At 33.0% G+C, this 57,457-nt stretch carries 53 protein-coding genes and 3 pseudogenes; 9 read left to right on the forward strand and 47 right to left on the reverse strand.

Features of this window, described 5'->3' with window-relative positions:
* Positions 1-146: 146 nt before the first annotated feature.
* Positions 147-389, reverse strand: a complete 243-nt coding sequence (locus tag K5S59_RS17640) for a hypothetical protein (protein WP_000467112.1) — start codon at positions 387-389, stop codon at positions 147-149.
* 100 nt (positions 390-489) lie between these two features.
* On the opposite strand from K5S59_RS17640, the gene K5S59_RS17645 reads away from it, so the two are divergent.
* Positions 490-1,092, forward strand: coding sequence for a hypothetical protein (locus tag K5S59_RS17645; RefSeq protein ID WP_000751948.1), 603 nt, complete (start codon positions 490-492; stop codon positions 1,090-1,092).
* Between the two features lie 536 nt (positions 1,093-1,628).
* On the opposite strand, the gene K5S59_RS17650 is transcribed toward K5S59_RS17645, so the two are convergent.
* The 7 genes from K5S59_RS17650 to K5S59_RS17680 form a co-directional block, all read right to left on the reverse strand.
* Positions 1,629-3,434 carry an ATP-dependent nuclease gene (locus K5S59_RS17650; RefSeq protein WP_071758408.1) on the reverse strand — a complete coding sequence of 602 codons (1,806 nt, stop codon included), beginning with the start codon at positions 3,432-3,434 and terminating at the stop codon, positions 1,629-1,631.
* Positions 3,435-3,938: 504 nt separating this feature from the next.
* Positions 3,939-4,319 (reverse strand): DUF6262 family protein, encoded by a 381-nt coding sequence (locus tag K5S59_RS17655; protein ID WP_081144143.1) that lies wholly within the window; start codon positions 4,317-4,319, stop codon positions 3,939-3,941.
* Position 4,320: 1 nt separating this feature from the next.
* Positions 4,321-6,435, reverse strand: coding sequence for a tyrosine-type recombinase/integrase (locus tag K5S59_RS17660; protein ID WP_130777337.1), 2,115 nt, complete (start codon positions 6,433-6,435; stop codon positions 4,321-4,323).
* Positions 6,436-6,439: 4 nt separating this feature from the next.
* Entirely contained in the window at positions 6,440-7,564 is a 1,125-nt protein-coding gene (locus K5S59_RS17665) for a tyrosine-type recombinase/integrase (protein WP_044821999.1), read from the reverse strand.
* 173 nt (positions 7,565-7,737) lie between these two features.
* Entirely contained in the window at positions 7,738-7,899 is a 162-nt protein-coding gene (locus tag K5S59_RS17670) for a hypothetical protein (RefSeq protein WP_193387225.1), read from the reverse strand.
* Positions 7,900-8,425: 526 nt separating this feature from the next.
* Entirely contained in the window at positions 8,426-8,938 is a 513-nt protein-coding gene (locus tag K5S59_RS17675; RefSeq protein WP_000385108.1) for a helix-turn-helix domain-containing protein, read from the reverse strand.
* Positions 8,939-8,959: 21 nt separating this feature from the next.
* Positions 8,960-9,310 (reverse strand): zinc-finger domain-containing protein, encoded by a 351-nt coding sequence (locus tag K5S59_RS17680; protein ID WP_000202840.1) that lies wholly within the window; start codon positions 9,308-9,310, stop codon positions 8,960-8,962.
* A gap of 229 nt (positions 9,311-9,539) precedes the next feature.
* Here K5S59_RS17680 and K5S59_RS17685 point away from each other — a divergent pair, with 229 nt between their 5' ends.
* Positions 9,540-10,583: a tyrosine-type recombinase/integrase gene (locus tag K5S59_RS17685; RefSeq protein ID WP_001021543.1), complete on the forward strand. Its 1,044-nt coding sequence runs from the start codon at positions 9,540-9,542 to the stop codon at positions 10,581-10,583.
* A 138-nt stretch (positions 10,584-10,721) separates the two neighbouring features.
* Positions 10,722-11,048 (forward strand): helix-turn-helix transcriptional regulator, encoded by a 327-nt coding sequence (locus tag K5S59_RS17690; RefSeq protein WP_000019024.1) that lies wholly within the window; start codon positions 10,722-10,724, stop codon positions 11,046-11,048.
* A gap of 591 nt (positions 11,049-11,639) precedes the next feature.
* Here the strand turns inward: K5S59_RS17690 and K5S59_RS17695 are convergent.
* Both K5S59_RS17695 and K5S59_RS17700 read right to left on the reverse strand, forming a co-directional pair.
* Positions 11,640-11,918 carry an AbrB/MazE/SpoVT family DNA-binding domain-containing protein gene (locus K5S59_RS17695; protein ID WP_000843061.1) on the reverse strand — a complete coding sequence of 93 codons (279 nt, stop codon included), beginning with the start codon at positions 11,916-11,918 and terminating at the stop codon, positions 11,640-11,642.
* Positions 11,919-11,985: 67 nt separating this feature from the next.
* A complete protein-coding gene (locus K5S59_RS17700) occupies positions 11,986-12,417 on the reverse strand; it encodes a hypothetical protein (protein WP_000894389.1) in 432 nt (143 codons plus the stop codon).
* Between the two features lie 390 nt (positions 12,418-12,807).
* Between K5S59_RS17700 and K5S59_RS17705 the strand changes: the two genes are divergently transcribed.
* Positions 12,808-13,002 (forward strand): hypothetical protein, encoded by a 195-nt coding sequence (locus K5S59_RS17705; RefSeq protein ID WP_033672094.1) that lies wholly within the window; start codon positions 12,808-12,810, stop codon positions 13,000-13,002.
* Between the two features lie 224 nt (positions 13,003-13,226).
* On the opposite strand, the gene K5S59_RS17710 is transcribed toward K5S59_RS17705, so the two are convergent.
* The 3 genes from K5S59_RS17710 to K5S59_RS17720 all read right to left on the reverse strand — a co-directional run bounded on the left by K5S59_RS17710 (position 13,227) and on the right by K5S59_RS17720 (position 16,049).
* Complete coding sequence (locus K5S59_RS17710; RefSeq protein WP_002163780.1) at positions 13,227-13,814, reverse strand: YiiX/YebB-like N1pC/P60 family cysteine hydrolase; 588 nt, start codon at positions 13,812-13,814, stop codon at positions 13,227-13,229.
* A gap of 716 nt (positions 13,815-14,530) precedes the next feature.
* Positions 14,531-15,244 (reverse strand): MerR family transcriptional regulator, encoded by a 714-nt coding sequence (locus K5S59_RS17715; RefSeq protein ID WP_216635082.1) that lies wholly within the window; start codon positions 15,242-15,244, stop codon positions 14,531-14,533.
* A gap of 106 nt (positions 15,245-15,350) precedes the next feature.
* Positions 15,351-16,049: an Ntn hydrolase family protein gene (locus tag K5S59_RS17720; RefSeq protein ID WP_212936381.1), complete on the reverse strand. Its 699-nt coding sequence runs from the start codon at positions 16,047-16,049 to the stop codon at positions 15,351-15,353.
* A 317-nt stretch (positions 16,050-16,366) separates the two neighbouring features.
* Here K5S59_RS17720 and K5S59_RS17725 point away from each other — a divergent pair, with 317 nt between their 5' ends.
* The 3 genes from K5S59_RS17725 to K5S59_RS17735 all read left to right on the forward strand — a co-directional run bounded on the left by K5S59_RS17725 (position 16,367) and on the right by K5S59_RS17735 (position 19,735).
* Positions 16,367-17,632, forward strand: a complete 1,266-nt coding sequence (locus tag K5S59_RS17725; RefSeq protein ID WP_000272570.1) for a Y-family DNA polymerase — start codon at positions 16,367-16,369, stop codon at positions 17,630-17,632.
* The gene (locus K5S59_RS17730; RefSeq protein ID WP_001057797.1) at positions 17,629-17,970 is read left to right on the forward strand and encodes a YolD-like family protein; all 342 of its coding nucleotides are present in this window, start codon (positions 17,629-17,631) and stop codon (positions 17,968-17,970) included. Before K5S59_RS17725 ends, K5S59_RS17730 begins: the two co-directional genes overlap by 4 nt.
* A 175-nt stretch (positions 17,971-18,145) precedes the next feature.
* Positions 18,146-19,735, forward strand: coding sequence for a hypothetical protein (locus K5S59_RS17735; RefSeq protein ID WP_000185060.1), 1,590 nt, complete (start codon positions 18,146-18,148; stop codon positions 19,733-19,735).
* An 822-nt stretch (positions 19,736-20,557) separates the two neighbouring features.
* On the opposite strand, the gene K5S59_RS17740 is transcribed toward K5S59_RS17735, so the two are convergent.
* The 4 genes from K5S59_RS17740 to K5S59_RS17755 all read right to left on the reverse strand — a co-directional run bounded on the left by K5S59_RS17740 (position 20,558) and on the right by K5S59_RS17755 (position 24,987).
* Entirely contained in the window at positions 20,558-21,730 is a 1,173-nt protein-coding gene (locus K5S59_RS17740) for a hypothetical protein (RefSeq protein WP_001231516.1), read from the reverse strand.
* Between the two features lie 263 nt (positions 21,731-21,993).
* Positions 21,994-23,130 carry a hypothetical protein gene (locus tag K5S59_RS17745; RefSeq protein WP_000960106.1) on the reverse strand — a complete coding sequence of 379 codons (1,137 nt, stop codon included), beginning with the start codon at positions 23,128-23,130 and terminating at the stop codon, positions 21,994-21,996.
* Positions 23,114-24,481 (reverse strand): hypothetical protein, encoded by a 1,368-nt coding sequence (locus K5S59_RS17750; protein ID WP_001026031.1) that lies wholly within the window; start codon positions 24,479-24,481, stop codon positions 23,114-23,116. The genes K5S59_RS17745 and K5S59_RS17750 overlap by 17 nt, the downstream gene beginning before the upstream one ends.
* Positions 24,478-24,987 carry a hypothetical protein gene (locus K5S59_RS17755; RefSeq protein ID WP_000656864.1) on the reverse strand — a complete coding sequence of 170 codons (510 nt, stop codon included), beginning with the start codon at positions 24,985-24,987 and terminating at the stop codon, positions 24,478-24,480. Before K5S59_RS17755 ends, K5S59_RS17750 begins: the two co-directional genes overlap by 4 nt.
* An 856-nt stretch (positions 24,988-25,843) precedes the next feature.
* Between K5S59_RS17755 and K5S59_RS17760 the strand changes: the two genes are divergently transcribed.
* Together K5S59_RS17760 and K5S59_RS17765 are read left to right on the forward strand one after the other, a co-directional pair.
* Positions 25,844-26,326, forward strand: a complete 483-nt coding sequence (locus K5S59_RS17760) for a thioredoxin family protein (RefSeq protein WP_000725580.1) — start codon at positions 25,844-25,846, stop codon at positions 26,324-26,326.
* 39 nt (positions 26,327-26,365) lie between these two features.
* A complete protein-coding gene (locus K5S59_RS17765; RefSeq protein ID WP_001186861.1) occupies positions 26,366-27,511 on the forward strand; it encodes a DUF418 domain-containing protein in 1,146 nt (381 codons plus the stop codon).
* A gap of 610 nt (positions 27,512-28,121) precedes the next feature.
* Here the strand turns inward: K5S59_RS17765 and K5S59_RS17770 are convergent.
* The 30 genes and pseudogenes from K5S59_RS17770 to K5S59_RS17910 all read right to left on the reverse strand — a co-directional run.
* Positions 28,122-28,859: a multimodular transpeptidase-transglycosylase / penicillin-binding protein 1A/1B gene (locus K5S59_RS17770; RefSeq protein ID WP_220784072.1), complete on the reverse strand. Its 738-nt coding sequence runs from the start codon at positions 28,857-28,859 to the stop codon at positions 28,122-28,124.
* Between the two features lie 179 nt (positions 28,860-29,038).
* Positions 29,039-29,743: a CPBP family intramembrane glutamic endopeptidase gene (locus K5S59_RS17775; RefSeq protein ID WP_002163781.1), complete on the reverse strand. Its 705-nt coding sequence runs from the start codon at positions 29,741-29,743 to the stop codon at positions 29,039-29,041.
* A gap of 44 nt (positions 29,744-29,787) precedes the next feature.
* Positions 29,788-30,035: pseudogene (locus K5S59_RS30730) on the reverse strand (hypothetical protein); the annotation flags it as partial.
* Between the two features lie 158 nt (positions 30,036-30,193).
* On the reverse strand, positions 30,194-30,499 hold the full coding sequence (locus K5S59_RS17780) for a DUF2325 domain-containing protein (RefSeq protein WP_000426065.1): 306 nt from the start codon (positions 30,497-30,499) through the stop codon (positions 30,194-30,196).
* Positions 30,490-30,873 carry a hypothetical protein gene (locus K5S59_RS17785; protein ID WP_001237722.1) on the reverse strand — a complete coding sequence of 128 codons (384 nt, stop codon included), beginning with the start codon at positions 30,871-30,873 and terminating at the stop codon, positions 30,490-30,492. Before K5S59_RS17785 ends, K5S59_RS17780 begins: the two co-directional genes overlap by 10 nt.
* Positions 30,874-31,037: 164 nt before the next feature.
* Positions 31,038-31,613 (reverse strand): hypothetical protein, encoded by a 576-nt coding sequence (locus tag K5S59_RS17790; RefSeq protein ID WP_002163382.1) that lies wholly within the window; start codon positions 31,611-31,613, stop codon positions 31,038-31,040.
* A gap of 16 nt (positions 31,614-31,629) precedes the next feature.
* Complete coding sequence (locus K5S59_RS17795) at positions 31,630-33,837, reverse strand: lysozyme family protein (RefSeq protein ID WP_000081400.1); 2,208 nt, start codon at positions 33,835-33,837, stop codon at positions 31,630-31,632.
* Positions 33,834-37,814 (reverse strand): TrbL/VirB6 family protein, encoded by a 3,981-nt coding sequence (locus K5S59_RS17800; RefSeq protein ID WP_000884604.1) that lies wholly within the window; start codon positions 37,812-37,814, stop codon positions 33,834-33,836. Before K5S59_RS17800 ends, K5S59_RS17795 begins: the two co-directional genes overlap by 4 nt.
* 30 nt (positions 37,815-37,844) lie before the next feature.
* Positions 37,845-39,944: a VirB4 family type IV secretion system protein gene (locus tag K5S59_RS17805; RefSeq protein WP_000765113.1), complete on the reverse strand. Its 2,100-nt coding sequence runs from the start codon at positions 39,942-39,944 to the stop codon at positions 37,845-37,847.
* 2 nt (positions 39,945-39,946) lie between these two features.
* Positions 39,947-40,861: a hypothetical protein gene (locus tag K5S59_RS17810; protein WP_000892015.1), complete on the reverse strand. Its 915-nt coding sequence runs from the start codon at positions 40,859-40,861 to the stop codon at positions 39,947-39,949.
* Positions 40,862-41,212 (reverse strand): PrgI family protein, encoded by a 351-nt coding sequence (locus K5S59_RS17815; protein WP_001233525.1) that lies wholly within the window; start codon positions 41,210-41,212, stop codon positions 40,862-40,864.
* A gap of 66 nt (positions 41,213-41,278) precedes the next feature.
* Positions 41,279-41,614 (reverse strand): hypothetical protein, encoded by a 336-nt coding sequence (locus K5S59_RS17820; protein ID WP_011167244.1) that lies wholly within the window; start codon positions 41,612-41,614, stop codon positions 41,279-41,281.
* A 234-nt stretch (positions 41,615-41,848) separates the two neighbouring features.
* Positions 41,849-42,037 (reverse strand): hypothetical protein, encoded by a 189-nt coding sequence (locus tag K5S59_RS17825; RefSeq protein WP_000727317.1) that lies wholly within the window; start codon positions 42,035-42,037, stop codon positions 41,849-41,851.
* Positions 42,038-42,245: 208 nt separating this feature from the next.
* Positions 42,246-43,169: an Rpn family recombination-promoting nuclease/putative transposase gene (locus K5S59_RS17830; protein WP_000118206.1), complete on the reverse strand. Its 924-nt coding sequence runs from the start codon at positions 43,167-43,169 to the stop codon at positions 42,246-42,248.
* A 106-nt stretch (positions 43,170-43,275) separates the two neighbouring features.
* Positions 43,276-43,437, reverse strand: coding sequence for a hypothetical protein (locus K5S59_RS17835; protein WP_000353863.1), 162 nt, complete (start codon positions 43,435-43,437; stop codon positions 43,276-43,278).
* 136 nt (positions 43,438-43,573) lie between these two features.
* Positions 43,574-44,386 (reverse strand): annotated as a pseudogene (locus tag K5S59_RS17840) (DUF3854 domain-containing protein); the annotation flags it as partial.
* A 194-nt stretch (positions 44,387-44,580) separates the two neighbouring features.
* On the reverse strand, positions 44,581-46,464 hold the full coding sequence (gene ltrA / locus K5S59_RS17845; RefSeq protein WP_000830948.1) for a group II intron reverse transcriptase/maturase: 1,884 nt from the start codon (positions 46,462-46,464) through the stop codon (positions 44,581-44,583).
* Between the two features lie 753 nt (positions 46,465-47,217).
* Positions 47,218-47,730, reverse strand: a pseudogene (locus K5S59_RS17850) (hypothetical protein); the annotation flags it as partial.
* On the reverse strand, positions 47,720-49,495 hold the full coding sequence (locus K5S59_RS17855; protein WP_001048055.1) for an LPD1 domain-containing protein: 1,776 nt from the start codon (positions 49,493-49,495) through the stop codon (positions 47,720-47,722). The gene K5S59_RS17855 and the pseudogene K5S59_RS17850, both read right to left, overlap by 11 nt.
* A 112-nt stretch (positions 49,496-49,607) precedes the next feature.
* Positions 49,608-50,159: a hypothetical protein gene (locus K5S59_RS17860; protein WP_220784073.1), complete on the reverse strand. Its 552-nt coding sequence runs from the start codon at positions 50,157-50,159 to the stop codon at positions 49,608-49,610.
* Between the two features lie 496 nt (positions 50,160-50,655).
* Positions 50,656-50,817: a hypothetical protein gene (locus tag K5S59_RS17865; RefSeq protein WP_000130909.1), complete on the reverse strand. Its 162-nt coding sequence runs from the start codon at positions 50,815-50,817 to the stop codon at positions 50,656-50,658.
* Between the two features lie 111 nt (positions 50,818-50,928).
* Complete coding sequence (locus K5S59_RS17870; RefSeq protein WP_001088469.1) at positions 50,929-51,552, reverse strand: hypothetical protein; 624 nt, start codon at positions 51,550-51,552, stop codon at positions 50,929-50,931.
* Positions 51,549-52,094: a hypothetical protein gene (locus K5S59_RS17875; RefSeq protein ID WP_000029928.1), complete on the reverse strand. Its 546-nt coding sequence runs from the start codon at positions 52,092-52,094 to the stop codon at positions 51,549-51,551. The genes K5S59_RS17870 and K5S59_RS17875 overlap by 4 nt, the downstream gene beginning before the upstream one ends.
* A gap of 38 nt (positions 52,095-52,132) precedes the next feature.
* Positions 52,133-54,058: a WxL domain-containing protein gene (locus K5S59_RS17880; RefSeq protein ID WP_000871009.1), complete on the reverse strand. Its 1,926-nt coding sequence runs from the start codon at positions 54,056-54,058 to the stop codon at positions 52,133-52,135.
* Positions 54,059-54,089: 31 nt separating this feature from the next.
* Positions 54,090-55,175: a DUF916 domain-containing protein gene (locus tag K5S59_RS17885; RefSeq protein WP_212935813.1), complete on the reverse strand. Its 1,086-nt coding sequence runs from the start codon at positions 55,173-55,175 to the stop codon at positions 54,090-54,092.
* Between the two features lie 70 nt (positions 55,176-55,245).
* On the reverse strand, positions 55,246-55,851 hold the full coding sequence (locus tag K5S59_RS17890) for a WxL domain-containing protein (protein ID WP_000672678.1): 606 nt from the start codon (positions 55,849-55,851) through the stop codon (positions 55,246-55,248).
* Positions 55,852-55,922: 71 nt separating this feature from the next.
* Positions 55,923-56,129, reverse strand: a complete 207-nt coding sequence (locus K5S59_RS17895; RefSeq protein WP_000880715.1) for a hypothetical protein — start codon at positions 56,127-56,129, stop codon at positions 55,923-55,925.
* Positions 56,130-56,201: 72 nt separating this feature from the next.
* Entirely contained in the window at positions 56,202-56,405 is a 204-nt protein-coding gene (locus K5S59_RS17900) for a hypothetical protein (protein ID WP_000879955.1), read from the reverse strand.
* Between the two features lie 65 nt (positions 56,406-56,470).
* Positions 56,471-56,677, reverse strand: coding sequence for a hypothetical protein (locus K5S59_RS17905; protein WP_000956356.1), 207 nt, complete (start codon positions 56,675-56,677; stop codon positions 56,471-56,473).
* 42 nt (positions 56,678-56,719) lie between these two features.
* On the reverse strand, positions 56,720-57,457 hold a 738-nt coding region (locus tag K5S59_RS17910), incomplete at its 5' end, for a hypothetical protein (protein WP_220784074.1).

The raw sequence follows: 57,457 nt of genomic DNA on the forward strand, positions 1-57,457 counted from the left end.
GTAGGACCCCTAAATAAAAATAACGGCATAAACCCCTTAAATAACCGATTTTTCCTAACTAGCACTATATTAAAATTGTTAGTAAAATATTCCATTTATCTAATAATTTGTTATAATCGTATTTAATAAGAATTATTGTTAGTATTTTACAAATTTATGATGTATTCTCCTATCCAAAAAATAAAACATAATGCTACAAAGCCAACAAGATTTATCATTACTTCCTTTTTTGTAGGTCTGTCTCTAAATATAAAAGCGGATAAAAACAATAAAAACGCCATTCCATACAACCACCAAACTGTACGAGATATGCTAAACAACCCTATAGACAGTGCAACTACAATAATTACGTAAATACGTTCATTTTTTGAAGTAATCTTACCAAACATATTGACTCCTACCTCCTATTTTTAGAAAATAATTACTTTTCAGAGAATGACTGTATAATATATTGTATTAAATTTCTTATACAAATGAAAGGGGATTATTATGAAAAAAACATTATTAGCAGGAAGTTCATTGGTTTTATTACTAAGCTCAGGGTTTGCATTTAGTTCAACAACGCAAGCAGCAGAGAACAAGGAAGGAAATTCACCTGCAGTTTCTTACAACCAGGATGTATCAAAAGAAAATAGAGCAATTGATATTAGTTCATTACCTCAACAAGATTTAGACTCTTTATTCCTAAATGGACAAGCTCCCTTTAATCCAATAACACCTAAAGATTCGGATCAAATTCAATATGTTCACCCCACAGCTGGTACATTCAACTGGAAATATGTAACGACAACTTATGGAAACAATGTATTTTATAATGCCTCATATCGTTTTATGGTTAACGCAGCTATAGCAGGTTTAGGTGCTGGGGTTATAGCGAAAATCGGAAATACGTTTGCTTCTGGTGTAGCTGGGTATGTAATAGGTGGACTATCTCTTCCTAAAAGTAAAAACTATTGGTGGACTGTACAAAAATGGCAGGATCAAGATGCATACAATGTTTATATTAAATACAACATTAAAGTTTATTCTGATTCTGGACGTACAAAATTAGTTGATTCTTATACCGAGCAATTTGCACAAAGATATAGATAAAACCATTGCCGTAAAATATATTAAAGACTAACTATTAAATGGGTTTGCTTGTTTTCAAAATAAGCAAACCCTTCCCTATAAAACTACTTTTATTTTTTATATCACTTAAATTAGGAATCACAGTATAAACCACTTAATTTAGTCCCTCATATTTCCAAACGTTGACCAAAAAATGAAAATATGGTATGTTTACTTTAGATTAGTTATATATTGAATGCATATTCAGTATATATAAAGTATAGTACTTAACTGAATTGCATAAACTAAAAAAGACGAGATGCTGTCAACATCCCGTCTCATAACTGCTACTGTCAAGGTGGCTGTTATTATGCATTATCTTTTTCTTTTAGACCCACGCTTGTACTTCCTACTTATCAAGACCTAAAATTAAAAAAAACTTTAAATTCAAACACCGTAACATATTAGATATAACTAATATGTTACGGTGTTTTTCCCTTCTATTATCCATTATGTTTACAGATCCAAAACAACAGTCCTTCAAACTCAATTTTTAATTAATTCTTGAAAATCGTACTTTACTCAGAAACTAATTCATCAAGTGCATCCAGTAATTGAGATGAATCTTCCCATTCTAAACAACCAGCCGGAGTTCGAGCAGCGTGATTACTAAGCGCATGTAAAAGATCTGTGATTTTTTGGAAAGCATTAATATCTTCCCTAATTGTTAATAGTGCATTATAAGGTTTCTCACCACTAACAGCTTCTCCAAAATAAGCTTCTTCAAAATTCGGAATAGATGATAAAAGTCTGACTTTAGTAGCATCTTCATGCATGTTTACCGCTTCTTTTATATTATCATTTGTTGCCCATGCCTTATTTTTTTTGAATTCACCATTCAGTTTTCTCTTATTTGTAAAAGGTCTGTCACTGTCATGAAGAATAGAGTATCTAGATCCAAAATGATTTAGTATTTTTACTAAAGAAACAATAGTATCTTTTCCTCTAGCGCGTATAATATGAATGTTATTAAACGCTTCAGGATTTGCACTGATGACATACTTGAAAGCTGTATACTCTGTATCTCCTTCAACAATAATGGAATGACCTCCAAAGAAAAATTCTGCGACATATGGGTCGAAAATATTCAAAAGTTTTAATCTTTTTTTATCATCTTCATCTAGTTTAGCCTTATTAGGCCTAAACAAAGTTGTTCCATTAATTTCTCCGTCTTCATTACGTTCTACACGAATGATTGTGGTATTATCTCTGGAAAGATCGATAAATGCAGGAGAATGAGTAGTAACCATTACTTGCCAATTACCAGATTGGGGAAGATCGTAAAGTACTTTACAAGCTTCTCTTATTGCGCTTGGATGAAGGCACAACTCTGGCTCATCTAATAATAGGACATGCGGTCGTTGAGAGCTTTTCTTTTTTGAAAGCTGAGTTTCATTTATAAATTGAAGTGCTGCCCAAAGTAAAGTTCTTCTAGCACCACTACCTTGTCGTTCTATCGAACTCTGATAACCACCTTCCGGGCCCATTAACAATTGTGGATTGGCTTTAAAAAGATTAATACTCTTTTCTAATTCTTCCTGAGGTCTTGCATCAAATTTCACTTGATATCCCGGGAAAACCTTATCTATTAGCTGCGTAATTTGATTTTCTGCATTTTCTATTTCATTTTTAGAATCTTTTATAATTACATTTTGAATTTCTTCAATTTTATCTATTAAAAGACTATAATCAGTTTTTTGATCTCCATCTTTATTTTCAACACTTATAAAAGATTTCACCCTATCTGTTAAAACAGATTGTAAAATATTTATTATCTCTTTTGATTGTGCTTCTGGGTTAGAAAATGCATCTACTAAATGTGGTTGGGGTCTTCGTGAATTTGCAACATTCGGCGCTCCCCAAGGCACTTGATCTGACCAATCATTTTCATATACATCAAACCCTCTTCTAACTGGGTCACCAACATTTTTCCAAACCCATTGTTCACGTACATATTTTTCACCAGTTTCTGAATCAACTCTTATCCATCTTTCTCCTGGACTATTATCATATACAACTGTTTGCAATTCGATTTCAGGGAAACTCCCTTCAGTTATCTCACTATTCGGAAAATCATCAATATGTAATTTCCCCTCTTTGGAACCATGTGACATTACTACTTCGTATGCCCTAAGAATCGAACTTTTCCCAACATTATTGGGGCCAACAAGAACTACAATATCATCTAATTCAATTTCCACAGGGTTGTTTCCAATACATCGAAAATTTTTGATAATCAATTTACTCAATCTAGGTCTTGGAACTTCAGTATTACTAGATTCAAGTGTTATAATTGGTTGACTTGTTGCTTTCTTTTTTGCCATCTTCTCACTCCTGTAAGTATAATTTTACCATCTATTTCAATTATATCACTCTTATGTATGCTATATATTTAAATTTTCAATCGAATCTTCAGTTCTTTGTTTTCGCTTTGTAAAAATTGTATATTCAATAGTTGTAATGATTCAAAGCCTAATACACTGATTAATATATATAGTAAAATTAAAAGATTTAAGAGTAGATAGTGAAGGCCTCCTTATAAAATTATATAAGGAGGCCTTCACTATTTATTAATTTAATATTTTATAGTTTTTTGTATTCCGTCATTATATTATAAGAATTTACTATTTGACGGGCGTTTTATTTTTCTTTTTTAAGCCTTTTTTGTTGAAATAGAGTTATATTTGAAAATAATATGCAAAATGATAATAATATATTTTTCTTTTTTTCTAATTTCACAGTTATGTTCTAAAAGAATTCTATAATAAGAAAACTGTAATCTTTAAGAAATTTTCAAATCAAATTTCATAGGAGGGATAATATTCCCACTATAGCTGTTTATATATATTGGCATAATTCACACTTAATTGTTTCCGTAATTCTTTATTTTCGGCTTCTAATTTTTTCATACGACGTTTTAAGGAAGCAATAACAGCATCTTTATTATTATTATCCATTTCTCGTTTCACCTGTTTCGGAGTAGGTACTTGTGATTGCTGTTGCCTAAGTGTTTCAATTCTATTTCTTAGTTCTTCTGTCTTATAAAGTGTTGCTTTTGATACACCAGCTTCTTTTGATACACTATTAAAATTTATGCTTAGATTTGCCCGTATAAGTCTTTTAATACCCGCATCCACCTTTTGGTAGGTAGATGCTTTCCTAGATATATGGATTTCCTTCAAATGCTTTGCGCGGTTGTAATCCTTCATATTAGATACCTAACCTTCTTTTCATTCTTTCTTGTCTACCAAAAATAATATCGCCCTTTTGAATAGTTTTCAAAATGTCTTCATAACGTGTTAAGTTTCTCTCATATTTTTCTAGCATTTCACTGCGCCCTTTTTGTTTTGCTAATTCCATAGTTTTAGATGTTGTTTTTATAAGTAACTCATATTTTTGTACATCTAATTCAGAAAATCCGATAGCCAAATCCCTACAAGGGCTTCCACCATTACAAGTTAGACATGGAGGCTCTTCCATATGAGGGCAATTGCCATTTAGACGAGCATGACATGTCCCATACGGATTATCCATTGCATTTAATTTATGATCTTGCCACAATGCATCTAAAATATCCCTAGGTATGTTTTCAGTTGCTGTAATCTCCTGTACTTCTCCATTTAAATTAAAACTAAATACTCCTTGATTAATTACAGATTCAAAAGCTTTTCTTTTAGTATCATCTAATAGTTTTGCGTATCTTAATGTCATTTCTGGAGAAGCATGAGCTAATAATTCTTGTACCGTTAATATATCTGCGCCACCATTCAGCATTTTCACAGCATAAGTATGTCTAAATTGATGGGTTTTAAAATGGAATAATTCACCATTTTCATCTACAATGTTTGTTTCAATTGCTAATTGATTTAACCTCCCTCTAATATAACTTTGCCCAAAGGGCCTTCCTTTTCTAGAACCACGATAACGTATAAAAATAAATCCTTCAGGATTATTATCTTGATTACTATTTTCTAATGATTTTTCAGTTAACACTGCAATCATGTCTGCTAATTCATGATCAATGGGAATACGATGTCCTTTTACATTAGTCTTCTCAATATTAGTCATAATAGAATATTGACCATTTAAAACCCTCAAACAATCATCCTTTAGGCACAGTACATCCGAAATACGTAAACCAGTTTTAAACGCAATCCAAATAACCGGGATGATTTCTTCATTTAGGCTGTTAATGTTAGTAAATAATTGTTCTAATACAAAGTCTGGGATGTAATCAATTTGATCAATAGTTTTTTTTTGAAGTTTCGGGAAATCTTCTCTAAAGATTAACATGCGTACATCAGTTTGAGGGGCGATGTCGTATTTGTATAGTTGTATATCATTCAAGAATTTAGAAGTTATGGTTAGGGACTTATATATATAGTGTTCAGGATGTGCATTCTTATTTTTTAAGTTTTTTTCACAACATTTCCGTAACCATTGGATGTATCCTTCTATGTGGCTGCGCTTTAATTTTTTAATATCTACCCATGTAGATTCTACGGAAAAAATATAGAGAAAGAAGTTCGATATATATATCATGTAGTTTATTGCTGTAGAAAACCTAAAATTATTTCCGTTCAACAATCTTAGTTTAATGTATCTTTTTGCTTGTTCACGAATATTTTCATGCTCAATTTTAGTGAAATCAATATAATGTGAAGCACTACTTTTGTTATATTTAAGTCCGTATTGTTCATGAAGAATTCTAATATCCCATCGGTCTTTTTGCCATTCCTCACGAAAATCCGCCAATATGAATAACTTTGAATATAATAGACGTAAAAACGCTGCGGCTTTAGTCTTTGCATTAGAGACTATCTTGCCGTATCTTTTTGTTTTACAAGTCGTACTTCTCCCTCTTTCATTGAGCCAAAATATCCATTCTCTTTCTGCACTTTCAATATCTAAATGAAGTAAAGATGGAAGCGTTGGATATTTTCGATTCATGAATGTTATTAATAGTCTTAAATACTGCTCGACCCCTTTAAATGCGGTATATATGTTCCATTCATCCCTGAAAATCCGTTGATAAAATATATATTTTACTTCCAGATTGACTGAGGGACTTTTAAATGAAAAGGAGATATTGTTAAACTTACTCTTTAAACTTATATATTTTTGTAATGAATCACTAAATTGTTTTATTTGACCAACACGTTCAACATCCCACATATCATTAATCAAGAAATACGGATCTTGAATTTGTTGTATTACTACTGAACCATCTTCATGAATAGTTTTCTCTGGATATGTTAATAATTCCTGTTGTAATCGTTCATGAAACCCTCTTTCACCTGTAATTATCCGTTGAGTATTTTTCACATCCTTAGTCCTTTCCTTTTTTTATATTAAGCGCAAATGCTTCTTGTGCTTTCTGCCAATCTTTCCGAATTTCTTCATCAGAAGGATGAAGATAGAGGTTCATTGTAGTTTGAATATTAGTGTGTCCCAATCGTTCTTGTACCTGTTTAATATCCTTTGTCTCTTGATAATATAATGTGGCATGTGTGTGACGAAATAGGTGAGGATGAACAGCCAGACCCGTTTTTTTTCTTAATCGCTTAAATAGAGACTCAACATCTCCATATGTCATCGGTCTACCTTTATTTTCTCCCCGTAGTTTTACAAAAACAAAATTTGTATCAATATCTAGTTCATCAATAACTTCATATTGATAATCATCATACAAATCCATTAGGGATTGTGATATAAAAATCATACGTTCACCTGTTTTTAGTTTAGCTCCATTTTCTAACTCTCCTCGATCTGTTAAACGAATTTTATGCCCCTTATAATCAAATATAAAATCCTCCATAAATAAAGAAAGCACTTCTCCAATTCGCAAACCTGTTTCAAATAGAAGTTGGATAAGAAAGGAATCTCGAATATTCGTTGTTTCCAATATAATTCTTTTTACATCCTCTTTTGTCAGTGTATTAATTCTCTTACGAGGCTCTTTAACCTTTAAAACATTCTTTATACAAGGATTATCTTTATTTATATGATGAAGAAAACTCCTATATCGTTTATTTCCCCCAGTAAATACATATCGCATCAACATATCCTTTGTATTTTTTGATAACTCTCCATTACGGTATAAATAATCATAAAAGTTTGTAACTACTGTAACTATAAGGTTTATTGTCTTTTCGGTTTTTCTCGCCTTTATAGGCTGAATAGGTATGACTTTGTTATTTTCATATGGGCTCCTTATCCAACCTACAAATTCTACTAAATCCTCCAATTGTATCTTGTTATAATCTTTTTTGAATTCCTGTAAATACACAAAATATTGTTTTAACGCATAACAATAAGTTTTTTGAGTGTTACTACTCTTCCCAGTATTATCTAGATATTTTAGGTATTTCATTGCTGCGAATACTGGTATACCTGTGTCATCGATTAACATATATCTTTTACCTTGTTCTAAAGCGACTTCCTGTACATGCATAGTTAATCAACTCCTTTTTCATATTCAGTTAAAAACCTCGCTACACCTCCCGCGCGAAATACATCCTCTACTATCCAACAAATAACTAAATATTCTGTACATAATAGACATACTCCTCTATATCTGTATAAGGAATCTATTATATAACAAGAAAGTGGATACTATGCTTTATATTAAACATAGTATCCACTAATAATCTTAGTACATTTAATTGGTCGGTGAAGCGCGGGTTTTTTGTTGTCTTTTTTTTCGAATTGCTTTTTCAGTGCGTATGCTGAAACCTCACGCACAACTGCTCTTGCAATTTCTTTTAAAAGTTCGAACAAAAATTCCATGTTATATCACCCCCTTTCCTTCCAAATGGAAAGAAGGGATAATAACAAGCCCACCTTCACACGATATACAGTTATACTTCTATTTTACCATACTTCAACAATCTAAAATAGAAAATCTGTCCAATTTTAGTCTGTATATAATCTTTTAGTTAAGGAGTTTTATAAGAATTTAGTTTACTATAATCTGAATATGTATACTGTATTTCTTGGATTTTTCATAATTGACCTTAGTTTCATATGCTATTTTTTGAGAATATAATTTCAAATAAAACGCCCTTGTAATTATCCACTTTATTTTCCTTTATTTTCCTTTATTTTCTAACTTATATATATTAACCCTTTTCTTGAAATTACAGTGATTTTTTTAGGAATGCACCCGAAAAGTGACCTCTCAAAATCGTCTGTAATCGTTTTTTGTGTTTAGGGTAATGTAATTGCACTCGGAAGAGAGAAAGTTTCTTAAAAATGAAAATAGAACCCTTTTAATGTTTTTTCATTTTTCAGGGATCTATTCTCTCTGGGATTTCTATTCTTCTATGTCTTCTTTTACTTCTGCAGATAAAATGTCTTCAGCAAACTTCTTGTAGCCATTATACCCTTTCTTTGCAGCCTTTTTCTTTATTGCTTCTACTACCTTTTCATCAAGATAGAGACTTAAATGCTGCTTTTTCTCTTTCGATTCTTCTTTTGATCTGTTTTCAATTCTTTCTTTGAAAATTTCCAAATCCTTTTTTAAGTACAATCGTTCAGTTGATTTCCCTTTAGCAATCTCTTTAAAGGGCAATATCCCATCTTTAGCTGCATTATGAACGTAAGTCTTAGACTTACTTAGAAATTCAGCTGCTTCTTTTAATGTTAAAGAGTCTTTGTATAATTCCTCTAACTTTTCTACATCTCCTTGCTCAAAGCGATATCCGCCATCTGCTTTCCAAGTGGCCATATTGATAGGTTCGATGTGTTTATACTTAATTAAATAGCCTAATTGATTTTTTGTTAAACCTACCCTATCGCATACCTCTTCTAAAGATAAATAGTCCATTTCTCACCTCATCCGAAACTTTCATTCTAGCTGTTGTTTAAATTTTCTTAGTTGATACTTTGTTAAACCGGTTTCTTTTACTACATCTGTGATTGAGTACTCTTTATACTGAAGATACTTAAAAGGATTTTCCATATAACGTTCCCGTACCTTATTAAATGTACTCTTTTTCGATAAAGAATTCAATTGCTCTCCTTTCTCTCGGATGGAATCGAAAATGGGACAACCTTTACAATGTTTGTAGTTTCTCTGTTTTGCCTGTTCTTGCTCATCTGTACAATTCACTGATAGGTTGTTCAGAGGGCAAATTGAACAATGGGTATCTTCTAAGTTATGGATTTCTTGTAAAATTTTCAGACGAAGACTAGTCAAAAAAATCTCCTCCTACCGCATTTGGATTGAAATGTACAAAAAAATCAATTAAACATTTCCATTATACATTACCTAAATAGAAACGTTAAATAATAAGCCAAAAATATATATTTAAACATTTCATTTTATACCACAATAAATTATGTATTTATTGTGGTATAATTAGAATCATAAAATTTTATAAAAATATATGTGTATCTTTTCATTCTATTAAAAGGTGTGTGTAAATTTGAATATTATAAATTACGAACATAATAATCAACTTGTAAAATCTAAATCGGATTTTTTTGATAGCAGTCATTTCGAAAAAATTATGGGTTTGGGTATCCGTAATATTGACTACTCCCAATTAAGTGAAGAATCATTAGTTTATTTATTTTTACATGATGAGCCTTCTTTAACGAAAAAAAGAAGTGAGCGAACTAAACAACAGTATCTGCACGATCTTTCTCATTTTCTTCGTTACATAAAAGAAACCATTGGAACCATCCAGGAGCTATCCCATAATGATATGGAAATCTACTTCTATCAACTAAGTAAGAAGTACGCGGCCACCACATTACGTCGAAAGAAAACAGTGGTTCAGCAGTTTTTAAAATATGTGTATGATAACAATGGACTCTCTGACAACTTTAGTAGTCGTCTCAAAAAAGTATCTGTAAAAAAAGAAGAGCTAGTCAATCGTGATCTCTTTCCAGAAGAAGTGAACGAAATTCTAGATACATTGAAGAAAACGAATTTCTTTATGTATTCCTTGTTTTTCCTTCTTACAACTACTGGACTCCGGATTGAGGAAGTTGCAAATGCAAAGTGGGCTGACCTTGCATTCCACCCTTCTTTAAATGTTTATCTCCTACGTGTAGTTGGTAAAGGAAATAAAACGAGAGAAGTTCGTATCTTTGAAGATGTACTTAACGATCTCTGTCGTCTTCGTCAATTACGAAAACAAACGAGTGAATTAGATGCCTCTAGTTCATCTGCCTTTCTACCTAAAGCGGATGGTTCTCATTATAGGGCCGACTACTTATCAAAATATGTAGCAGAAAAAATTGAAGAAACTAATTTACCATTTCTGCGTTACCGAAAAGATAGAATAACTCCTCATACCTGTAGACACTTCTTCGCCAATCATTTAATGGGAAAAGGAGTCGAACTTAAGAAAATACGTGACTATTTAGGACATGAGTCTATTATGACGACGGAACGTTATTTAAGAGAACGTACAAGACGTCAAAACTTGGCCACAATAGATATCGGAAATTCGTTATTTTAGTAAGTATATATATAATAAGAAGAAACTCGATTGATGTATCGTTTTCTTCCTATTTTTCTGCTCATAGAACTCTAAATATCTCTCTTTCATCATAACATTTACACTAACGTTATAAATCAGAAAGGAATAGGTAAAGATATGTCCCATTTAAGCAAACGACTTGCTGAATTGCGAAAAAAACGAGGATATACGCAAGCCGATATATCACATCGCCTAAACATCGCCCGTACTACTTATGCAAATTGGGAATATGGAAAAGCTGATCCTGATGCAGATTCGATAATGCGGATTGCAGAGCTACACAATATCTTCATAGATGAATTGTTCGGAAGAAATAATCCTCTAGAAAGTAAATTAGAATCTATTAAAGTAGCGTTAGCAGATATACCTGCTGAAAAGCAACAAGAAGCGCTGGATGTTCTTATTAATTATACATATTTCATTAAGAAGCACTTTCTATCATAAGGTAAAAAATAAGTTTGAAATTCATGAAAAGGTATGTGTTTGGATCATCTATCCATACCTTTTTGATATTTGTGAATGATAAACTCTACATAACGATCTAAATAATCTGAATTATTAAAATGAAATCCATCAGTAGCAACTAATATCTTATTTAATGCATCAAACTAATTATTCTAACAAACCTGTATAGTATAATTACATATTTATAATGCCAAAGATCTATTTCTTCTTTTGTCTGCATAGCTCATATTAACAATTAATTTTGTATTGCTCGGAAAAATAAACAGCCATACACTGCATTAACCCTAAAACAAGAACGTTTGTTCTTATTATATTCCCACTTAACTTAAATAATCAAGTCGTTTCATGAGAATACGTTCGTTTTCTAAAAGAAATTATGTATTTTTCTTGAATTTATATTCATATATATAGAATGTGTGATTATTTATGCTAAAATGAATGTGATATGAAATATTGCTAATATATTTGCCATTATAAAAGTAGTGTTTTTAGAATCATGTTGGTTTAAGACAAAGAAAAAGACATCTATAGAGATGTCTTTTTCTTTGTAATGTACTAAGAAGAATGTTGTTATTTAACCAATTGCTGTTGGATTTCCTTAATTAAAAGTTCCGCCCCTTCTGGACTAAGAACAATTTTATTATTTGCTAATGATATATTTTTTTCTGAAATATCACCAGTTATTGCACAAGCATCATAAGATTTATATTTTTGTAAAATAATCTTTTCATCTTCTACAAATATTTCTATAGGATCTTTTTCTGCAATTCCTAATGTTTTTCTTAACTCTTTCGGAAGAACAATTCGCCCTAATTTATCTACTTTTCTTGTAACACCTGTTGATTTCATGTTTAAATCCCCCCTTTATTTTTTATATTTCTAGCTACTATCTGCATGTAATACTACAATTATATATCTAAATTCCTTTGTCGCCTTTTATCTCATTTTCCCTTTCTTTAGCTTCTAAGCTAAATTTAGCGTAAGTCATTATTTTTTCTAGTTCATTTTTGGAAGCATTATAATCTTTAATATAACGTTCTTTTCTTCCAGGACTCATATATTTATTTTTTTTCATTTCGTTTATTGTTTCTATATTCATGACTTTTCGTTTTCCCTTTTTCTCATATAAAAGTTTTAGATGTATAGCTAGGCCTATACTCCAAAGAGTAAAACCAATAATGAAAGATTGTAATGGATGTGCTGAAAGAGAATGATCAATAATAATGAAATAGAGAAAATAAATAATTGAGATTGCAAACAAAAATGAATTATAGTATTTTTGTATATTTTTGTATTTATGTATTTTTATTTCGTGTTGTTTTTTTCTCATTTCAATAGTCTCTAACATGTATAAATTATCTCCTTTTAAATAGGACCAGGTGGTTATTTTTTATACTATCCCCTTTTAACACTAAATAGAAATAATAGTGAAGCCAAAGGGACTATTCCTTTGATATTGCTAGTGTTTGCGCCCCTTGTTTACTTATGTTTCACTAACAACAAATAACCTTATATATTGATTATATAATTAGAGTTAAAGACGAACAACAATAAACTTCATGAAGTTTATTGTTATTTAGTTAAATGGCTAGAAATTCAATAGTATTGCTATTATATATCTATAAATAAGTAAAAGGATGTTCAATATGACTATATGTAGCTACTTCCATTTTAATTGAAATTTCAACTATATAAAGTAACACTTTTAATATAAGTAAGGGAGCGATTACTGTTGAAAATGACAAAAGGAGATTCAATACTCCGTTTGCTGACAGAAATTAAATTAGAGCTGAAGGAAACAAAAGAAGCTATTGAAAAATTAGATGAGAGATTAGAGAAAATAGAAAAACAAACACTTTCTACAAATTCATTTAAACTTGCTCTAAATACTCGAAAAGAAAAAGATTGGAAATATCCTTCTAAGATGAAATGAATTAGATTGATATTTTTCATTTTAGAATATATAGAAACAAGTAGAACATCTAAATAGGTACCTTTAATCATTTAATATAGATATCGCAATATAAAGTACAATGAACATTGTTTTCTTTCTTACTACCACACGGAAATTGTCCCCTAGCTCATGCTAGGGCTTTTTCTAATAACCCAATATAACAAAAAAGACACTTACTTCCCATAAAGTAAGTGTCTTTTTTGTTATTCTATCTGCGCAATAGGAAGAACATGATGATCAGCAGCAATATGCTCAGGGAAGATAAATCCCTCTGAGTCAGTAAGAAACTCTACACCTATTTTTTTAAAACACTCATTTACAAACTCGGAACATATATATTCATTATTGTCTTCGTGTCTCCCTATTCCTAACCCTATCCGAGCAACAATTTGAGCAATTTCATTTTTATCGTATCCACTGTTTAATAAACTAAAGCCAACTTTAATAAGGTTTCTAATCATTTCACTATCATCGTTAACATTTTGCAATAATTCATGACGAGCAATAAATAATGAACCATTATATCTGTTGTTAGAGTTCTCATAGTTTTTTATATAATGCTCTAGCGGGACTATCCTGACTCCATCGTCCTCAACACTTTCCATAATAAGCGTATGTTCTCCCCATTTTACAATAATCCCCGTATGACTAAACATTGATTCAGAAACCTTTTTAATTAATTTACTCACCAAATAGTTACCTGAACATAAAAAAATATCTCCTGTTTTTAAAACATTGATTAAATTTTCATATTTATCAATTTTTATGTTATTAAATTTATCTGTTCCCATTACATAGTTCACAACCTCACCTATGGAAATTACTAAGAAGAGTTTCTTTAATCTATTATAAAGTTTATTATTTAAAATCAGTCATATTTTATTCGTTAATATCTCTAAAATTTTTGATTATCATATAGGCCTCACCATACCATTTCGGGAAAATTGTACGTTTAAACACAATTTGGACACATTTTAAGCGTTTCCTGTACGTTAAGAGACATCTGTCCAGAAAACCTTATGTTTATGGACAGACGATAAAACTCAATAATATCAATGCTTTCTAGCTATAATCGCGTTCATAAAGTGTGTATATAAATCAGTGTTCAATTAAACTTTGTATTTTATCTTTATGAACATATACTCATCTAAAAGAAACACTGTAATGACAAAGGTCTGTAGTCCTTAGCGTACAATTTTCCCGAAATGGTGTCGTGAGGCCTATAAGGGGAATTCCATATTGAAGGAATAATCCCTTTTAAAATCCATCGACGAAGCTCGCACGGTCTTTGCTGTATTTTGTCAGAATGGAAATTAATAGATTATATTATATGTTACCTTTATCAGTAATATATAAAAAGATTTATAAAAAGAACTCCTAATACACACAAGAGTCCTTTTTATAAATTATTCTTTTTCATTTCTTTTTCATTTCTTTTTCATTTCTTCTCACGTACTTTTTATCTTTCATTGAATATACAATTCTCATGTATTAAGAACTCAGTGAATTACACATCCGTCCCTAGCATTTTTTCAATACTTGCTAGTATTTCTTTTTTATCTACTATTAAAGGCAGCGAATACACAGCAGTATTTTCTAAATCTTCTCTTCTATATCGTATTAATGATTGTATCTTCACCTTTGGAATCCCTTGTTTCTCCAGGTATCGATACACCGATACTTTATATCGAAACTTTAAATTCAGATCATCTATACCATCTAATAAGTCTTTGAGACTATATAATCCCATAGGTAATTCGCTAACCGGAAACTCTTCAACAACTTTATTCATTAAATCTGTTTTCGAATATAGAAGACTTGTCTGCTGTAGCGCTATAGTTTCAAACATCTTTGTAGTAGTAGTTTTTTGTTCTTGTTTTTTAGCTAATCTCATCATTTTCTCCCTGGATGCGATGCTTAACTCGTCCAAGTAATACCGTTGCCGATCAACAAGCAAAACTGACTCTTTCAACAAGAATTGTTGAAACTCACTTCGCGAAAATAATTTACGTTTCGTGAACAGCTCCACATATTTACTACCCTCACAATGTGTAAATAAAGCCTTATTTGCTACAGAGTTAATATATACATGATAGATGCATGGCGCTATGTTCCTTTGTACATAGTCATAACTACAACTAAGATAATCAGCCATTTCTTCAATTGTTATATTAAAATCATCTTCTATCAATTCTAGGTATGAAGATGCTATCTCCTCCAACGAAAGCCCCTTACCAGGTATCTTAATTAAAAACTCACTATCCACTTATCTTCCACTCCCTTTAATAGTCATACACTACTTTAGAAAGAAGTTTGCTCATAACCATCTATATTGCGGGCTTAGGTGGAGTTTCCCTGAAAGTAATCCCTTTTTTAGTGATTGTACAATGGTATACATTTTCATTAACGGATTGTTTCTTACTAGCAGCAAATTTTATTTCTTCTCCAAATTCTTTCATACACATACCTAATGAAATATTAACATGTAATCTTTCTTCTAATCGGTTTCTTATTTCATCCATACACTCACCTAAAGGGACAAAATGTGGAGCTTTCAAGTCCTTTAATTTATAATTATTAATATTTCCAAATACATAAAGAAAAGGTTCATTTTTATCGTGATCAAAGCCCCCAATTAAATATGCAGCATTTACCTTAATTTCTTCTAATGGTTTCTTTTTAGAAAAGACCCTGCAAATGAAAGATTTCTTTTTGTGAAGTTCTTCCGCATATTCTTTTTTTCTGTTCATAAGCTCTTCTCGGAAAATAGACTGCGATTCTTCAACCAACTCTCCTAAACTTATATTTGGATTTTGTTGAAACACCTGCATCAGTCTCTTTTTAGATTTCACAGTTGCTTCAACATCACCTAATGCAGCTAAAACAATATGATCAGAAAGCTGAATGATTTTATTTGCCCACTCCTCTATAGAATGTGAAAATTCTTTTCCATTAAATATACTTCTCCTACAATCAGCAGAAATTTGCACATAGTTTTCAAAAATCCCTCCGATTATTACTGTCATTACTTCCTAATCCCCTTTCATTTCATTTAAGTATCACATTATATGTTTTCATCATACCAAATACAAACTATATATGTTAAGTATATAGGTAACATATATAAATTACCTTTCAAGATGACGTTAATTCAACTTAAAGATTCGATATTTCCCCAGGATACAATACCTTGTTTAGCAATTTGTTACAGCCATTAATTAATCGTGAAATTCCTTTCTATATTATAAACTTTTCTATTATATTTTAAATCCCTCTTCATAAAAGAACGTAGGTTCGTGTATAATAAGAACAGACGTTCTTTTATGAAGAGGGGGGAATCACAGTGTATGACTATTCAATCCTACCGAATAGAATCATCTTATGTGTGGATCTACGGAGTTTTTACGCTTCAGTTAGTTGCATCAAAATGGGATTAGATCCTATGCATACAAAATTGGCTGTAGTAGGTGATGTGAATAGAAATGGTTCAATCGTTCTAGCTGCAACCCCACCATTAAAAGCATTAGGTGTAAAGAAGATGGCAAGATTATACGAGATTCCTCGCAGAAAAGATATTCTTGTTGTAAATCCAATTATGAGTACTTACATTAAATGCTCCAATTACATAACAAAATTAGCTTTGCAATACGTTCCTATTGAGGATTTCCACCAATATTCCATTGATGAATTCTTCATGGATATTACGGACAGTATTCATTTATTTGCCCAAAATCCTTATGAATTCGCAATGAAATTTAAGCGTGAAATATACGATCATACACGAATTGAATGCACCATCGGAATTGCTCCTAACCCACTCATGAGTAAGGTTGCCCTAGACATTGAAGCTAAGAAGAACAAAGATGGAATTGCTTTTTGGCAGTACGAGGATATACCTACCAAACTATGGAGCATACGACCCCTTAATAAATTTTGGGGCATATCATATAAAACAGAAGAAAAGTTAAATAGAAAGGGAATATACTCTATTGGAGATTTAGCCAATTATCCCCTTAAATACTTAAAACAAAGTTTCGGCAAGATTGGAGAAGAATTACACTTACATAGCCACGGAATCGACTTTAGTCGCATTTCAGAAAAATATGTTCCTGCCACAACTTCTATTGGGAAAAGCCAAATTTTAATGCGTGACTACACAATAGAAGAATTTCCGATTATTCTACTGGAACATATAGAAGAAGTTTGTTATCGGCTTAGAAGACAAAATAAGCTTGCTAAAACCGTTCATTTTTCTGTCGGTTATAGCAAAAGTTATACCGGTGGCATTAGAAAAACGCATACTTTAAACCGCCCAACAAATCTAACAATGGATATTTATAATATCTGTACATACTTTTTGCATCAACAATATACTGGCGAACCTATTCGCAGCATAAACGTATCCTTAACAAACTTACTTCAAGAAGGAGAAGAACAAATTTCTCTTTTCGATAACGTACCAAAGAGAGAACAAGAAGTGAGGTTAACAAAAGTAATGGATGAAATACGCACAAGATTTGGGAAGAACAGTATTTTACGAGGGATTTCCTACACGCATAGCGCTACAGCTAGACATAGAAACACATTAATAGGGGGACATAGATCGTGAATAACGCTAATATGCCAAAAGGAAGAGGTATGGTCAAATGGTCTCCGTTCGCAGCAATGCCTGAACAATTTGCTGGTATCCGTGAAATCATTAAAGAGAAAAACAAAGTGACTCGGCCGATCTTAACCGCTGAAGAAAAAGAACTGATCGAGAACATATTATTATGTTCCTTATTATCTGAAGAAGAAATACTAATTACATATTATGAAGATGGTTATTTACTCTCTAGCTATATGAATGTTGTTGGTATCGACCAGCAACATAGCGCTATCACATGTACAGATGCTTTTTATAACAAGATAAACCTGCAATTTTCTAATATAATAGATGTAAAATAGAATCAATTACTACACTCACGTTTGGATCATTAATCAATAACAAAGAATCATCTTACCCTTAAATGCCCTGGAAGATGTAAGATACTCAACTATCACTGATCTCTTGTCAATAGGGACAAAGATTAGCGTCGAAATCACGTTCACAATAAAAAATCGTAAAGGGACTGCACAAATAATGACAAATTCAGAAGTTAGAACAAAATTAACACATGAAGAAACAATTAAATTCCTTAAAGATTTAATGGATAAAGATATACAAATAACTCAAAGATACTTACAAGAAAATGGATATCATAGTTATTTGAACTACATTTCAAGATATATGGGAGGTTTAACAAAAGTAAAAAAAGAAATTGGATATGTGAAAAAATCAACTAAATTACACAATGATAATGAAATTTATACACTATTAAAAAAATTAGACTCAGAAGGAATAAACATAACTTCTCGTTATCTAATTAAAAATTACAAAACACAATATGGCCACATTAGAAATAACATGGACGGCTTAACAGAAACATTAAAACAATTAGGGATAAAAACAGTAGTGAAAAGGGAAGGAATTAAAAGAACAAAAAGAAAATGGACTAAAGAAGAAGTTATTACAGAAATGAAAAAATTCATTGATAGTGGTGAAAAATTAAATTCTACAAATATAATAAATAAAAACAGTAGTTTGTATCATGCATGTGTAAATATTTTCGGTTCATATAAAAATACAATTGAATATTTGGGTATTAATTATAACTATATATCACAAGTTAAAAAACTCACTCCCGTAGACATACAAAACGAGTTAAGAAATCTATACGAAAAGGGTGAAGATATATCATCTCAAAACATGCAACAAAAATATAGAAATTTGCATGCAAGTTGCCAACGCGTTTTTGGTTCTTATAAAATTGCTATCGAATCAATAAATTTAAACTATGATGATATTAGAAAAACAAAAACATGGTCAAAAGAAAAAATTTTAAATGAAATTAAATCACTAAACGATAAAGGTGAAGATTTAACCTCCAAATACGTTTCCGAAAAATACAATGAATTACATCACGCATGTAAATGGTATTTTAATTCTTATGAAGAAGCGGTTAAACAGGCTGGAATTGACTACTACAATATTACAAAAAGAAAAGTATGGTCTAAAGAAAAAGTGAAAAATAAATTATTAGACCTTCATAATGAAGGAATCAGTTTAACGCCTATGTATTTAATTAACAATCATAGTGAAGTATATAAATCTTGTGTGAATTATTTTGGTTCATACTATAACGCTTTAAATGAATTTGGTATAGATTATACATCAATCATTATGGACAACCCACTTGAAAGAAGCAAAGGTCTAATACTAGAAAAGATTATAGAAAAAGTTTTTGATTGTTTATCAGTTACCTATATAACACAAGAAAGAACACATATAAGTGATGATGTTTGGATTATACCAGACTTTAAAATAACCAAAATGGACATGAACTTACACAACTTATTTAAGTCATCACCTAATCAAAAATTATGGATAGATTCAAAATTATCCTATTGGACATGTTTTACATCAAACACACATAACAAATACAAAGACCATTGCGAAAAGTTAGTCTTTATCTATTTAAGAGGACATGAAAAACCAGAATACATTAACGATAAAATGACAAACATATGTATATTTGAACTCTTACCATATATAAAAGATGAGGAAAAACGCCACGAAATCAACATTGAATTACTAAAATTGCTAGAAGACAACCCAAAGGAGAATAACTAAAGTAACAAAAAAATTATTTATATTTAAACTAATGTACGAAAAGGAAAATAATTTCTCACACAATAACAAAAAGTAAAAAAACAAAAACGTATTACTCGAAAAAGGTATTGATTTAGAGTTGATTAATTAAACTGTAGCATCCATAGAGGATGCTTTCTTTCTTTGCTATATAAAATTTATATAATAAATGAGAAATTAACTAAGCACACAATTGAATACTGTAACTATCATATTCAAAGCTAAAATATTTAAAACAAACGTTTGTATAATTTCCCTATACCTAATTTCATTATCGCATAAATGAAAAAAGATAAGACATTTACATCTATTCAAGAATTATAGTTAGTTATAACATAGAACTCATTTTCTTATAGTTAATTACTCTTGAATATTATTATATGTTTTTCTATAAGAATCCTACATTCTTCTCTATTTACATATGTATACACTTTTGTTGATTTATTATAATATCAACTTTGATTTAAAACTGTTTATATAAAATCAATAAATGAGATTTTTAGAGGAAGGGCGGACCTTTACTTATTAATTCACATAATTTTCAAACATTAAAACCCAGGATGTTAATATTTGTTATATAATGGAATCAAGCTGTAATCAATATGGTTTCCCCGTTATGAATAATGAGATAATTTATGTGTCCCGTGTATTCGCTTTAAAGCAAAAAGAACTTGTAGTGATTTCTACAAGTCCTTTTTTTATTTTTAAATTCAAATCAATGAAAATCCAAGATAGGTCCCCTCATTTGGCCCTTAACTAGAAAAAACATCTATTAATCCTACTAGTTGATTTTCTAAACACATGCTATTTATCAATTAACAAATTAATTGGGAACAAATTTCTTAAAACAGGGATACTCTGGATAGTTTTATCTAGTTCCTTCAAGCTTTCCTTCCTCTCATTAGGAGATACCTGCAAACCACCAACTAAACTTTTCCCTTTAAATATAATAGTATCTGTTTTTCCTTGTTTCAATTCAATTAATTGATATTCATTTTTTGACATCATATAGTGATTATTATTTATTGTAAGAGGGGATGCGAGCATTCTATTTTTATCTTTATCTAACATAACAAACTCTTTCCCGTGATATTGTACAATTGTATAATCTTCTTTTTTCTCAGCCTTTGTATATCCATATTGAAAGAAAATCCATGATGAACCTATACCAATTATAATGATTATAATCCCTTTTATTCCCCAGTTACATTGCTTCCAAATATAAGCTAATGGGTTTCTTCTATAAATAGCAACAATCCCTCTTAAACATAGCTTTAAAAGTCCATTCTTAATTATTCCTGACTTCAATTTTTTTAGGGAAAGTACAATAAATAAAAATAGTAACATTACAAGTAAAATGATAAAAAGTGCCCATACTCTAGTACTTAATAGATTAGCTACATTAAAATTATATGAATCCTTTAATACTAAAAATGGTAGATAGCTAAGGACTAGCATAAGAAAAATTCCATTTGTAATTGCATTTATAGGAGCAAACTCTTTCCTATCATAGATAGTTCCTATCACTTCCTTAAAACTACCAACTTTATTTAAATCTGTTTCAATAATTGAACTTGAAAACTCACCTATTTTCGAATAAAATTTTTCTAATTTTACTCTTATAAAAGTTTCTTTTTTAGGAGTGCTTTGCCTTGCATCCAGTATGTTTATTATAAAACTTGCGCACCAAATTAATACTCTTGAAATAAAATATAAAATACATATCCTGAGTATCAAAGAAGAAACATCATATACAGAACTAACAATTAAAGATACATCTAGATCACTTAAACTAATATCATCTATACCATAGTAATCTCTAATCCCCTTTTGAAAAGAATAAGAGAAAAAGTAGATGGCTCCTGTAAGAATTGTGATAATCCACGCAGTATCTTGTAAATAAGATGATCTATCCTTTTGTATTTGCGTATCTTCTTTTTCCATTTGATAATTTTTTCTTTTTATTCTCTTTCTCACCAATACACACCCTATCTAACTAATTCTTTTAAACACTTCTAATACCCAATAGCAACTTTACAATATATCTCTATCTTTTAATAACATTCTATCATTAGTTTTACTGTAGCAATAAAAGTTTCTGTAAAACCCTGTGCTTAGAATAAAAAGAGCAGATATCTAGCATCTACTCTTTTTTATAGGGATATCGCTATCAAGCTAACAAAACAAAACAAAACAAAAAATAAACATTTAGCATTCGGTGTTGTTTTACGGGATACCAATTAGATATTAAACATTTTCTTAAGTAATGTTTTTTTATAGAAGCTCCAACTAAATGTATTAATCCTTACGCTAGGCACTACAACAGTAGTAATAGTTAAAATGAAGGTGATTATATATAGTAAGGCCAATCCCCAAAAAACTAATTTATTTTCTGTAATTTGTTTAATGAAAGATATATTCAAAGAATTTGCCAAGAAGATTAAACCATTGATTGGAACCAAGATTATTGAAAGTAATTGTGCCACTTTTCTAGAATTATCGATAACCTTTAGTTTATTAATATTACGTATATTATTAAACTCATTAACCTTTTCTATTAGCTTCTCCTTTAAAGTAATGATGATATTCTCAACATCAGTGTTATGTACCAAAATATTCTCTTGGTCATATGTTATAAACTTTATTTTATTTTCTATCTTTATTACAGCAATCCTAAATTGCCCTTTTTTTACAAAATACACATCAAATTCTTCTGTTTTAACGGTTTCATAAAGAATTTGAGTATCTGAAACATGTTCTAGTATGTCTAGATTTAACTCTTTAAAATATTCCTTTATGGTAACGTAGTATATCTGATTAATATCTTCAGGGTCTAAACCGCTAAAAAAGTTAAAGCTTATTTGACGCTCAATATTTAATTTTTTTAATTTATTGGAGATAACAAATGAAAAAATATTTAAAGCATTATCATCGTTAATTAAAATAAACCAATGTAAATAGTACTCTAAAGTAGGAAGATAGCAAAAATGAATCGTTTGAACATCATTATCTAAAGTAGAATTAGGATCAAAGTTAACCTGTAACTCAGTGTTTATTTCATCATCTTGAGATACCATAATTAAGTTCTTTTTCTCATCATATAAGATATCATATTTATACCCTTGACTCACTAACCTTCTACTTAATATTTCTACAAAGAAATTACACCATTTCGTTATATTAAGGATTACTATTTCATTTCTAATTGTTATAAATCCTTGTAATTCAAGTTTTTCTAAATATTGGATATTTTTGTCATCTTGCTGAAATTTCAATTTATAGTCTGTTAAAGAAAAAACAATATTATTACTATTTTTCTGTAACTTATAAGAAGAAGCTATACGAGAAAGAATTTCGTATTCATAGCCCACTAGCATAATTAATCACCTGCGTTGTTGGTATTGCTGTATCTAATCTTTCCAATAAACTTTCAATATTATTCCCATTATCAGCACCTAATTTAATAAGAAAATTTAAAATCTGAGTTATTTCTTCCTTTGCAAGACTACTTATTTTGCTAAGATAAACTAAGATTTTTTCATCTAACTTATAAGTATTTTCATCAAAAGGAATAATTTTCTTCTCAAGTAAGCAGTAAAAAAAAGTATTTTGTAACAGTTTTACTATAACTTGAGTTTCATCTTTAAATGCTGTTTCAAACACTTCTCCGATTTCTTTTTTTGCTGTTGCAATTACAGCTTCCCGTTGAGGAATCGTTCCAACTGATAATCGTCTTCGAGCAAGATTTTTCATTTCTTCTTCATAAGTGTGATTTAGATAATCGTATCGGAGTAATACAGAGATTTCACTTATAAATTTATCTATATCTATAACTTGAAGGTTTTTTAATCGAGACATTATCTTACCTTCAGATCCATCTAAAATTAAACTAATCTCTTCACCCCTATTTAGTTTAACCACAGAAATGGGATAATTATCATACAAATACTTTATATCATCATGACATAGAGCATCCAAGAAACTCATTGGGTGCTTAACATCAACACTAAACTTCATTATTCCATTATCAAATCTATAGCGTGAAGGCATACTTTCATTATTAATAACTAGTAATCGCCTTAAAGTATGATCACTAAAATTATAAGGTTTAATTGGACTCCCCTGTTGGCTAGCTGCAATTCTTCTGTGAATTTCTGCAATAAATTCATTTTTTTCACCATCAGTATGAGTATATCCTGAGAAATTTGTCTGCAGAATTATATCTCTTTGAGGGTAAATTCTTAATTCAGTATGTGTTTTTTGTGATATTTTGTGATTCATGTAAGTTGTAATTTTATCAGTAGTCAATCTTATATTAATAATATCTTCTTTTGTCGTTAGGAGCGAAAATAGGTTCACATTAACATGATCTATACCTTCAAAATCTAAATCCTTTAATAAATTGTATATATTATTAATTTCAATCTTATTTATTGGAAAATAATAAAGTAGTCCATTGAAGTCACTTTTGGGAACAGAAATAATTTCGAAATATTGACTAATCTTAGCTACTAGCTCCTGTTCTTTTTCCTCTTCTTTTAAGTCAAGATATGTTTTATATAAAAACCAGTCATATTCATCTTTGCTAGCGGGTAATGTAGTTATTAATCTTTCACTAAGGCACCAATTAATAATTTCATAAGTGATTTCTGTAGATAGTTCACATATTTTCTCCCAAATACTAAATCCATCTCGAGTGAAGAAAAGTTTTTGTTCTCTTATATTCATTTTTCTAGACTACCTTCATCTTCAGATTCTGTTCCTTCATTTTCCATAATTAAATAATCCATTGCTCTAGTAATAGACGTAGTATGACTTTTACTCTGAAGCACTTCTAGCACTTTTTCAATTTCCTGAATTGAAATATTTAAAGCATCAGCTCTACCTAGCATTTTTGATATTGCCTCATCTACGTGTGCTACATTCAAAGTTTTTTTCTTTTGTTCTTTTAAGATACTATTTATTTCATACATCAAAATCACAGAAAGAAACTTTACTGAATCATGATATCTTTGAAATCCTTCCTTAGATATTCGTAAATCCAATCCATCTGAGAAAGCAACATCCCTTATTAATTCTCTTATTCTGCTTTTATACAATAAGGATTTATTTTCATCTACTAAAACTTCCTCATCGCCTAATATTTCTTCAGTATCATCACCTGAATTAGTTGTCTCATTTTCCCCAGAATTAGTCTGTTGATCCTTTAGAAACCTTTCTAACTCCTCTTTCATATAATCCCCTCCTATAATTCGTCATATATATTTTACCATATATAACCTGTGCAACTACTAGTTACCTGAGATTATCCTCTAATCTTATTATTTCAATCTAGTTGTGTAGTTCCTTAAATATAGCTAATATCACACATTAGAGGTATTTCCCTAATTATTTGCACTCTAGCAATAATATTGAAGAAGGTAGAATATTTTAAAAAGAACTATTTTAAAATTACTTACAAGAATACATCCACATTTAAAGATTACAAAGAAAAAATGAGTTTTACAAAACATACAAAATGTTAAACTCATAAAGCCCAGTAATATCGGTACCTATACATGATATTACTGCGCTTTTATTTGGATATTCAACGGCGTGTTTTACAAATTATATAAATACCTAAACTTAGTTTTACTTTTTACATATGAACATCTTAAAAAAACACTTCAAAAGGTACACCTTTAGATATAGTATATTCTTTGCAGCTTAAACTACTTCAAAAGGTATCAAAATATACTTAAGACACACTGCATAAGTACATACACTTTTTGAGATGTGTTTGTTGAATGATTTTATGCTTATTGGAGGAGGATAGTGTCCCAATCAGTTGGATACACCACAGAGCCACCTTTGTTGTAGTGTTTATTGTTTTTGATATATAATCTGGTACATGAAATTTTACAATTAAGTTATCCTTTAGTTTTTCTTTTGAAATTCTTATAGCATTCTATATGAATCTTATGTTATTATAAAGATAGAAAATTTGTTTCCAATGTTTATACTCTATTGTACGTAGCGTGAAGGACAAACCTTACGCCCTGTTAACTCGGGCGAGGTTTGTCCTTTTTTTACTTTAAGGAGGAATTTACTATGAAAAAAATCTACAAAATCGGAGCAGTTATAACAACTTTATGTGTTATTGGTATCACGATCTTTACTTTAACTAAAAATGAATCAGTCAAAACAGAAATAGTAACACCTGAAAAAACAATTGTATCTGCTGCAGATGTAAAAGGATCACCTGAAAATATAAAAGATATTTCAAAAGAAGAATTAAAGCAAAAAATACAATCCCATAAAGAGTTCATTGCGTATTACTATCAACCAACCTGTCATTATTGTAAAAAGGCTGCACCAGATATCAATCGTATGTCAAAAAAGCATGATAGAACTATCTATCGTATTGATATCTCTACCCCAGAAAATCAAAGTGCCTTTCAAGAGTTCGACATTCCAGGTACTCCAGTTATTGTAGCTTATAACAGAGGTGAAGAAGTTGAACGTTTAGAAGGAGCTGTGTCAGCTGCTACCTATGATGGATTCTTTGCAAGACGTAATTCGAGTGCTAGCTAGTATAGTGCTCGTTTTTCTTTGTACGAAAGGAGAATTAATGTGCAACAAAACGCCCGTATTCAATCTTTAGACATAATAAGAGGTATCGCCATACTTTGTATCCTTTTTGCGAATCTACCTACTATGACGGGACTAGATCCCTTTAATCAGGCAGGTTACTCCGGCACAGATAAAGCGATTCGTTTTTTAGTAGATTTGTTTATACAAGCAAAGTTCTATACTATTTTCGCATTCTTATTTGGCGTAGGGTTTTATATCTTTATGAAAAATACAGAAGCAAAAGGATACCCCATGTATAAGTTGTTTATTCGCAGACTGTGTATTTTATTAGCCTTCGGTTTACTTCACTTCACCTTTCTATGGTATGGAGATATTCTACATGCGTATGCTATAGCAGGAGTTATTCTATTGTTCTTTTATAAGCGCTCTACTAAGCTTATTTTTATAGCTGGTTGTAGTTTCCTAACGGTTAGTTATGTATTACATATTATTGTATTTTTACAAGCAAGTTCTTCTATTCTTGAAGTGCCAACTTACTATCAATATATGTTTACAGGCAACACTACCAACCACACGGTAAATCTATTTACACATTATTTATATCAAGTAAAAGCACGTTTGTTTTTTCTGATGATAGAGGAACCCCAACAACTACTAATAGGAATTCCTGAATATATAGGCTTATTTTTAATCGGCTTATGGGCTGGTAAGAAAGATATTTTTAAAAGGATACCGGGGGTAATAAAGAAAATTAAATTTTTACAGTGGAGTTCGTTATGCATTTCATGTCTTCTCTCTTGTCCTATTATCTACTATTTTATAAAAATGGATGTCTATTACTCTAAGGATATACAAATATGGATTTTATTTGGAGGGAAAACGCTAGCTATATTCTATATTTGTACCCTACTTAGAGTGTGTGAGAATAAAAAATATATAGAGTGGCTGCAACCCTTTATGAACATAGGCAAGTATGCTTTAACGAATTACATTAGCCAAAGTATACTAACTCTTGTCATTCTTTCGTTGTACTTTAAAGATGTCTCACAGGTATATTACTGGCAACTATGTATCTTCGGGATTTTAATTATCTTTGCGCAAATTATATTCAGCAAAATTTGGAGTAAATATTTCCGCTATGGTCCCATTGAATGGATATGGAGAAAAGGAATTTACAAAAAATAACCTATTTTTCACCAGTTTCATGCAATTAACCGAAAAAAATGATAAAATATTATATGAAAGATTAAAGATATATTTGTGATTGTAAAATGATGTTATTAAAATTAAAGTGGTTCAAGTCAGAGGAAGACACCTTAAGGTGTCTTTTCCTTTGTATATAAAAAATCCTAGCCATCCTATGGAAATGGCCAGGATTTTTTATGGACTACATATTATCCGATTCATCAGTTTTATTATAAACACATTTAGCTTCTCGAAAATGCTACCAGTTATCCATACCCCAACATCATGGGAAAGAATGATCGTTCCGTATGTTTGGATTTCCAGGTAATGTCGTTTACAACTTCTTTTGCTTCTTCCTGAGTTTCGTTTTTTGGGGAACAAACATTTTTTTAGTTGATGGCGATGTGATGGGAGCCCAGAATGAAATAGTATAATTTAGTTATAAGGCTCTCACATCAATTGTGAGAGCTTTTTCTATTATTAGGTACAAACTTACACTAGTAGAGTTATAGAAACGCTTATACTCATAAGATATTTGTAATTTGGAGTATCGCCATCAAACTACAACAGCAACTAATCATCCTCAAAAATAACTCATTTTCTGTCAAAGTTACCATTTTATTTTAGTTGGATTCAATTTATCAATGTATCCACGTGCTAACTTTTTTTCATTACTGTCAAAGATACCAATATCACCACTAAAATTCTCCCAATATTCTCCTAAATAGTCTTTGCTAGGTGAGTGTAAATCAACATATAATCCCATCGTTCCAAAACTTGCTACTTGTCGTGCTAATGAATCGCCTACTTCTTTTGCTTGTTCTTTCGTTGTTCCGGCTGGCATAATGGCAACAATTCTTGTTAAACTATCTTTCGCTTCAATGTGGATATCTTGCACTGGTGTCGTATATTGGATTCCATCTTTTATTGTTTGAACTCCTAATTGTGATAACTTGACATCTTTATTACGCGCCCCCTGACCTTGCGCCAGCTTCAATTGTTCTGCTTTTTCTTGTGCTTGCACTTCATTTAACCCGCTATCTTTCGCTTGTTCTGCTTCTTGCTGTTTCTTAGCTTCTTCCTGTTTCTTCTTTTCCTCTACTTCTTGTTGTTTCTTAGCTTCTTCCTGTTTCTTCTTTTCTTCTGCTTCTTCCTGTTTATTTTGTTGCTTTCCATTTACCTTTGTTGGTTCCGGGTCAATCATAGCTGATACGAACCATAAAGCCCATGTTGCACAAAAGAATAAAGTGGCTTTCTTGAATTTCGGTTTATTCTTGAACCCTTTCACGAAAAATACGATTGAAGTAATTAATGATATTAAAGCAATTAAATTTAAAAATGCTGACATATGTATTTCCTCCAAGTTGTTTTTATATTCCACTTTTGCTTAATAATTTTATTCATTTGAGCTTTATTTACTTATTAGCCCTGGCTATTTGTCTTATCTACACTGTGGTAGTCATACTTTGTGCTTTATCCAAAATTAAAAGGAAAGTTTTTTCGTTCTTTGCAAATTGAATTATTTCATCAAGAAATCTGAAACATAACAACAATTAAGTTCATACTAGCATGAACGACAAACGATACTATTAACCTATTAGTACGTACATATATTGCCGCAAGTACAAGTCCAATTAGAAAATATCCAAATACAAAAGGAAAATCAAAATGCATAATAGAGAAAAACAATGAACTAACTAATATACACCCACTTTTATTAAATTTACGGCTTAATATATTTATGGCCGCGTAACGAAATACAAGCTCCTCAACTAGCGGAGCAAGAATTACAATTGATATAAGAGCAAGAGGAGAAATGGCTACAGATTCAATATTACTTGATGTATTAACTGATTGTGTAGTTAAGTGAAATATACTTTTATCCAATATACTACCAATTGTCTGTGCCAAGAATACTGCAACTATTCCTACTAAAATCCAACCGAATGATACTCTTGAAAATTTAATTGATAACTTCGAATCGCGCATCGCTTCTTTCTTATATATAAGAAAAACGAATGTCAATATGAGCAAAAAACCTATTAGTTCCCAATGAACAAGTAGTTGCTGAATTGCTTGCTGTTGATTTCCCTTAATATCATACCAACCTGTCTTTGCTAGCAATTGTACACCTATAATCCCAACAAATTGAGTCATTATAAAATATATGAGTATAACATAACCTGATTTATGTATATTACTATGATTCATTTTATTATATTCACCTTTCATTTACATCCATATATTATCTAAATTTCAAATCCAAATAGTATTATCTACTCTTCTTTAAGAATTTTATATATACGTGTAGGTTTATGCTTAACAAGATCCCCTTCACTATTGCTAACTTTTTTTGTTTCAAAGTAGATTGGGTATTCTTCCCACCTGTTTTTATTTCTGATACTAACTCTTTAGTTATCCAGTAATTTCGATTCAGCAGATCTCCTGTTACAGCAGTCATTCAAAAATGTTTGTTATCTGTATTAAATTATTTAGCAACCATTTCCTCTTTGGGGTTCTTTCGTATCTAATTCTAATTGTCCATTTAAATCAGCATTCAAAAAGCATTTAACACTTTGTTCTGGTATTGATAGCATTTCGATTCCTCCAATATTAACTTTATAATTTTATATAAGGATTATATGATTATACAATCTAAATAAATCCCTATACCACTTAAACTTATGCTACTTGCAAATGCTTTAACCCAATCTCTAACGCGCCTGTTCCTCCAAAACCCTGATTAAATAAAAGCGGGACATCATACTTCTTTGCGTACTCTTTTGCTACATCAATAGACACATGACCACATGCACCTTTCTGCACTACAATAACATCACATTTTTTTATAACACTACGAAATGTTTTCTTTACACCACCATGATTTTTTCCGTCGTGAAAAATCACCTGACAATCTCTTTTTTTCGCTAACTTCTCTAATGTTCTACCATTTGAACCACCTAAAACTAGAATTGTACTCATTTCCATTCACTCTCCACATCTTTATTTTTTTTATATGTACTTGGTGATACTAATAATACAATTGTACAAATGACAATATTCAGGAATACCACACCCACTATTAATACAATTGCAAAGACTGGTAACAATAGCATGAAAATAAAACCACTTACAAGCAAGCATATGAATATAAATCCATTGCTCATGTCTTCATAACCATCTAATCCTGTTACAATATCTAAACTGTGCATCCAAACTGTGATACTATCCCAATTTGTTATCAACAGGTATCCACTACCTACTAATAAAGCCCACCCAAATATTGTCCCTAAAAGTCCCGAGCCTCTTCCAGAAGAATATCCTGCAAAATAGTTTGCTGCGGTTCCAAATAATAATCTCATTCTTTTTACCTCCACATCTATATCATTTCACTAATATATACAAATTCCATTTAACCATAACTTTATTATATCAGAAAATTAAGAATATTCAATAAATATTTTTAGGTACTCTTTATATTTTTTAATAAGGGCTGTGATTTTTATTCACAACCCTTATCTTTCAGTTAATCCACAGGAACTTCTTCTTGTCCATGCGGTATTTGTTCAATTGGTGTTACAATTTGCGCATATTGATTTACCTGAATTTTAAATTGTCGTGGTTCCAAGAAGTTTACCTGTTGTATTAAAACCTCTATATGAAATGTATCTACTTTTTTCCCGCGGTCAATTTTGGTAATACGTGCATTGTAAAACTTATCTCCATTTAGGAAATATCTTTGAACAGCTTCTGTAGCAAGCATACGTTCATTACTTGTCATTTTCATTGGTTCAATACCAAATCCAGCCTTTGTAAACAAATATGGAACATCATAACTACTATTAGAAATTTTTCGTAGTAAATCCTCTACTGTTTTTGTTTTTGCAATATATTCTTCTTCTTTTGTATCAAATCTCTTTGGTTTATCTCCAAGCATCTCGATTTCATCTTGATTTACTTGCTCTTCCTCTTGCACTTGTGATTTCAGCATATAATCATGAATGGTATTATAGGTGGCAACACCTGCCACTAGTACGATAATCCCCAATATGACCAAGTATTTACGAGGCATATTAGATAAAATGTTGATTATTTTCTGCATCTACTCTCATCCCTTATCAGTCTATAACATTACGGATTTGTGTCATATGTTGTCCTCTTGCCGTATAGTTTAGACCTGTAATTTGTACACCCTTATTATCACCAATATGAATCATTTTTTGATTCCCCATATAAATCGCAACATGCCCTGGATTTTCATAGAAAATTAGATCCCCTGGTTGCGCATGATTGATGTCTGGCACTTGTTTTCCTTGTCCGACTTGAGCACCAGTCCAATCTCCAAGTTGGACACCTATACTTGTTCTAAATACATACTGAGTAAATCCTGAGCAATCTGAAGTACCTCCTGGCGGATTACGATCCCCTAAGACATATCTCACTTTTCCTTGACCAAGCCATTTTTTCGCTTCTGCTAATACTTTTTGTCGTTTGTCATTCGTCATAATAGGAGAACCACCAGATGATAGTCCTGGATCATCATTTTTCTTAAAGAATTTCATTGGATCCGTTGGTTGGTCGTTAATACGAATTTGGAAATCTAAATGAACAGCGTAGCCATTCATATTAAGGAAACCAGTGTTTTTATCATAGTTAGAACCACCCATCTCTCCAATAATTTGTCCTTTCGTCACCATGGTTCCTTGTGCAATTGATATTTTACTCAAATGTAAGTAACGAGATACAATACCATTTCCATGGTCTACATAAACACCTAGACCTCCACCATTTACATTACCTGCTTGGACTACAATACCTGCTTCCATTGACCACACGGGGTCTCCAGCTTTTCCAGCGGTCATAGCTCCAATATCTACAGCATTATGTTGCTTTCCACCACGAACTGCATCAAATGTATCTGTAATACGCCCTGATTTCGTTGGCCATTTCCAACCTTTATCGGAAATCCATTCTCCATCTCCAGATTCTACACAACCTAAATCTTTATAATATTTCAAAACTTTGGAAACGTAAGTGTAATCTCCATAACACGCTCCAACTTTGGTTCGGAAGTTATTAGGATCAGAACAACCTGCTGGATTTTCACCAGCATGCTCCCTAGAAAACGCAATGGCTGTTTCTTCTGAATATCCACCTTTTGCTAATGCATAACTAATGAATCCAGGACCGTAATTATAACTCTGTAAGGCAAGTGCTATATCTCCATTTGCCTTTGCTAAAACATCTTTAAATTCTTGTACGCCTGCTTCAATAGAAATATTGGGGTCTTTAATACACCCTATACGAGCACTTCCTTTTAGACCTATACAATATGAACTTAAGTCTCCATAATGCCCTTCTGCAGCTTGCATCGGGTCACTTCCCTCTCCTTGTGATTCCTGCATCATTTGGGCAGCCAAAACACCAACATATTGAGCTACACCATGTTTTTCTGCCATTTCTTTAATTTTAGGAAGGTATCCTGTAACTTTGGCATTAAGGTTAACAGGTTCTCCGCCAGGGCTCACATTACCTACACACATACCACCAACAAAATTACTAGAAGGTGCCAGATGTCCATACATTCCTTCTAACATTCCTGCTGCTAGTATCTCACGCGCACGATCTTTTTGACTCTCACTAAACTTTGCAAGCTCCATCGCTTTTTCTAATCCATGAGAAGAAACTGTTACTTTTTTACTACCACTTGCATTAATTTCATCTATTTTTTTCTTAAAATCTGTATCTCCCAATATCTTTTTTACATCTGGTCCGGAATAACTTTCAGATTTGGTTTTTTGCATCTCCTTTTTCTTTTTTTCACAAGGACCATTCGGTCCTGCCTCACATACCTCTTTTTCCGTATATTCTTCATATTGGATATCCAAGAAATATGATATAGCATCATGCGGATCTTTTCCAGTCAAATCATTATCATACCGAGCCATGTCAAAAGCGACGACCTCTTTCCAGTCTACGTTTAGTGCCATTGAAATTTCCATATACTTTTTGACTTGCTCTTCTGTTTTACTCTCATCATCGGTAAATGGTACAAAAGATGCTAGAATCACACATACAGTAATAATAAGAGCCATAATGAGAGCAACAGGCAATCCTACTGCTCCCACGATAGCTCCGACAATTTTCACTATACCAGCTCTTAGCAGTTTGGCAGCAGCTTTCGCTGCCGCTCTTCCTGCTTTTCCTGCCATTTTTGCCATTTTCCCGCTTGCCTGCATCCCTTTTTTCTTAATAAAGTGAGATGTCGCATCTTTTAAAGGGTTACTTTTCTTCTGGTTATTTGGATCGTTAGGATTTTGACTCATAGACTTGTCACTCCATACTTTCCATTTTCATTATTTCTACTTCTTCGCTGTGCTAAGCGAGGGTTTGGCGCAAATGGAATCAGGTTTTGTGGGTCATGTTCTGATAAATTCAAATGTGTCTCTGTACGTACAACTTCGTCCTGTGTATGAGTTACTAGGATTTCTTCTCTCGGTTTAATACTGCTATCTTTCACTTCACAAACCCTTTCAATTCTTTGGTTTGCTTGTAATCGTGTATCTCCTTTTCCGAACGGAGAAATACGTGACACTGTACCGTCTGTAGTTGTCGCAACCATATAACTACGATCTCTTTCTACCACCATTTGCACATTCTGGTATCCCCCCTGGTCTAAATCAGACATATAGAAGTGACCATTGTCTACCTTATGACTTACCGTAAGTGGCGGTTCACTAAATACTGGTTTCTGTTGTAAAGGTCTTTGATTTTGATTTCCTATTAATTGGTTTGGATTAATATTGATAGAACGATTGATACTAATTTTCCCACCACTAGAATCTTGAATATATGCTGGTGTTGCTTTCATACCATTACGGTACTGCGTTAATTGTCCATCCGAAATATTTAAGTCTTGATATACAACTTGTCCCGAACGAATGCTACTATCACCACTACCATAACGAGATACAACTTGTGTCATTCCACTGGAATCTTTCGCTTCAATCCATGATTTATTATTTGTCGTAACAAGACGTACTGCACCTTGAGCAACTGATTGTCTTCCAGTCGCATCTGTTATTGTTGGTACCATTCCCTTAATCTCTTGAATTTCTTTTGCTTCTGTTTGAACTGCTTTATTATAAGGATTATGTTTACTTACCATACGTGCAGTAGCTTGGTAAGCACCTGCACCACCAATTACACCTGCTGCATAGCTTAATCCTTTTGTCACATTGTAATGGCGTTCTGCTGCATTACCTCCTAATGAAGTATGAACGGCAGCTGCAGTTCCACTCATCACTCTTTGTACTGCATTTCCACCAGCCTGCTGAACAGCACTAGATGCATTAAAGTATGCTTGTGATACATTTTCCATACCTTTTGTATGCACGAGATGTTTGGCACCTTCCATCATACTTACACCAATCATCTTACTTTGCTGTGTCATACGTCCCACTGCTGAAGTTGGAATCGTCATTTTCCCAGCACTTTGCGAAATATTTGCTACACTAGCTGATGCATCCGCATACGAGCGCTCAATTTCAGAAACAGACAGATTTCCAGCACGTGCCATACTCGCTTGCGTTTGCGTAGCTGCAAACACAGCTTTATTGATTGCACCACCTGTCGCAACACCGTGTGAACGAACACTTTGAATCGCACTAGTAATTCCAGAACCTACTTGTTGACTCATTGTTCCAAGACTAGCATGACTTTGTAAACCTTTCGTCAATTGCGAAGCAAAGGCATCTTTATTAATATACGATTGATTATGTAGACTCTTACCACTCGTATCTTTTGCCTGTACGGGCATCGCACCCGCTTGTACCGCTGCTTGCTGAGCGACTGCTTTAAATTCATTCCCTTTATCATTCAAGTGAGACTGCCAAGCTTCTACTTTTTGCGCTTGAGACATAGTTGGAGACAAGTTTTTCATAAAGTTTGCTTTGTTCTCTGCTGCATATCCTTGTTTAAAGGATTCTGTAGATGCTTGTACTAAATTCCCAACATTACTTACACCTTTTTGTTTCTGGTTTCCATATCCATTTGCTAAACTATGTGTTTTTACACCATTTACCGCTTTTTGAATGCCAGATACACTAGATACACCCATTGCATTTATATTTGGATTGTTTTGTAATTGTTGCGATAGCTGAGAAGCAAAAGCTTCCTTATTAGCATAGCTAGTCCCATCTTTTTGTTGCACAATCCCTGCTTGTTCTGCAGCTTTCTGTGCATGATTTTTAAACCCTTGCACTTTTTGACTCAAGTGTTTGTTCCATGCAGCCTCTTTTTCTTGTTGTGGTACATCTGCAGGGAATTGCTTCATGAATCCAGCCTTATGATCTGCTGTATATGCCTTTTTAAATGCAGCAGTGGACGCACCCACAAGTGAGTCTACTTGTCCCATATTTTGATGGCCACTCTCTAGTGTTTCTCCCTTTACTCCTTCAACCGCTTTCCCAACTTTTCCAAGTGCAAGTTGAGAAGCAAAGGCATCTTTATTTACATAAGACTTATCAAACAGGTTGTTGCCTTGCTTATCTTTCGCATCAACTGGCATTGCTCCAGCTTTTATTGCCGCTTGTTCTGCATGATTTCTAAATCCCTGAACTTTTGAGTTTAGATGGTCATTCCATTTTTTCTCTTTCTCTTCCGCTGACATATTTTCTGGTAATTGACCCATAAACGCATCTTTATGGTCTGCCTCATATCCTTTTTGGAATGCGTTAGTTGCAGCGTTAACTAAATCTCTAGCGTTTCCATATGGTGTAGCATTTTTCTTCATGTTTTGTAAATCTTGTTTTCGCTGATTTTTGAAATGAGACATTTGATCACTATTTGTTTTTGCTACTTTTTTTGCAATCTCTGCATCGGATGCACCAGGGAATGCTTGTTTTAAACGGCTCGCAACTGCAGAATCAGGATTATCCGCTTTCCAATTTTCAAAATCTTTCGTAGCTAAGTCTTGTGCAATATCTTCATCTGTTAACTCTGGATATTGTTCTCCATTTAACCCTTTATACGTATCTAGACCTTTCTTCACACTAGAACCAATATGCTTCCCAGCACTAGTAACTCCTTCAAGTCCAGCTGCCAATGTTCTTCCTGTTACTGCACCAGGAACTCCACCTGCTTTACTTCCAGCAAATGTTCCTACTGCCATTCCTTCTGGTCCAAGTCCTGCACCCATTGCTAACCCCGCGAGTCCGCCCGTTGCTTTTCCAACCATGCTTCCAATTTGACCTGCTTTTAACATACGAGCTGCACGAGATGTTGTACCTACATCTGTCCCTAAATTGGCTCCCAACGCGTTTTTAGGGTTATCAGCATCTTCTTTTTTATCTTCCTCGCCTTCTTTTCTAGCTTTTGTCTTCTCTTTATTACTACGATGGTCATCACGTATCCCTTTAACGATACCTGCCATACTTGCTAAGGCTCCCATTCCAAGCATCGTACCTGCTCTATTTACCGCTCCCGCCGTATTTGTACTTAAACCAATGAACCCTTTTACAATTTCACCTATAGGAATAAACATAGCAAATAAGATTAATTTAATAATGGTATTATCTGATTTGCCTACTAGTACAAAAATCAACCATATAGTAATCGCATGGATACCTTGGATGAGTACTGTACCAACAAATTCACGCATCCAATATAGAGTTTGTTGTTTCTTTTGAGGAAATAACCACATACCAACCATAATCGGTCCCATTAACATCAAGATATAAAGAGATACCGCTCGCATTAAATAGAAGAAGTTTGCCCAAAGTGACAGTCCAACTTCAATCAACATCGCAAAAATTTGAAATAAATAATCATCCTTATTTTTATCCATAGACAATTCAGTAATTGTCTGACCTGGTTTAAAAACATCTAGTGATTGTTCTCCTATTGCTCTTTTAAACTCCGATGCTACCCAAGTATTAATATCAAATATAATGTTATAGAAGAAATCTAAATGCCATATACAAATAGAAACAATCATTAAATCCTTCGCATATTCAATGATATATGTTCGATTTGTTGGATTAATGGCAGCAGCTGAATACTTTGCACCAGCAATTACAGCACTGACTAAGACTAAAAAGGCTGCAAATTTAAACATGACTGGTAATCCCGTATTTAATACACTCCCAGCTGTGTCGTCTTTAAATAAAAAATTTAATTTTGCACTATCCCCACCAAAAATTAAATCGGGGATAGTATCAATTAATTTATAGATTGGAGAAAGAAAGGTCTTGACCATAGAAACAATTAAGCCGCCGACCCATCCTATTATCTTATCAAGCATAATTTCACCTTCCTTTTCAAAGGTACGCTATTATCCTGCGTACCCTTGTACTTTCTTCATATTATTTAAAAGTTCTTGCAGTACAGCTTCATTGGATTCAATGAACATCATTTCTTTATCTGATGGATCTGTTTGAATCCAAACTGAACTATCTCCTATGCGGAAAATCCCTTCACCTTTCCCTGGATTGTTGAGAATAATGTCAAGCTCCCCAGCAGTTAAGTTAAAGTTCTCTTGGATTTTTTTCTTATCAATCTTATTTTGCTCTAAGAAGAAATAAGAGAAAGTAGATTGCAAGATACCACGCGCTTTCACATTTTCTAAAATACGAACAAAGTCCTGACTTGCCCAACACATACCAGCATTTCTTTTACGTGAACGACGTGCTACTTTTTCTAAGAAGTTAACAGTTTGTTCATAGTCGATAAACTGCCACATCTCATCCACATATAACACTTTTCGTTTGATAGCGTGTTCTGGACTCTTAATCCAATGCTCCCAAATATAGTTCAGGATAACGTGGAAGGCGATCGGCTTTAAGAAGCCCTCTTCTAAATGACTAATATTAAAGTTAACAACACGTGATTCGTTTAACTGTGTTTCTACACCGCGTCCAAAATTACTTTGTCCATCAAATAATGGTTTTGAGCCATCACGTAAAAACGGACGAATCGCAGCAATTAACTCTTCTGCTTTCACATCGTCTCCATGGTTTTCCACTATCACATCATAAATTTCTTTTAACTCTGGCTCCGGCTTTCTCACTTGAGACTGAATTAATTGTCCATCCACCTTCTTTACTTCATCCGTATATAAAGATGAAGGGTGAGAAGTAATACCATGTTTACTGAATACTTCACGAATCGCATCTTCTAACATTGTGCGCTGGAATACATTTAATCCTGGTTGATCAAAATCTTGTCCGCGAATAATAATGTCAAAGAATCCTAGTATTTCATTAATTTTCTCTAAAATAGGCACAAATCTTACATACTTCACGCCATCACGCTCTACGAGTTCTTTCTTGTCATATTGTTCAAGCGCTTCTAGCTCTTCATCTTTATCCGTAATCTGAAGTTCTGTTACTGCAATTGCACAAGGATTAATAATGATATTACTTTCAGGTGAAATATTTAAGTTAATACCACCTAATCGTTTGGTGATTTTTACGAATTCCCCCTCTGGATCTATGATCATCGCATGTGTATCTGCAAGTGATGTTTCACGAGCTAGCTTCATTTTTAAAAGTAAACTTTTACCGGAACCTGAAATCCCTGTCACACCAATGTTATAGTTTGGTGGACGATAATCTGCGTTACCAAATGAATTTAAAAATTCTACTTGGCCAGTAATTTTGTTCTTTCCTATTGGTATACCACCGTTAAATCTTCCGGATCCTGATACAAAGGGAGCAAATGTACATAGAGCACGTCTATCGATATTTCGATATGTATCTTGCAGAGTATTTGGTGCACCTAGTGGCATAACCGCTTTCAAACCACTCTTCACACGATTCCAGGTACTCGCTATTTTAAAGTGAGATGCTTGCATTTCATCTTCAATATACTCACATAAAACATCTAATTCTTTCTTTGAGTCAGCATACGCAACGGCCATGGTACTTACCATATAGGAGTCATTCTCATTAAATTGAATTTCATCCATTAGATTGTTTGTATCCTGAATTTTTGCATCTAAGTCTTTTTCTTGGTCAATATTTCCGCGTGTACGTTGGAAAGAAAGGTTCGAACGTAACATCGTCAGCTGCATATCTAACGATCGCATCGCTTTTGCTTTTGGCTCTTTATGAATATCAATCATGACATCAACCTCTCCAGCTGAAGTTAACATGTTCAGCCAATTGGTCTGCATCATACGAGGGTATCCATCACGTGGAATATAAAATGGACGGAAGAAAGTATTACTTCCTAATGACTGCTTAATTACCCCATAGTCTTCTGCATCAATTTTCATTCCTTCTGGGGCAATGACATCAAATACAGTTGTTTGATTGTCTAATTGAGGCGGAACTTCTTCTTGTTCGTACTCTTCCTCATCTAGTTCCAATTCATCATTCTTTTCAGCTTCTAATTTCTTTTTTTCTTTTTTCTTCTTTCCAAACAATTTCATACTTATGCCACCCCATTATTTGATTTTTCAGCTTTTTCTTCTGCTAGAACTTTCTTCATTAACTCTAGTTTTCTCTCATTTGTTTCACCTGTTGAATATAGAGAGAAGTTTTCATTTTCAATTAAATCTTGGAAACGTGCTTTCACCGCTTTACGACGGTTAAATGCTACGTATAAGAGTTCTATTAATTTATCTTTCGTTAACATTTCTACACTAATTTTTGCTTTCGATAGTAGATTTCGGGAAGCATTATAGCGACGATATAATTCGTTAAATGCTTTATCTACAATCTTTTCTTCCAATTCTTCCTCTGTATCAGCTGTAATCGTACTAATATCCACTTTGTATGGATAAATTAAATATCGCTTTTGTTCATATCGAGGTTGCGAACGTTGCCAGTACTCTAGGTTGTCGATAACTTCTTGCCCATAAAGTACTGTCTCTGGTGTAAGGTCCTTCGCACCTTTCATTGTTTCTGTCATTTTTCGTACAGGATCTGTTAAATCTACAAACTTACTTTGGATATATACCTTTGTATTAAACTCTAATGTGGTTAACCATGATTCAATTTTGATATCAATCGCTTCTTGTTCCGCATTGGAAAGAAGGTAATAGTTTACTGGGTGTGCCTCTGCAATTAGGACAAACGTATCATCATGATAACGAATCATATGATTTTCAACTTCCTTAATGTCTTCTACAAAAGCACTAAAGAAGTCCACATTATCCTCATCAATTTCCTCTGTAGCAGGCGTATTCTTTTTATTTTTCTTTCCATTTTTTTCAGCAGTACGTTTCTCTACCCCGCCCTGACTTTTCCCCTTTTTCTTAAAGCCAAACATTGGTTTTCCATTCATTTTCCGATAAAAGAAAAACCCTACAATGGCTACCACCGCAAAATATATCATTTCTAACATCTATAAATTCTCCTTTACCCATGTAATTGGCTCGTATCCTTTTCTCCACTTACCTTTTTCAGAACGGCTTCGCATTTTGATAAGTAAATATTTATCTAAATACATGTGTTGTTTTTCTTTATAAATAAAAGCAAACGTTATTACAACTACTACTGTTGGTATTGCTAAAATTAAGCAAATAAAAAATGCTACTGCCGCATTAAAAGGTGCAAATAGCCGCCATAAGAATGGCACATATAAATAAAGGGATGCTCCTCCACCCAATAGATAAATCAATTGGCGTTTGCTCAGCACACCTAATAGTGTTTTTTGTTCCGAAGTCATATCAACAGGAACGGTTACTTTTCTCATTTTATTTCCTCCCTTGTATAAGAGAAGCTCTCCCCAAATAGAGGAGAGCTTTTGCAAACTCTTATGTTAAATTTTTGTAACCCAAGAAGCGATGTCGTATGCTTTGATCATGACAAAGCCTCCAATTGCCGCACAAGCTAAACCAATCATAGCTTGTGTACGGTTTTCAGGGTTTTTACCTTGTGCACCAGATAATTTAATAGCTGCAAATACCACGCAAGCTGCTACCCAAATACCCCCAAAACCAATTAGTGTTGTTACAAGGGTATTCATGCTTTTTTGTACAGTGGTAGCATCTGTACCACTGGTGTGCCCAGTAATACCTTTCTCAAAACTAGTTTTTGCCAGTAGAAAATCTCCTACTGATGTTGTCATAAGTTTTGCAGACAACCAATTCAACATAATTCCTGCACCTCCGGGTGTTTTTTGCTCGCAAAACGCAAAAAGACCCCAATACACGCACACGTCCCCTAAGGACATGGCGCATATTGAGGTCTTCTCTTATATGCGAACTGATTATTTTTTTATTTTATTGTTAAATCTTATTACATTTATATTATAGCAATACGATTTTAAAAAAACAAGCCTTATTTACACCTAAAAAATAAAATTGGACTTTTCGTGTTCCGTTTTATTTCATTTCTTTTTATCCTCTTTGTTTGGATCGTACCATACCATTTGAATTTGAAAAATATCACTGTCCTTAAGACCCAAAACATTCATTTCCTCTTTCAATGAGCGCCATGGTTCTATTTTTATAGATTTTGTACTTTTGTCTCTAAGCGTATACACATGTACATAATATGCTTCTTTTTTCTTTTTCATAATACAAATAACTTCCCCTTATATTCTTTATATTTTTTTAATAACAGAATAATTGAGTATGTAAAAATTACACACTTCAAATAGCATTTCCTCTTGTTACTTTCATAACTATTCCCCCTTCCTTCACATCTATTCACTTACTTTCATTAAATCAAAAAAACAGGTAATCGTGTGTACCCACAATTACCTGTTTTTTTATCATTTATATCTACCTTTTATTTCTTATAATTTCATTAACCTCTTCAACACTTAATTCTGCAACTTTTGCAATTTGTTCTATAGGTAATCCTATTTTAAACATATTTTCAATCATCTCTATCTTAGTTGCAATTTTAGTTTCTTCTGTAGCTATTTCTGCAGCTTTTTTCGCAGCCCTTTCTTCTGCTGTCTCTATTTCTGATATTCTATCTTTTATTGCTTTTTCTCTAGCCTCATATAAGCGTAAAAAATCCTTATCGCTACTTAAACGCTCCCAATCCTCTATTGCTTTTTTCAAAACTGGATCTTTTTCCATTGCTATCGCCTCCAGGATTGTTGTTAATCTCTCATCCTCATGCGCAGGAAATAATAGTAACCAACGCGCTAAAGAATCTTCCCACGGATCCATTCGTTTTCCTTGCCATTCTTGAATCACTTTTGGAATTTCAAGAAAATGCAACTGCATATTTTCGGTAATGATACGTTTAGATTTTTTGTTCATCACAGTATTAATACTATGAAACTCCTGTTCTTCTGGAAATAGAATGAAATCCACTATATTAATACAAATGGTTGGTCTTAATTCTGTATATTTCATCCCTTGAGTCATTTGAGAATAATACATACCTGACCAATAGAACAAAGAACGTTCTATCATATCTTTTTTGTCTCGAACTTGAATCTCTATATTAATTTTTATACCACTATTTAGCGTAGCTCGCAAATCTAAAATAGACAATTTATCATCCTTCTGCTCTCTTGGAAGATGCGGATCATCTAAGTGCAAAGATGTAATTTCTTCATCAATAGATGATTGTAGTACCGCGTTAAGAAACCCAATTAATATATCTTCATTTCCTTCTACTCCAAACAAACGCTTAAAAGCATAATCAACTCGTAAATTTACTAGATTCTTTTTTACATATACACTCATGTTTTCCCTCTACCTTTCTCGTTTTAAAATTGTATATAAGAGCATAAAAAAAGATAGAATTACAATTCTATCTTTTTCTCCTCTATTTTCCTACCAAATATGGCTACTAGTTACTTACTATATAAGAAATATCCTCTTCACACATATTTGTCGCATTTGCAATTGTCGTGATAGAAACTCCCTCATTATAAAATCGTTGAATGAGTTCCATTCTTTCTTGTTCCCTCGCTTTTTTATCTACGTCCATTAATTGTTGCATAATATCCATATACTTAATACACACCTTTCTTTTATATAAAGTCCCCTAGTTAAACTGTTACGTGTATTGTTAAAAGAAATTTTTACACTAATACTGCTACTTTGTTGTAAAATGTACAACTTTCTTTTAAGTTCACAACGATTTTTTATATTGTGCGAAAAACTGGCTTGAAAGAAGCTTGCATCGCATCATCTAAACCTTTCCCTTGTGCTGGGTTCCATGCTGCAATAATTACGTTATAGCCCTCTTTCTTTAACTCTGTCGCAAAAGCAATTAAGGCGGCTCTTACTTTTTCATTCTCTACTAAGTCAGCATCGAATGCTAAGTATACATTTTCTACGCCCATATCTTTTAATACTGGCATAACGATTCTCCATGCATTTACACCCGGAATCGCAAGAACTGTTGTCCCTACTTTAGCTATTTCTTCTTTATTTAGTCTTTGAGGAAGTAAATCGGCAATCAAATCCGCCTTCATCGGCCCTTCTGTAATCATTACTGATTTTGTTTTGTGCAGCGTACCAGACTTCCAATGTTTCAAATGTGAGCTTGGTACTGCTACATGTACAGGAAGTGGATTTTCACTACCTCCCGCACCGGTTCCTTCATTTTTATTTGCTGAAGAGATCCATAAGTATTTTTGACCTTTATGTATCTTTACAACAACTTTTTCCCCGCCGATTAATAATTCTTTATTTTTCCCTATTTCTAGTTTTCCTTCATAGATACAATCACCGTTTTTCGTTATTTTCACAATATTAGGCTGTTGTAGTAGTTCGGCTTGTATACCTGTAGGTCCAGATTTCACATGAACAGAGTTCTTTACTTCATCTACACGTACTTGCCAACCAACAATTTGATTATATTGGTTTCGGAATGGAATCATAATTCCTGGAAAACCTGCCATTAAACGAAGAGAAAGTTGTCCTTTCTTCATTTCATAAAATGTGACGCATCCCAAAGGATATTTCCCTCTGGGGTAGCGCCTACCCATTTCGGGTGCGATAGGTAAATCTTTGATGTTATCTCCAATTTTTCCCCCGCCCCACACCGTGCGTGCGACTTTCACCGCACACGGCGTTCCATCGACTGTTTAATGTCTTTGTGTTTCCTCAATCTAAAGGTTTATTACTTTTGTTAATGTTTTGTTTGTCAATTGATTTCTAACATTTCATTTTTCGCTTGTTTTCTAAGTTTATTTAGCTTAATGAGTTGTCCTTCGTTTAGCTTCAACTTCTCCATTAGACCTCCGATCACATCAGGCGATGTTGCATGGATTAATGTGTGTACATCTCTACATATTAGGATTAGGTTCTTATAACTATCATCTTGCGTATATTTCCAAGGTGTTTTATGGTGACATTGCATGTCTGATAGTATTAGTTCCTCGGAAGTAATTGCACATTTGCCATGTTGGGCTACAAATAGAGAGATTCGGTTGTCATTATATTCAACAGTTGCTCGTTGACTAATGACAGGGTGTTCTCTTAACCATTGTATTTTCCATTCAGGCACTGCAGATTGATTTTTATGTATCAATTCTCTACCTTGTGGTGTATACTTATTGATTTTTGTATCCTTATTTTTGGGGCTTTTGTGCTTGATATACGCTAGTGGTAGAATAGGAATATCATTTAGATATCGAACCATTGCTGATTTCATGTATCTTTTAATTCCTTTATCTTTCCCTTTGTACTTCCCTTTCCTATTAACATGTAATCTGTTGTAAATCCTTATATTTAGGTGTTTATGGATGCTTGCTAAATCCCTATTAACCTCGGTCGCAATCTCATAGTAATTATGTGTGCCAATTACCATAGAGTTGTAGCGAACAATAGCTTTATTCTTTAGTCCCTCATTTTTACTTCTTTGAATTACAGCGATTTGATCTTCAAATTGTTTTTGGATTTTCTTTTTGGTTTTGTTTGATATGTGTGTTCTTGCAATTAACTTACTTCCCTTTTTTACCATTTTGATTTCAAAACCAAGAAATTCACTACTTTCCTTACGGAGATTTGTGATTTTTGACTTTTCCTTCGAAATTGGTAGTTTTAGGCGTTCTTGCAACCACATCTCACATGCTTTAAAGATTTTTTGTGCATTCGATTTCGTAGCGGTGAAGATTTTGAAGTCATCTGCATATCGAACAATATACATTTCTTTCAAAGCCGTTGTTTTGCGCATTTTACTGTAATGTGGGTACTTGTCAACATGTCCGCCCTTTTTAATGGTTAATGACAATTCCTTTAACAACCTGTCTTCCCATTGATTTGTTATCCACCAATCGAATTCATTTAGATTGATATTGGCTAATAATGGACTTAATATTCCACCTTGTGGTGTACCTTTGTTTGGATATTGCATTTCACCATTGGGCAGTACTATTGGGGCTTTTAACATTTTTCGGATGATTACAAGAAGTTGTTTATCTCGTATTCCCATAGTCCATAGTTGACGCATGAGTTTTTTGTGATTAACTTCATCGAAAAATCCTTGTATGTCTACATTAACTACATATTGCATATGACTTCGATTCACCCGCAAGGTTGCATCTGCCATAGCTGTTTCAGGGCTTCGATTTGGACGGAAACCGTGACTGTGTTTGTTGAATTTTGCCTCGCATATAGGTTCAAGTACTTGTTTTATACATTGTTGCGCAATTCTATCCCACATTGATGGAATTCCGAGTGGTCTCGTTTTCCCATTAGGCTTTGGTATCTCTACGCGTCGCACTTTTCGTGGGGTATAGTTAGAAAATCTTTTTTGAACAATTTTGATGAAATCTTCTTGACTGAGTTTCTCAACATCCTTGATAGTAACTCCATCAATACCCTCTGTGATACTTCCTGAATTGCGTTTAATATTTCTAAACGCTAAAAGAATATTACTTTCAGAGGTTATGACTTTCATTAACTGCTTGAAGTTTCCTCCATTTAGACTTTTGGCATATAACTCGTCTTGTGATTCCTGCATACCGTAGTATTCAGAATGTCTAAGCGAGTTATCCTTTAGTCCCTCTTTTCTAGACCTTTTCATGTTTTATCACGCTCCAATCTTGGCTCGTGACCTTTTAAGTCATACGAGAATTCCATGAGCGATTGAGGTTATATGACTTTTAAAGAGTCGACTTGTGGCTATTGCTCCAGTTCCATTACAGAACCTTCTTTGCTCCTACCACTACTCTCACTAATGTTAAAAGAAGTTCCCTCGGTATACCGTTTCCTCCTTACTGTTTCATAGAGTTTGCGCTCTCCACATCATTAGCTTTCGACGTTCCCTTAACTTTATCAATTTTAGACTTAGATGCTTCCTTTAAGCCGATGCCCTATCCAATGCCTGTAACATTGCATGGTGGTTTTTCCAGGCTATAACGTATCCACCACTGGACATAGAAACTTTCGTTTCCCATACCATTTCTGGTATGCGAATATTCGACCCGTACATTCGGAAGTTCGTCAGAATACCATTTTATTCATTCTCACCATATCTAATTTTTTGTGACCCCCACCCTATCAACTACGGGACTCACCTCTGAGATCCTTTTCGGTTGCCTGTTAAAATAGGTACTTCGGTAATTTTTCAGATGACTTCACCGAGCTTCAGACCCCTTCTTATGTCGCAAAACTAGAAGGCGCATGTCGGAGTATTAGGGGAAGCGTTTCAAGACGTTACTCTATCATTCCACTTCTCAAGTTAAGAGTTCTACAATCTTAATTCGTTGTGGGTGTTATTTACATTTCAACGTTTCAAGATGGTGCGTAATCTTTTCAATTACGAACGTCTCGCACAGCCAGGTATTCCCTTCCAACAATCTTTTTTGCCAATTTGTTTAAATAACTTTTCCCAAATAGTTGTGTACGTATTATCATCTTCCAACACAATTTGTTGCTTTAAAAAAGAACGATATTGACGTATCTGTACTTCTTCTTCAGTCATTTTTCTATCTTGTAGTAAATGTATATGGTGCTTCTCCTCTAACGGCAAAAATCCGATTAAATTACGATTAAATGCATCTAATTCTTCGTTACTACGCTTACTATGCCCCTTTACCACATCTACATCTGGTAATTGGTATTGCTTCTTACCATTTAGATAATGGATATAACTTGGATTACTTGAATTTTTACCGTATACCCACTTACTTTCCACACGGGTACATGCTACTTTCTCCTGTGAAACATGCAGCATACAGTTTCCAATACCATTACAGATTGGGCATGGAACACGATAAAATTCCCACCAACTTCCTCTTGGATGTGCAGTTGTTAAACGAAATTGTCCTTTTTGTATGTTATAATTCATCATTTCCCACTCCTTGTATACTATTTATTATATATGGAACAGCTACTTCCATTAAACTCTTTATACTTCTATTTAGATGTTCTCTTTGTTCTCCTAACGGATATACAAAAGAATATGTATCACAAACTAAATAATCGTTTCTATGTTCTTGATCTAGCAAAGCTGATTCTACATATGCTTCAAATGCTCTAGCAAACATCTCATGATTCGTAGACCAATACTTTTTGGTTCTCTTCTTATCTAACTTAATGGCTGTATCAAAGTATATAGACCCTTTCACTTGATAGGATATTTCAACAAGTTTTTCGCCAGTTTTTTTATAATGATATGCAGCTAACATTTGTGCGGTTTTCTCGAATTCTTTTTCAATTTTACGCTCCATACGCGTTTTTGTAGCTCCTGATAAAGTATCAAGCTTCCTACACAAACTAGCATGATGTGATTCTAAAATATTTGAAAGATTTCCTTTAAACACATCATAACTATCGATAACACCACCATAGAAATACCACTTTCTACTGTAGGCATTTTCCACGTTGATTACTCTGGCCACTTTTCCTTGTTTACAAGCATCTAACACAGCTTGTATCTTTTCCTTGATAATAGCAGGCAAGATATTCCCAATACTCTTCCCATTTGATAAGAAAGCAAGAGTACCATTTTGAAAATCATGACTACAATCATATAAGAAATGATCCAATGCATGTCCCCATTCATGACACAATGCCCCGACTCCATTATCACGAGTTAAATTAATGACTTTGGTAGAAGGTTCATAATGTGCTAATGCATTGCCGCTTCCTCTCGCACCAATCGCAAGTCCTAAGCGTCCTCCTAACCCTATATACTCAGGTGGAATTCCCAATATACGAGCTAAATCATGCAATGCTTCAGATACATGCCCAATATGCTCTTTTGCATATTGTTCGGTGCAATAATGACCAAATTGCATCCCCTTCAACCCAAACATAGCAACTACGTCTTCAGGTTTGGTAGCAATTTCTACTCCTGGCCCTTTTCTTTGCAGGGTATCTGGCAGTTTCCTACTCCAAGCAGCTGCGGATTTCTTACGAGTTGTAACCTTTTTCGTAAGTAAATCATTCCATGTTAGTTCATGTGATACACGAAGATACGTAGAATTAATACTTTTTGAATTTGTGCAAAGTGATATGAATTTCTTTCCTAATATCAATAATTCCATACCATCTGCATCAACAAACTCATCAAAATATTCCTCTACCATTCTTTTAAATGTGAATGTTACATTCTTATTTTTTCTAAATGCAGACCAACCATTGCTCATTTCCATACCATAAGAAACAACAAGATCTACCCATTGTTCTGAGGTATGTACTGACTGTATATCATTCCATATTCTTCTACATGCCTGAACATATAGTTTCCTTGCAGTCGGTGTATCTACAATTGGCTTCTTATTAATTCTGCCCACTAGCAGTTGCTTTAACTTTGCAACACGTGGCAGGACATCATTTTCTTTTTCATATTCAAAAGAGAATGGAATTAATGCGTTTCGATCCAATGCATTTAGCGCCTCTACTGGAGATTCTTTTTCAATTTCAGCTAAAATTTCTAAAGAAAATGATACTAAAAATGATTCTTTTAAAGCTCGTATCTCTTTCTTTGCTCCCGCTAATTTCTCACCTACATCATAACTGTATCGATTGCGAACTTGTTTATCTGTTCTCACATCCTGTACCATTATGTCTTCTCCTACCTCTAAACCAAAAAGTTCAAATAAATTCATACTAAAATCCTCCTGAATAAAATAAAAGACAGAAATTCATAGTTATTTTTCACTACGGATTTCTGTCATTCCCTCTGTCTGTAGACTTTCATATAGTTATGTAAATCACTCATTACGATACACTCACACCTGTTAAAGAGAATAGATCCTCTTTTGTCGGATTTAGTGCTTGTAACCAGCTATCTACCTCCAGAAAGTTTACTTTTTTTAATTGTTCACCTTTTTCCGCACGTTTAACCACCTCTAAACTTCCATGCTGATGCACAATCATTACAAGATCATCTTTCTTAAAAATACAATCTACATCTGCAGAATTTATGTGGTGGTTACGTAGAATTGGTTTCCATTTCTTAAGTGAATAACCTTCTACATCTAAAAAACCGCGGATAGCAGTAAAGCAAAAACTCGTCCCTCTAAAACATCTTTCCAATAAAAAAAGGAAATCCCGTACACATCCATTAAAATGAACATGATACAAATAGATTTCCCCTGCTTGTTTTGCTGCTCGCTGTGACAAGTTTGATGGTTTAATGGAAAATTGATAACAATCTCGTTCCCAAAATGCTCCTTCTTTTGTAACTCTCATTCGTAATGCACGTAAACTTGGAATAAGTTCATCTGGATGCGCAGAACAAAATAAAGATACTTCATAACTGATATTCATAAATAAATCCCCCTAAATAATAATTTTTGCCCAGTGTAATAATGGGTTCTAACAATCAAACAGACTTGAAAACAACACAAAAAGGGCTTCTTCAAGTCGATTAAAAATGTGCATAGCAAAATAAGCTATATAAACACTAATCGGCTCAAAGAAGCCCTTTCATAAATGAAACAAGACGCAACTTGCTTCTACAACTCAACCACAACACAAAAAAGGTGTGGGAATAAACGGAATCAATTAAACAATAAATATAGTTATATATTAATTAATTTATTAAGTATTAGCAAGTATCATCATATATATTTATATTATCATTGAGCTTATTATTTTTCATTTTATTGAAATTATGTATAATTAAAGTATCCTACACGAGATATTGAGTCATATCTCATCGTCATTTTAAAAGACCTCCATTTTATATGGAGGTCTTTTTTTAGGGGATAAATAAATAACTACTAATTTTCCACGGCAGGAAATTCCCCCTACACATTCTCTATTAATATCCACCCATTTTAATTACTAACATAGTCATAAACATACTAAACATGAGGCTTTTTAAGTACTTATTTTCATCTTTTGCTACAAAAATAGCTAAACAGCAGAATAAAGCCCATCCTAACCAAAATAGCATTCCTAAAATCATTGGTAAATCAGTCAATTAAATCTACTCCTTCGAATGTTTTATCTATTACATTATTTAATATATTCATTTTGACTTCATATTTTAAGACCAAAATAAAAAAGACAGAAGTTTTTCTGTCTTTTTTATTTATCTTAAAGTAATCCATTCATAACTTGCCCACTCTTTTGGTTTTTTATCGTACTTAATACGACCAGTCGTACAGAATGAAGCAATCATCCATTGTATAATGTTCATCTTGGCATATGGATCAATACAATCCTCTATTTTTTTTAATTGATAGCCTGTACTATTTTTCTGCCAAATTGTATATAAACGAAAATGAGTTGTCGTAACAAGCCTAGCTTTTGTTGTAACTTGCCATTTTGCAATTTTCGTTAAATCCTCTTTTACTTTTCTCTCATACTCTTGTTTTATCACTTTATAAGTCTTGTCTTTATTAATTAATCCATTAGAGAATGTAAAAGGCATTTGATGCACCTCATAAACTGTTCCTTCTTCATCTCCTAAAATATTTGATTCTACTAGGAATATGTTTTTTAGTTTTAACTGTTCCGTTAATTCTTTTCCGCTCCGATAAAACGGTTTTTTTATCTTCTGAAGCAAGACAACCTGTACAATTAATCCAATTAGTAACGGATACGCTAGTATAAACACCATATTAATAAACATATTGGTAATAAGTACCCCTACTAATGCGAATATCGTGAAGTAAATATAAGTTTCTCTTTGATGAATGATTCTACTATTCAAGCTAAAATACCTCCGTTTTGATAAATAGTGAAAGCAACATATACAATTGCTCCTAATAAAATAGAACAAGCCCCCGGAAAGCTCTGTATCAGCTGTATATCTTTCTTTGGTAGCTTTGCCCCAAATATAGAAGCAGCATGCTCCAATTGGTCTTTAAACGCCCCCACAAACCCCAAAATTTTAATTAATCGATACACACTAGCAATCCAAAAGAATAGTAAATGGAAAGCTGTTAATGTAATAGCAGTAAGGATTGCTGATTCTTCCACTAAATTACTAACATATATAGCTACCACCACAAGCATTTTTGTATCACCGGGTGAAGAAAATTTAAATGTCTCTAACAACAAACCACACGCTAATGCCATAGCTAGTACAATCACAATCTCTTTCCCTGTTCTTATTCCAGCAAAATACGTGATTCCTATACCTACAATTAAGAATAGCAAATGCCATATATTTTTCGTTTTTCTATATTTCAAATCAGTAAATACATTCAGGGCCATATATCCTAGTAGTATTCCTATTACATATATACTCATAATTTTTTCTCCTTATTTTTTCCTATTTTAATGAATTATTACGGTCCACTCACTAGAGACCAGGTGACCGTAGAAGTATAAGTAGCTTGCCGATTCTTCCCTACATAAGTTGTCCCTGGATCTAACTGCAGTTGTAATCCATTTTGTCCAAAATCGACTTGATATTCTCCAATTGCTACATCTTTTGAAGCCCGTATAATAGTGTGTGCCGCCCCAGTATCAATAGGTGTACTTGGAATTTGTATGATAGGTTTCCCTGTCTCTGGACCTTTTACTTTAGTTATACTTACCTGATTTTTTAAGGATAAAGAACCCTTTGGCAATTGTTTTGCAATATTCGGCTCTGTAAATGGAGAAATTGTCATATTCAATCTCCATCCATCCGCTTGATTTCGACTATCATGTATCATGAGTTTCCCTAATGTACCAAATGAATTTTGCTTTTCTCCATTTAGTTGAATAGGAGTAAACTCTACACTTTTAGGAACAGTAAGCATGTCTACTCGTCCTTTTTGTGTTGTAGATATATGCTTCGTCGTACTTTTATTCCCAGCTTTATCTACTGTACGGATATGTACATATTGTGGTTTCGCATAATCAGTTGGAAACTGAATGCTAGTCTGATTTGTAAACTGAACACCACCCACTTTATCAAGTGAAGTGTCGGATTTATCATTCACTACATATTCATATCCCTTTACACCACTTGTTACAGTTGCAGGAACTTCCTTAGAAAAATCCGAAACGCCATTCCTGCCAACTCCACGAATTTTATAATGATAGGTACTCCCTTCATCTTTAGCAGGGGCAAACGTTACTTTAGTTTCTTTCAGTTCTCTATTTTCAAATTGGAAGCTTTCAGGTGTTGTTGGCACTGCCTGATCTTTTGCTTCTTTATCTACATAGTCAGAGAGTCTACCCTTATATATTTGCTGATTTCCCCTGTATACTTCCGCTTCCGATGCATATCCCACTTTTAACTCATCCACATAGGTAATCCCTTCTGAATAAGCAAGCATATAAAAAGTTACACCTCGTTGCTCGGTAATATAAAACGGATTATTTGCAACTTGAGTATTCATACTAAACGTAGACCATCCATTTATATCTTTATTAGAATCATTCTTTGTGATCGTACGATTATTTGGTAATTGGATAGGTGCTGCCCATTTTCTTGTTTTTAGGCGATCACCTTGTTTCATCGGGGTCACAATAGGACTATTTAATATTACCTTTCCCTTTCCAGAACCATCCTGATACGGTATTACCTTTTCAATCATAGGGGAATCTTGATACACATCTTTGTTTATATCCGAAGTTATATGTCTTCTATCCCTTGGTATGTTGGTACCCGGTTCCTTCTCTGGAAACAAAGAGATATTACTAATTTCTATTTCTTTTGAACCGCCTGGAACATCTTTCAAAACAGTAGCATTATAATAGTCAAATTCTCTCCCTGTTTCCCAGCCTCCATCACCATAGAAACTAATTCTTCCTAATCCTTGTGACTTTGCTTTAAACGTTGCTGAAATATAAGCATTATTAGGTACGTTTAATCGCTTAAAAACAGCAATGGAACTCTCTCTTACTGTATAAGGATATAAGACTCGATTCCCTCCCGATTTTGTATCAAATACTTTGTATCCGCTAGTATCTGTACCATTTGGATAAAAAACTTCAGATTGTAAACTTTGATTCCCGTTACCGTAAAACTCTCCCCAACCACTCATCAAATTAACGTCTTTTGGGTTATTAAAATCAATTTTCCATAGGACGTCCTGCTCTAAGATATCAATCGCCCATTCTAGCTTCACTTCATTTTCTTTTCCATTTGCAGTGAGTGTTGGAATACCATTTTGCTGTTTTCCTATTTGATCAGCTAATATAGAGTTATCTTTTGAATCAATAATTAAGCACGATACACCCAAAAGTATGATTGAAGTAAGAACCTTCCCCCATTTCACTGTTTCCTCCCCCATTTCATTTTTATGCTATCTATGCTGCCTTATTTTGCTCCTTCTGATTTTCATGTTTCTTTCTCCACCATACAAATACAAACATTGAAATAACTAATATGAAAACACCAGCGGCTATTATATATATTTGATTAGAATATCCAGGCAACACTTTTATTGCACCTGTTTGTTCCGCATAATCTGTCACATTAGAAGCAGTTATGCGTATCTGTTCTGTATATGTTTTTGGTATACCATTCTCTTTTATAGTGACTTTTAGTGTATACTTTCCATCTTTATATTCTTTCGCTTTCCATGGGATTGCTAATCCTACCTTAGATTTTGGCGCTACATTGAATGCTGGAATATTACCATGAAACAGAACGTTATCCTGGGATAAAACTTCATAGTAAACTGCTACATCCCTTACAATATTTGCATTTGTATTTTGAATAAGTGCATGGACTTGTGGTTGTGTTGGATAAGATTCAACAGTTGTGCCATTTAGTTTAAGAGGCGTTTTATTGACCCAATTTTCAGTCTCTTCACTATTCAATTGTATTGCTACCGCATATTCAATGCTATTATGTACAGAAAAGTTCAATCCGTCCTTTTCAAGCTTCTGTCCTTGGGTATCGTGCGCTAACTCAAATAATAATCCACCCAAAAACACTCCATCTTGATTTGGTGTCGTTAAATGTACCTCTATAGTTTTCGTTTGATTCCCCTCTAAGTTAACAGCGTCAGGTGCTTGAACATACTGATCCATATAGAAATCTGTATCTGTTAATATACTTTGTGAGACTTCACGATTTGTTACATACATAATACCTCCGTTTGTAGAGGTGAGAGCGTTAGCGACTTTTACATTGACTTTGATTGGAGTATTAGCTTTATTGTGTACATCCATTTTTACTGTTTGATTCTGTTTCTTTTTCACCTGTAAATTAAAATAATTTTTTATATCACCTAGTTGATTATCCGGGACATGAATGCTTACATCAAATGGTAAACTATCTTGTTTTTCTTGTGCATAAACTACTTTAAAAGGTTTTAAGCTTATACTTAAAATGAATATAATCACAACCAAAATACTAATTAAAATTTTATATACATAGCTTTTCATTCTGCCCCTTCTTTCTATGTATAGAAGAGAATCATACATACGTGATTCCCTTCTATATGATAAATTTCTTTTAAGGTCCTGTTACAATAGAATATGTCAGTTTTGACTCATATGAGGTAGCACCAGCCTTATTCTCAACATACGTACTATGTGGATTTAACGTTAAAGCTAGAGATTTATCATTGAAACTAACATTATATTTCCCCATACCTTCATCTTTTTTCGCACTTAAAATCGTAACTTGATTATCAGTATCTATAATAAAGTTAGTCGTTTTAAACTCCGGATTTGGTGAACTTGTCCCTCCAACTTTCGTTATAGCAGCACCACCACTATTCAAAACTAAGGAACCCTTTGGAAGTGTCCGATTTGACTTTGCATCTCCACTCACTTTAAATTGATCTGCTTTTACATTGATTCTCCAACCATTCCCAGAACCAGTTGCATCTGTCACTGTTAGTACACCAGGATTTGCATGTGTTACTTGTGTTTCTCCACTTAGTGTTACCGCGTTAAAGTTACTAACTGGTGTAACAGCAATATTATGTTCCCCACCTGTTATACTTTGATTTAGTTTTGTATCAGCTGTTGTTGCTGCACTTGCAGGTGTACTAATTAATGACATGCCAAGGGCTAATGTTGCTAATGTAGGAATCATTACTTTACTGAATTTCATCATAGTACCTCCTTATATTTTAAAAGGAGGGAGCTATATAAAACACGCCCCCTCTTATTTTCAATTAAAATTTATTTTTTGTTCCAAGAATCTACATCCGCATTGCTTGATGCTTTTGTGAATCGAGCTAGAATTGTATCATAACCGCCTTGGATTGCTTTCCATACAAATGGCCCAATTACTAATACAATAATGACCGCTAAAGCGATTAACATACCGTTTTCTGATGATAGTTGTGAATCCTCATTTTTTAACCAATTCTTCATATTTGCTAACATTACATTTCGTCTCCTTTATATATCGATTTTAAGAATTTACTAAAATAAGAACTTAATTATTTAAATCTTTTATTACTTATTCCAAGAATTTACGTCTGCATTGCTTGATGCTTTTGTGAATCGTGCCAGGATCGTATCATAACCACCTTGGATTGCTTTCCATACAAACGGCCCAATTACTAATACGATAATGACCGCCAAGGCAATTAACATACCGTTTTCTGATGATAGTTGTGAATCCTCATTTTTTAACCAATTTTTCATTTTTGCTAACATGATTGAATCTCCCTTATTCATTTATTTGAACTATATACATAATAAACATCATGAACCTAAAACTTTTATTTCTTGTTCCAAGTATTCACATCTGCATTGCTTGATGCTTTTGTGAATCGAGCTAGAATTGTATCATAGCCACCTTGGATTGCTTTCCATACAAATGGTCCAATTACTAGCACAATAATTACCGCCAAGGCGATTAACATACCATTTTCTGATGATAATTGTGAGTCTTCATTTTTTAACCAATTCTTCATTTTCGTTAACATATATTTTGCTCCTTTACCTATTCCATTTTGAATAATGTTTTTCTATATACTTGCAAATCCTTGCATTAAGGATTGAATAACAATAACCATTGGATAAATTACAATACATCCAATAACAGCTACGTTAAATTTATTCATTTCCATTGGCTTATTTTGAATGAGACGGTTATAGTTCTCATGTTTTAACTCACGCATCATTTTAATCTGTGCATCCATAATACGAAGACTCTGTACCTTATCCGTTTTTTGTGCTTGTTGCAATGCAATAGTAAAGGTATTTACTTCTGGACTATTTAAGGCTGCTGCAAAGTTTCTAAATGGTTGATCCGAACCCGCATACATTTCTAATTCCGCTGTAAGTGTAGATACATACGGTCGAAGATGTCTCCCGGCATATATCTGCGCCTTTTTTACTGCTTCTAATGTTGTATGTGTTTTTAACAACTGCAGCATAGGAATTAAATACTCCGGTAATTCGAACTTCCTTGCTTCTATAGCCTGCTTGATTCTTCTCTTTAATAGATAATCAGGATAGAAATAAAGTAGCGGTGAAATTAAAACGCCCACTTTAAATAAGTAGTAATCATGAAACACCGTACATATCAAGAAAACAGAGGTGAAAATGATGGGATAGGCAACCTTCATTTTCAAATATTCTTCTGGTTTCGTATCCAAACCAGCTTCTTCTAATTTTTTTTGGATCTGCTCTTTCTTTTCTTCTGTCAGATACTTATGTGATAACGACTGGAAGGGAGCAAGCATCATTTGATTTAAATTCTT

This window comes from Bacillus sp. BML-BC051, assembly GCF_019656175.1.
In the GTDB taxonomy this organism is placed as follows: Bacteria; Bacillota; Bacilli; order Bacillales; family Bacillaceae_G; genus Bacillus_A; species Bacillus_A mobilis.

Bases quoted from the DNA above. Each gene is read 5' to 3' on its own strand.
- K5S59_RS17775 (WP_002163781.1), bottom strand. From the start codon at position 29,743: ATGAAAGGTGAATATAATAAAATGAATCATAGTAATATACATAAATCA.
- K5S59_RS17735 (WP_000185060.1), top strand. From the start codon at position 18,146: ATGACAAATTCAGAAGTTAGAACAAAATTAACACATGAAGAAACAATT.
- K5S59_RS17855 (WP_001048055.1), bottom strand. From the start codon at position 49,495: ATGAATTTATTTGAACTTTTTGGTTTAGAGGTAGGAGAAGACATAATG.
- K5S59_RS17705 (WP_033672094.1), top strand. From the start codon at position 12,808: ATGACAAAAGGAGATTCAATACTCCGTTTGCTGACAGAAATTAAATTA.
- K5S59_RS17820 (WP_011167244.1), bottom strand. From the start codon at position 41,614: ATGTTGAATTGGTTGTCTGCAAAACTTATGACAACATCAGTAGGAGAT.
- K5S59_RS17860 (WP_220784073.1), bottom strand. From the start codon at position 50,159: ATGAATATCAGTTATGAAGTATCTTTATTTTGTTCTGCGCATCCAGAT.
- K5S59_RS17800 (WP_000884604.1), bottom strand. From the start codon at position 37,814: ATGCTTGATAAGATAATAGGATGGGTCGGCGGCTTAATTGTTTCTATG.
- K5S59_RS17805 (WP_000765113.1), bottom strand. From the start codon at position 39,944: ATGAAATTGTTTGGAAAGAAGAAAAAAGAAAAAAAGAAATTAGAAGCT.
- K5S59_RS17720 (WP_212936381.1), bottom strand. From the start codon at position 16,049: ATGACAGTAATAATCGGAGGGATTTTTGAAAACTATGTGCAAATTTCT.
- K5S59_RS17760 (WP_000725580.1), top strand. From the start codon at position 25,844: ATGAAAAAAATCTACAAAATCGGAGCAGTTATAACAACTTTATGTGTT.
- K5S59_RS17700 (WP_000894389.1), bottom strand. From the start codon at position 12,417: ATGTTAGAGACTATTGAAATGAGAAAAAAACAACACGAAATAAAAATA.
- K5S59_RS17695 (WP_000843061.1), bottom strand. From the start codon at position 11,918: ATGAAATCAACAGGTGTTACAAGAAAAGTAGATAAATTAGGGCGAATT.
- K5S59_RS17895 (WP_000880715.1), bottom strand. From the start codon at position 56,129: ATGTTAGCAAATATGAAGAATTGGTTAAAAAATGAGGATTCACAACTA.
- K5S59_RS17825 (WP_000727317.1), bottom strand. From the start codon at position 42,037: ATGAAAAAGAAAAAAGAAGCATATTATGTACATGTGTATACGCTTAGA.
- K5S59_RS17640 (WP_000467112.1), bottom strand. From the start codon at position 389: ATGTTTGGTAAGATTACTTCAAAAAATGAACGTATTTACGTAATTATT.
- K5S59_RS17905 (WP_000956356.1), bottom strand. From the start codon at position 56,677: ATGTTAACGAAAATGAAGAATTGGTTAAAAAATGAAGACTCACAATTA.
- K5S59_RS17815 (WP_001233525.1), bottom strand. From the start codon at position 41,212: ATGAGAAAAGTAACCGTTCCTGTTGATATGACTTCGGAACAAAAAACA.
- K5S59_RS17750 (WP_001026031.1), bottom strand. From the start codon at position 24,481: ATGAATATAAGAGAACAAAAACTTTTCTTCACTCGAGATGGATTTAGT.
- K5S59_RS17785 (WP_001237722.1), bottom strand. From the start codon at position 30,873: ATGAGATTATTATTTGGAACCGCAGCAAACTATTTTGCAGGATATTCT.
- K5S59_RS17900 (WP_000879955.1), bottom strand. From the start codon at position 56,405: ATGTTAGCAAAAATGAAAAATTGGTTAAAAAATGAGGATTCACAACTA.
- K5S59_RS17830 (WP_000118206.1), bottom strand. From the start codon at position 43,169: ATGAGTGTATATGTAAAAAAGAATCTAGTAAATTTACGAGTTGATTAT.
- K5S59_RS17875 (WP_000029928.1), bottom strand. From the start codon at position 52,094: ATGAGTATATATGTAATAGGAATACTACTAGGATATATGGCCCTGAAT.
- K5S59_RS17835 (WP_000353863.1), bottom strand. From the start codon at position 43,437: ATGGATATTATGCAACAATTAATGGACGTAGATAAAAAAGCGAGGGAA.
- K5S59_RS17710 (WP_002163780.1), bottom strand. From the start codon at position 13,814: ATGGGAACAGATAAATTTAATAACATAAAAATTGATAAATATGAAAAT.
- K5S59_RS17655 (WP_081144143.1), bottom strand. From the start codon at position 4,319: ATGAAGGATTACAACCGCGCAAAGCATTTGAAGGAAATCCATATATCT.
- K5S59_RS17645 (WP_000751948.1), top strand. From the start codon at position 490: ATGAAAAAAACATTATTAGCAGGAAGTTCATTGGTTTTATTACTAAGC.
- K5S59_RS17755 (WP_000656864.1), bottom strand. From the start codon at position 24,987: ATGAAAGAGGAGTTAGAAAGGTTTCTAAAGGATCAACAGACTAATTCT.
- K5S59_RS17790 (WP_002163382.1), bottom strand. From the start codon at position 31,613: ATGCAGAAAATAATCAACATTTTATCTAATATGCCTCGTAAATACTTG.
- K5S59_RS17810 (WP_000892015.1), bottom strand. From the start codon at position 40,861: ATGTTAGAAATGATATATTTTGCGGTGGTAGCCATTGTAGGGTTTTTC.
- K5S59_RS17885 (WP_212935813.1), bottom strand. From the start codon at position 55,175: ATGAAAAGCTATGTATATAAAATTTTAATTAGTATTTTGGTTGTGATT.
- K5S59_RS17770 (WP_220784072.1), bottom strand. From the start codon at position 28,859: ATGTCAGCATTTTTAAATTTAATTGCTTTAATATCATTAATTACTTCA.
- K5S59_RS17665 (WP_044821999.1), bottom strand. From the start codon at position 7,564: ATGCATGTACAGGAAGTCGCTTTAGAACAAGGTAAAAGATATATGTTA.
- K5S59_RS17670 (WP_193387225.1), bottom strand. From the start codon at position 7,899: ATGGAATTTTTGTTCGAACTTTTAAAAGAAATTGCAAGAGCAGTTGTG.
- K5S59_RS17890 (WP_000672678.1), bottom strand. From the start codon at position 55,851: ATGAAATTCAGTAAAGTAATGATTCCTACATTAGCAACATTAGCCCTT.
- K5S59_RS17650 (WP_071758408.1), bottom strand. From the start codon at position 3,434: ATGGCAAAAAAGAAAGCAACAAGTCAACCAATTATAACACTTGAATCT.
- ltrA (WP_000830948.1), bottom strand. From the start codon at position 46,464: ATGAAAAGGTCTAGAAAAGAGGGACTAAAGGATAACTCGCTTAGACAT.
- K5S59_RS17780 (WP_000426065.1), bottom strand. From the start codon at position 30,499: ATGGAAATGAGTACAATTCTAGTTTTAGGTGGTTCAAATGGTAGAACA.
- K5S59_RS17795 (WP_000081400.1), bottom strand. From the start codon at position 33,837: ATGAGTCAAAATCCTAACGATCCAAATAACCAGAAGAAAAGTAACCCT.
- K5S59_RS17675 (WP_000385108.1), bottom strand. From the start codon at position 8,938: ATGGACTATTTATCTTTAGAAGAGGTATGCGATAGGGTAGGTTTAACA.
- K5S59_RS17745 (WP_000960106.1), bottom strand. From the start codon at position 23,130: ATGCTAGTGGGCTATGAATACGAAATTCTTTCTCGTATAGCTTCTTCT.
- K5S59_RS17690 (WP_000019024.1), top strand. From the start codon at position 10,722: ATGTCCCATTTAAGCAAACGACTTGCTGAATTGCGAAAAAAACGAGGA.